We start from the raw sequence: 57,671 nt of genomic DNA on the forward strand, positions 1-57,671 counted from the left end.
AACCGCCACAGCGACGAGCAGCATCTTCAATATAGTAATATGGATATTGGTTTTGCTGGTCCCAATAGACAATATTTCCAGACCGGTAATCATTAAGGCTTAACGCTTGTAGTTCTTGTTGAAACTGATTCATTTTCATAACCTCCGTTTATAAAATACAACCTCATCGATACTTCCCTATATTCCTGTTCGTTACATCTAAGTAGAAATAGCGCTATAAACTAAGTTCAATACGTACACCAACAAAGTATGACTTATCACTAGATGATGCACCTTGTTCATATACCTATTTTTACTATGGGCTCATTTTTATAAAGTGAAACTTTAATCAGTGGGGTTTTGTTCATCCCCTACCTAACTTCTTTGCTTCCGCTGAATTTTGAGGTGGGGGGCTTACTGCCCGGCAAATAGCGGGATAAATAAAAATTAAAAAATATGAATTCTAGCGTCATATCTTCATACTTACTAAGTTCAATTAATTTCTCAATAATTATGATGCCATATCCTATATATTTCCGTCTGCTGCTTAGATTTTTCTGTACTGTAAATGGCTTTCGCTATAACACCTCCAAGTGACCGGTTTCTATGACGGATAAGAAATTCCAACAAAAAAAGCCCTAATTAGGGCTTTTCATTCTATTTCTCCAGTAAAACTCTCTATGAAATTCCTAATAGAAAAAAGACACACTTAGATTGATGCGTCTTTTTGTGATGCCTCTTTTGTGAAATCATATAAAGCAATTGCGCCTAAAAGAACAAGTATCCCTTGAGGAACATCTAGCAAAATGGTTTTCCAAATTTCTGGAATTATCCATTTAATATCTGCTGCTGTTTCAAGATATGTTTGGAAATAGCTGATTGTAAAATTAATTATCCCTAAAAATACAAATAACGATAAACCAAATCGAATTAATTTCTTATTTGTAAACATATAACACCTCTCAAAATTCATTGGATATTCCTGCTTTTGCTTCTTTATATTTCCATATCTCTATATCTGATTTTAACACATAAAGAGCTCAAAAAAAATACGATATGCATATTTGCATATCGTATTAACAACACTCCATGATAATTTAGAAATTCCTGCAAAGAAAAAACAACTCCGTTACAGCTAACAGCTCGGGTTTCTTTTCTTATTTAACTTCATACCACCAACATTTACGTTCTTTGATTGTAAAATAAATGTGACAGAAGTTTATCCAGTTAATGCGTAGACAAGTAAATGAGCTAAATTATCGATATTCTATTTCGCCATATCCGTAGCACTAATGACTTTACGCAAATTTGACAAGAAAAAATATATAGATAGGTATGATCCATACCTATCTATAACATTACTTCTATTCTTTATCCAATTACGTCTTTTACGTCTGTATCCACTGGCCACTTTTCTAATGTATAAGCCATTTCCCAAAATGAATATTCATATTGACTGCTAATAATAAAATGCTGTTTCATACGTTTGCGGTCTGCCTCTGTTACTTTTTCAGCGATAGTATCTAAACGTGTAATTTGCTCTTCAACTAGCGTACGGAACCAATCAGATCCATAAGCAGAAATCCATTCGTTATAAATTTGCTCTTCCGGCTGGCACTCTTTTAAGCGTTCGCCAATTTCATAATACAACCAATAGCAAGGTAAAATTGCTGCAATGATATCGCCTAAATGTCCTTCGTACGCAGCACGATACATATGTGAAGTATATGCGTATGCAGTTGGAGCAGGGATAAAATTATCTTTTTCTTCTTTCGTTATCCCTAATTTCTTCGCAAAATTCTCATGTAATGATAATTCCGCCTCATATGTATTTTGGGCATGGTGTGCCATACGAGCTGTCGTTTCTAATTCAAGAGCTTTTGCAGCTCCTAATGTTTGTACTCTAGCAAAATGACTCAAATAATATGAATCTTGAAGCACATAATAGCGAAAACTAGCTAAATCTAACGTTCCTTCACCAAGTTTTTTTACAAAAGGATGGTTAAAACTCGCTTCCCAAATTGAATCTACTTCTTTACGTAATGATTGTGAAAAAGTCATTTAAATCCCTCCAATAATGTATAAAATATAAGTATTTATCCACAATTATTAAAGCTGTAAAATAAAAAAACTTTCTTTACAGGCGTAAAGAAAGTGAAATCGACAGTATTTATTTACTCATTAAATAGCAACGTCTTTCCCACTTCCCTACGCTGGCATTAACCAGATCAGGTACTAAGAGTCTCAAAATCACATTTGATCTCAGCCTATAAGAGGCCCCCCTAGTGGATAAATATTTTATTTTTATAATGTATTCATCATAGCATACTTCGTGAAACTGTCAAAAAAATTCGTTATATAATTCCCTTAAAACCCTTCTTCTTTTCTAACTTTTAATGATGTTTCAATAATCATATCTAATAGTTTGCTATAACTAATCCCCGCTGCTTCTGCACTTTTTGGCAATAAACTTGATTGTGTCATCCCTGGTAATGTATTAATTTCCATTACATATGGAATTCCGTCCTTCACCATCATATCAACTCTTGCATAAACACTACATTTTAATGCTTTATAACAAGCAAGTGACGCTTTATTTACACGTTCCTTAATTTCTGCTGGAAGTTCGATAACTTCCTCAACTGTACTAGTATCATCATATTTTGCATTGTAGTCAAAGAACTCGGCTGCATGTCGAATTGAAACTATAGGTAACTGTTTTCCATTCAGAATTGAACATGTAATTTCATCACCTTTTATATACTTCTCAATTACTACTTCAGAATCCCATTCGAATACAGTTTCTAGCATTGAGATCAATTCATTTTTATTATAAACGATTTTCACTCCGACACTCGATCCGCCAGAGTTTGGTTTTACTACTAATGGAAATCCTAACTTATCTAACTCATCAAGATTTAGATCCTCCATTTTTGTAAGTTCAATCCAATCTGGTGTTTCTACACCTTCATAACGTAAAATCTTTTTCGAAATATTTTTATCCATACATATACTGCTAGATAACATATTACTTCCGCTATAAGGAATCCCTAAACTCTCCAGTGTTCCTTGAACTGTCCCATCTTCTCCGTATTTTCCGTGTAATGCGAGCAACGCAAAGTCAATGTCTTTCGCTTTTTCAATTAAATCCACTTTTTCATTTAATGTAATTGGAACTATTTCATACTTATTTTTATCTAAATGAGCAATCATTTCATTCCCCGTCATAATTGAAACTTGTTTTTCAGACGATACCCCGCCCATAATAACACCGATTTTCATTTTCTCAACTCCAAATTTCATTTTTTAATGTATCACCAATTATTTTAATTCCCCGAACTATTTCTTCTTCTTTCAAGCGCGAAAACCCTAATCGGAAAGTGTTCGCTCCTTCTCCATCAGAGTAAAAAACATCTCCAGGTGAAAACGTAACGCCTTTCTCATAACACTTTTGTAAAAGTGTGCGGGCATTCATATGCTCTTCTAGCTCTATAAATAAATGCAGTCCACCATCTCCAGTCATTCTTTTAAAAGGAATGTACTGGTTACATGCCCCGACAGCTAACTCATATTTTTTCTTATAAACAGATCTTGCCTTTTTTAAATATTTCTCAAAATATCCCTCATGTAAATATTGAAACAGAACAGCTTGATCTAACGTAGATGTGTGGATCGTTCTTGCTCTTTTTACGCTTTCTAAATAATGAATCAGCTCTTTATCTGCAATAATCCAGCCTACACGTAAACCAGGGAAAAGTACCTTTGAAAAGCTACTAATATAAATCACATTATTGCCAGCTCCAGCAAAAGTTAATAATGGAGCTAAATGTGAACCTGAATAACGTAATTCTTCATTAAATCCGTCCTCTATAATAGGAACCTTGTATTTTGAGAATAACCTCATCAATTCCGTTCTTTTCTCTGAACTCGTAACAATACCGGTTGGATTATGATAAGAAGGAATTAAATAAGCAAAATCAAAATCTTTTTCACGCAAACTTTTTTCAACTTCATTCGTATCAATACCATCCTCATGCATATCAATCCCATGAACTTCAAGTCCATGTAAACGGAAAAGCTTAAGTGCAGCGTGGTGAGTTGGATTCTCACAAATGACACGCCCGGATTTTTTTGATAAAGAAGAGAGTACAATATCCAATCCTTCTGTAAATCCATTTGTAATTAGAATATCTTTATTCGAAATGTCTACACCTTTCATTTCCATGTAATGAAGTAAATAATTCATTAACGGTCTATATCCCTTTGCATATCCGTAGTTCAATACGATGTCTCCTTCAATGGACATACGAGTAAGAAAAGCTCTTTTGAAATTTTCAACATCAAATAGCTTCTCATCCGGGGCTATACTATTAAAAACAATCATTCCCTTTTCCCAACGAACACCATGTTTCATTAAATCTAATTCATCCGCTAATGCGGTCACTGTATTAAGTTTCTTTTTCCAATCTATTTCAACAGACGAAGTGTTAGATATATCCACCTTCGCAACAAAGTTCCCTTTTCCTTTAACTGCATAAATGAGTCCTTCTTGCTCTAAATCTGCATAAGCAGCGAGTACAGTGTTTCTACTCACACTTAGTAATTCACTTAGTTCCCTTGTTGATGGGATTTTTTGATCCCCGAGCAAATGCCCTTTCATAATCATCTTCTTCAAATAATCTTTCAACTGAATATAAACGGGACGATCTTTAACAACTTTAAAATCCTTAAACAATTCCTTACCCCCTGCAATCATTTTTGCATATTTATTTCATTCTCAAAAGGTCCACGACATATGTATTTTTTATAAAGGGCGGTACGGTCTTACAAATCTTTTCGATATAAGTTAATTACATCTTTTAAAGCTGCAGCTGCAGCGCCTCGTGGATTAGAAGCCCCACCAATTGTAGTAACTTGTCCCATCGTATCTGTAAAGAACGTAATTCCTTTTTCGGTTCCATTTACTTTTGCTAACGGATGATTTTTTTCTATTTGGCACGGTTCAACATTTAAATTCACATTGCCTCCCTCATCCTTATATGTTGATGCTATTAATTTAATAATTTTATGTTGTTCCTTAGCATTTCGAATTTGCTGTTTTGTAACGTGCTCGATTCCTTTTATATGTATATCAGTAAGTGTTTTCTCTGTTTCCATTAAGCTGTTTGTCAAAAGTAACAATTTACACGCACTATCTGAACCACTTATATCTAATATAGGGTTCGTCTCAGCAATTCCTTTATTTTGTGCTTCTTTCAGTGCTTCTTCAAATGTCATATCTTCCTCATACATTTTCGTAAGAATATAATTAGTTGTTCCATTTAATATTCCTTCTATTTTTTCAATACTGCAACCGGCTAAACTAAATTGTCCGATATCTAGTGTCGGTAGTGCAGCGGCTGTTGCACCGCTATATCGAATTCGTATATTTGCGCCTTTTGCTGCTTCATTTATTTCTCTCCAGTTTGTAACGAGCGCACCTTTAGAAATTGCTACTATATCCATCTGTTTTTCAATCGCTTGTTTCATATATTGTTTCCCTGGATTTCCATCTTTAAGATTTGTAACTGTTGATTCTACCAATACAGTACCACTTATGCTAGTTGTTGCACGTTCCTTCGGATGATACTCTAAATATTTTTCAATTGCAGCGGTACCGCCACCATACATCAATAAATGATGAAGTGATAAGCCGTCTTCATTATGTATTGCAATATTTCTCCCTAATACGCCACTTACAACTAATTGAATCCCATATGTTTCATATATATATGAATATTTTTCATTTAATAATTTTATAAACTCTCTGCCTACTGTTCCGTATCCTGATAATACAACTTGAATTTTCATAATATCCCCCCCATATTTTTCTACCAAATCCCTCCTTCAATATAATATAAAGCGCTCTCGAATTCCATCGAGAGCGCTTTATTATTACCTATTTCGGTAAACGTGATAGCTTTTCAGCAATTGTTCTATAAAACTCTTGAATGCTAGAAAAACCTAATGAGTCTGAAACACTTAATCCTACCATATCGAGATGATCCCAATTCGCTTTCGTTTCGATATGATTCCATTTTCCAATCTGTAATGACCCATTATTATTTACAGCAACATTAGAAGATGGTGCAATCATAGAATTCGTATTTACTACACCATCATTTTGCCACCAAGAAGTATCAACTAACGGACGGTTTTCTTCATATCTCGCATAAGAACCTAAGAAAAATGCATTCCCCATCAACACTTTATTCATCGTTATATGAGGCAAATGTAAACCTGTTATAGGTGCTGCTTGTGATGCATGTCCACTATAGGATAAATAATACACATCTGGTTGCGTCTTTACCCAATTATTTAACTCCTTTGCACCATCTGTACTTAAGTCCCATTGACTTATATCTTTTGTATTTTTCCAAAGTGAACTATTTAGAATACGATTACTATATTGGAAAAAGGACTCTCCAGCATTCTTCTTTATACCCCATTGATCCAATTTAAAATCATATAATGATAAATTATTGTTTCCTCCAAAGCTTGCAGCTGTAATGAGTAAATCTTTAACGAACGGCAGTAGAAGACTACCATCCGCAAGTGTTGTACCGTTGTGAGGGGTTGCTAATGTTGTAACACTATGAACGTATGATTTTCCGCCTTCAAATAGTGGTGATATTTTGGTGTCTGGGTGATTTTTCACATAATTCTTTTCTTCAAAACTACCTTCTTTTAATAGCTGTACTAATGTTCTAATCGTTTGTCCACCCATGCTATGTCCAACTAAATGAACTTTATTTGTTTCACTCCAATTCGGCGCAAAACCACTATAAGTTCTGCCAAAACGATTATGTCCATGTTTCTCAGCATGGACTGCACCATAGTCTACTGTCCCACCGCTAATTTGTGCATACAATTCACATGCACGATCCCAGTTACTAGAAACAGGTCCAACAGCTGCGGTATGTACCGTATAACCATTTCGTTTCAAATCTTCCTGTATATCATGAACACCACCCCAATATTTTACGCCAAGCATTTCTTCTCTACCCCATCCAGCAAATCCATTCACCAATATGATAGGATAATTATTTTGTTGCCTCTCTTCAGCGTATGATATTTTCGCTGCGAATGAACATACGGTCACTAATGCAAAAAAACATATTTTTAAAAATAACTTCCCCATACTTTCTCCCCCTAATAAAACGTTTACATTTTTCTTTCCAAAAAAATAACAGAATAATTTAATAACTTAAACATAATGTAAAGTATTTTATATACGTTGTATATATAGAAAACATATACAAATGTTGATAAATATTAATTCAAGTAAATATTTACTTTTTACAATACAACTTGTAAATCTATTTATTTAGATTTATAATTAGATATAGTTTCCTCATGTTAAAAAGATTTAAAAACCATAAGAAAACTAATCTCATTGCTTGAAAAGGAGGAAAAATCATGCAAATCGGATCAAATATTCATACATTGTCTCAACCTACTAAAATAACTCCATCTAATCTTGAGCATAATACTATCTCTTCTACTAAACTTGAAAGTAAGAAAATAAATGATCCTATCAAGTTTGATATTCGTTTATCTGAAAAAGAAATGAAACAGCCTGAGCATAAATTTAATGAATTAGATTTATGGAAGATGTTAAAGGATAAAGGTGTTCCCTTATGGATCATCCTTGAAATGCTACAAAAGGCTCGTAAAGAAAAAGAAGCCCAAAATAATTCAGTTCAAAATTCAAATGGGATTGAGGAAACAAACGAGACTCGATTAAATGAAGTAATGTAAAGCATAATAATTGATTTGTCTATAAACTAAAAAGAGTTCGAAGCTGATGAAATTTTTATCAACTCCGAACTCTTTTTTAAGGTTTTTCGCCAATCGTTACAAATTGAAAATATACTTCTCCTTCCAAACCTTTAATTAGCTTTTTTACTTTGACATTTTCATTAACCATTGTATTATCTGTCGACATTTTAGGTCTTTCATCACCTAAAGATTTCTTTAATTGAAGAAGGTGCATTTTCGTTTCATTTGCTTTTATTTCCTTATATACGCTATTTTTTGCTACAATCACATACGATTGCGTTGGATATTTACGAGTGTTTCCTATCCAAGTGTCACTATCGTATGTAACAGGAATCTCATTTCCTTCTATTTTAATACTTTTCATATTCTTTTCGTCTTCATTTGTAAACAATAGTGATCCTTCTTTTGGGAATTTTGGTAACGTATCTAAAATATAATTGGAGCCATTACCTCGTTTATGAAAAATTTTTTCTTTAATCAGTGCTAGTGCTGTAGATTCATTTAAAATTAATACATGTCCATTTCCAACTTCACCTTTTTTCACAGAAAACACTTCATTTTCTTTCGTAATTTCCTTATAACGATTAATAATTGGTGAAATATTATTTTCATCTCCAATAATTAATACACCGTTTGCAGGAAATGATTTATCCTTTTTAGAGCATGAACTAAAGCTTATTAAAAGTATTATAGTTAACATAAAAATAGTTAAAGTTCTTTTCATCACGGTTCCTTTCATAATTCATATCATTTTTTACATGCTTTTCTGTAATTTTATTAGTTGATATCCTTTATTGCTCCATAGTCTTATAAAGCTTTTGTAGGTAACGCCAACGAGTAATAAAGAAATATAAAACTTGTATACATATAAATGAAATTAAAATAAAAATCGAGCTATTTAAAATAGAAAAACTAACTAATTGTTGCAGTGCCGTATACGCTACTACAGTATGAATCACCGCAACAGCAATCGGTAAGAAGAACATTAATAATAACTGTCTCGTTACAACTTTCTTTAGCTCCCGTTTACTTAACCCCATTTTCGAAATCATTTTATACTGCTGTTGATCACGATTCAAATCAGTATATAATCGAAAATAAATAAAACTAGCAGCAAATGTAAAGAAAACGATTCCGACTAAAACACTTGCCATAAGTAATAAACCATTCTTTTGCTTTGCCTCCAACAAGTTTAATGTTAAAGCTTCAAAGTAGAAATCTCTGTCCCTAAGATCTTTATCGAATATACTCTTTAATTGATTGGAAATCTCTTTCGTTTTTATCCAATCATCTACAACAAATCCGTAAGTACGATGTTGAATATCTTCATCCTCTGGATTACTCGTCAGAGGAATTTCATCATACACATGATCTTGAACAGCAATATAAATACTACTAGAATCATGTGGTAAAACTAAATTCTCTACAGTTTTCTTCACACGAAATGTCTTTGTCCAATCTCCTTGAATGACTTCAATACTTTTTTTGTAGTCACCATTTTTAAATTCTTGCTTTTGTGACACCCTCCCAGGGATTAGTAAAATTTCATCTTCTTTTTCAATCGTTTCATGTTGGTACCCGAGTGCTCTCGTAAGTTCGTTATATTCACTTAATTTCAATACATTTACGTTACTTTCTGTAAATTTACTTGAAGATGAAGCCATTCGATACGGAATATTTGCATCCAAGAGATGTTTTTTTATAATAGAGAGATGTTTATCTACCAATTTGTTGTTTTCAGAGCTTTCATACAGAAATGTATATGGGTTTGTCATCCACACTAAATTTCTATTACCAATAGCAGCTGTTGTACCAATAGCTGTAAAAGCAACTGCTGAAATAATAGATACAATAAAAAACATCGTTGCATTATCTTTCATACGGTAAATTAATTCAGAAAACGTTAATATATTTGTTCTTTTTAAAAAGAAAGATTCTCTCCTTTTAGCAAGATGTAATATATAAACGCTACACTGTGTATATAAAAAGTACGTTCCTATAATTACTAGTAAGACACCCATTCCAAGTGTAGTAAAACTGGAACTTGAAATAAAGCGAAATACTGAGAAATATCCATATCCTATACTAATTAAAGAAAGCAGTGATAATAAAATTGAAGATTTCGGTTCAGGTTTTGGTTTTTCCTCTGCTCGAATAAGTTCGACAAGTTCCGTTATTTTTACCATTTTAAATGTAAATAGTGAAACAATGAAAAATAAGAAAAGAAAAGTGATAACTGTTAATAATACAGCCTTCACTGGTGTATAAAAAGGCAAACCATTATTAATCATTAATACACTTGCGCTTATCAATAAAACTAGTTTAGAAAATATGAGTCCAATGAAAATCCCTATACAAATTGAACCAAGTCCAATCAACATATTTTCAATTAATAATAATTTCTTAAACTGTCTCATTGACATACCTTGCATCATTAATATGCCAAATTCTTTCTTACGAGTTTTTAAAAATGAACTAACTGAATATAAAATAAAGAAAAATGAAAATACAAAAATCAAACCTTGCGAAATTGTAAATCCCATCGTACCATATGCACTCATTGTTGCACTTGTTGATTTTAATTCCCCTTGTAAATCAGGATGAAATAATAAAAGAGCATACGTAAAGAAAACCATAATAGAAAATGTACTACTTAAAAAATGGGCAGCATATGTACGCTTATTACGAAAAATATTATTAAATGCGAACTGACGAAAAGTCATGCCTTTTCCCTCCTAACAAAGAAAGAACATCCATAATCTTTTGATAAAAGGCTTGTCTGCTTTCACCACAATAAATTTCGTTATATAGTTGACCATCTTTAATAAAGATTACTCGGCTGCAAAAGCTCGCTGCATACGGATCATGTGTAACTAACATCATCGTTGCTTTTTCTTCTTTATTAAGAGTATCAAGCATCTCCATTACATCATTTGAAGATTTAGAGTCCAAGTTCCCTGTTGGTTCATCTGCAAGTAATAATTGCGGCTTATGAACGATCGCACGAGCGATTGCTGTTCTTTGAGCTTGTCCCCCTGATATTTCAAATGTTCTTTTATTCAAGATATCTGTAATATTTAACTTCTCTGCAATCTCTTCCAATCGCTTGTTCATTTCTTGCACGGAAACACCATCTAAAGTCATCGGCAATACGATGTTTTCTTTTACAGTAAGTGTGCTAAGAAGATTAAATGATTGAAAAACAAATCCTAATTGTTTTCTGCGGAATAACGCTAAATCTTCTGATGATAATTGGAAAGGATTTGTGCCATTTATTAAAATTTCTCCCGATGATGGAGAATCAATAGTAGATACCATATTTAATAACGTTGTTTTTCCACTACCAGATGGCCCCATAATCCCTACAAATTCACCTTCTTGAATTGATAAATCAATATCAACTAATGCTTTATAAGGTACTTTCCCTTTATATACTTTACTAATACTTTTTGCATGTAAAATTTCCATGTATATTCTCCCTTCATTTGCACGTCTCATAACAGAGTGTAAATGAATTGTCTTACAGCTCATATTGATTCGTCTTTCATTTATCTTACACGCTTGTAAGATTTCTAAAAAAACTGATAATAAAACTTTTTTTAAACTGAAATTAACGCATAACTATCTTATAATAATTGTATAGTAGCAGGAAATACAAAGTATATGAAACCTTTATTATATAAATGAGAAAAGACCGATTGCTTTATCGGTCTTTTACTACCCAACGTTATATTTTTATCCACTCAGATCTTCTCAATATATAATGATTATATATTTGATTTTCTATCCTCTGTTGGCTCTTATAAATAAACCCACATTTTTCAATAACTTTATTTGATGCTACATTGTTAATTAAAGCAATTGCGTTAAGGACATTTAAATTTGTTTCTTTAAACAAAAAGTCAATTAAACCTTTAGTCGCTTTTGTAGCATAGCCATGATTTTGATGTTCATTTGAGATAGCATACATTATCTCTCTGTTTGGTGAAGGGAGTTCTTCTTTCATACCTGTGCAGCACCATCCAATAAATTCATTTGTGGTTTTCTTAAATATTCCTAGTCTTAATATGTGATCATCTATGTTAGTCGTAGTTCTCACTGCATGAAGAAACGCTTTATTTTCTGGTATTTCATAATTTACAACCCAATTAACCCTTTGTTCTTTCGTCGATTTCCAGTCCGGTAAAAACTTTTCTATTTCCGGTTGATTGGATATGTTATAAATACTCTCTGCATCTTTAGTGGAAAACTCTTGTAAGTAAATTTCACCACAATCTAGCCTAAATAACTTAGCGGAATTTTCTATTTCCATGACCATCCCCCATTGCCATCAACCTAAGCTTTTGAGATACCCCCATACCGAAATTTTCACCTTTTTACAGTTGTTTATGAGAATTCAGCTCATTTTTTCGTTTTCGGGAACAATCAATTTCTTAAGTTGATGGGTATGTGATAATGCATCCATTTGAACAAATTTTCCTTTTCCATACCGATCACACACCTTTTGTAGAGTAATAGTATCAGCATATCCCAGTTTAAGAAGCTGATTACGAAATTTTTAGAATTTTTTCGCGAGAATCCTCCGAAATGTAATACGGACTTTAAATATTTTCATTTATAATTCTCTATTTGTCTATACTTTTCATACCGCTGTTGTATAAGCTCTTCCGAGGATAATAGTATCAATTTTTTCAGAGATGATTCGATTACAGATTCAATCACTTTTGCCTGTGATTTTATATCATTTTGTGCTCCACCTTTAATTTCAGGAATGATTTCATCAATAATTCCTAAATGTTTTAAATCTTTTGCTGAAATTTTCATATGTTCAGCAGCTTCTGGAGCATACTTAGCGTCCTTCCATAGGATAGATGCTGCTCCTTCTGGCGAAATTACCGAGTACCATGAATACTCTAACATATGGATATGGTTACCGACACTAATGCCAAGAGCTCCACCACTTGATGCCTCTCCAATTACAATACAAACAATTGGCACTTTAAGTGTAGCCATTTCAAATAGATTTCGAGCTATCGCTTCAGAAATTCCACGTTCTTCAGACCCTTTCCCTGGATAGGCGCCTATTGTATCAATAAATGTAATAATAGGGCGATTAAATTTATCAGCTTGTTTCATAAGTCTTAGCGCTTTTCTATAACCTTCTGGATGTGCCATTCCAAAATTTCTTTCTATATTTTCCTTTGTATTTCTACCTCTTTGATGACCAATAACCGTAACGGGCATCCCTTTAAATTTTGCAATACCACCTATCATTGCTTTATCATCACCATATAATCGATCACCATGAAGTTCGAGAAAGTTTGTAAACAATAAAGGTATATAGTCCAATGTCGTGGGCCGGTTACGTAGCCTTGCAATTTGAACTCGTTGAAAAGGTGTAATATTAGAATGAATTTTATCTTGCATTTTATTTAAACGTTTTTCTAATACATGAATTTCTGGCGATAAATCTACATTATTTTCTTTCATAATTTTCTTTAATTCATCAAATTTCTCTTTTAATTCAATAATAGGACGTTCAAAATCCAAACTCATTTTACCCTCCAAATGTTATGATTTACCTCACTCTAATCAAAAGACTTAGAAATAGAATCAATAAATAATTCAAAACCATCCACAACTATTTTTTGTTCTGATTCTGATAAATTATTGAGAATACTTTGATAAAATGTAATGGATTGCTCTCTTAAGCAATTAACAGTTATGTGACCTTTTTCTGTGAGGTGCAGAAAAAGTTCTCTTCTATTTTTTTCATTTACTTCACGATAAATAAGCCCCTTTTTTACTAACTTATCTACCAATCTACTTACAGTTGAAGTCTCTAATCTAAGTTTATTGGATAGTTGCCAAACAGTTAATTTTTCCACCTCTAGTTCCTCTAACGCCATCATTTGAGAAGTTGGTAAAGGTTTTTCAAATGGCCCATTGGGCAAATTTTGAGATTCAAAAACCCCAGTTATTATAATCATTTTCTTAATATCTGTTCTTAGTTTTAAGGCATCTTCTCTTTTCAAATAGGTCACCCTCCTACAACTAATGTATCATACATCAATTGTATTATACATTAATATATTTTTTTCACAAGCTTAACGTAAGCCAATATTACAATAATGGTACGTTAAAAAAGCAAACGGAATACATCCAGCTTGATATGACACAAATGCTGTCTGGTCTAATCCCTGGTGAAACGATGGAAATCCCCGAGGCATACATTGGTCAAAATCAGAAACTTCCAGCACGTGTTATTATCCATCGTTTAACCGATGATCAAACGCAAATACGTCTGAAAAACCAAGAAATACGTTAAAAGAAGAAAGGCATTGTCATGAAGGATAAAAGTAAACGTTTAATGAGCATGAATGTATATATCACGAAAACGTCGCTAGAAGAAGTACCGACGAACTACGTGCATTCATTATATTCACTTCGTTGGCAGATTGAAATTTTGTTTAAAACGCGGAAGTCATTCTTTGAAATTGATGAATGTAAAAATATAAAAAGAGAACACCTAGAGTGTCATTTATATGGGCAACTCATAGGCATTCTCCTTTGTTCTTCTACAATGTTTCAAATGCGACAGTTTCTGCTTGAAAAGAAAAAGCAGGAACTGAGTGAATACAAAGCGATTTATATGATTAAAGATTACTTTCCTTTACTGTTTCAAGCGATAGCGGTTGGCACAGAAGAACTTTTAAAAATTCTGCATCGCCTTTATCAACTGCTCAAAAAGAACGGTCGTAAATGTCATAGACATAAGAATATGACCGTCTTTGATATTCTAGGGATTGTGTATAACACGACGGTGAAGCATAGACAAGCTGCCTAGCGAAAAATCACTTTTTAATAGGCTTCTTTAGCATGCCTACTTTTTTATCACTTACTAGTTTTGAAACAAGAAGCATTTCGTATCTAGTAATTTACTTGATTAGCTTGATGGGAATGTAACCATCCCCCTTAATCACGCTTACAAATACATTATAGTGCCTTAATCTGCTTCGTAAGTTCCATAAACCGTTCATCCAGTGCTTTATATTCTTTGTCGTTAGAAGTTAAAAAGCTTAATTTCCCTAATACTTCTTGTCTCTCTGTTTCTAACGTTAAACGTAGCTCTTCAATATCATCTCTTGTTTTCGTAGGTTCTTCTAGCTGCTTTTGTATCGTATTGTTTGAAAACACGAGTTTTATGTTAGTTGTTTTCTCCAGAAAATATCGATCGTGAGATACAATTACTAATGTTCCGTTATACTCAGCTAATGTATTTTCAAGTTGTTCACGTGAAGGTAGATCCAAGTGATTCGTCGGTTCGTCTAAAATGAGTACATCTTTTTCATCTAAAATATAAGCCATTAGCTTACATTTTACTCTTTCTCCCATACTCATATGCTCAATCGGCTCTTTCCATTGAGAAGCTTGGAACCCTAAATGTTTCATTAAATTTTGGACTTTTCCTCTTTCTTCAAACGTCTCTTTAAAAAATAAATTTTCTGGTGTTTTATCAAGCGGTAAATCAAAAACTTCTTGTGTTAAATAGCCGATGTTCGCAGATGGTGAAATCCATATTTCTCCTTCAGCATTTTCCGTTCCCATAATCATCTTCAGTAATGTTGTTTTCCCACTACCGTTTGGTCCAACAATCGCGACTTTCTCACCGTGCTGAATTGTAAAATTAACGTTTTCAAATAATACTTTCCCATGAAAGTCTTTTTTTAATTGCTTCACTTCTAAAAAACGTTTTCCTACTTTTTTGTTCGCTTGAATAGAAAACTCAACTGAATACTCTTCTTTCACACGTTCTACTTTCGCTTTCTCCAGCTCTTTTTCAAGTCGTTTTCGTTTTGACTTCACTTGTGCATCCATTCGCTTCGCTTTTACACGATAGAATTCTTTCACACCTTCTTGTTTTGTAGACTGCGCGTGTGCCTTTTGTGACCATGAACTCAATTCTTTTATATGTGTTTCTACTTGTTCTATCTTTTTTTGCTGCTTTTCATATTCACGCTGCTGCGACTTTCTTTTTTGCTCACGTGCTTTCATGTAGCTCGTATAATTACCACTATGCTCAATTAATTTTTTGTCCTCAATTGACCATATTTTTGTTGCGACAACATCTAAAAAATATCGATCATGCGATACAACGATAACTGTACCTTTCATGTTTTTTATTTGTTTAATGAGAAATCCCGTACTGATCTCATCTAAATGATTTGTCGGTTCGTCTAATATTAAGACATTAGGATTTTCAGCAAATCCTTTTGCTAATCGAATTTTCAGCTTTTCACCACCACTTAAAGTATGAAAATCGTTCGTTGGCACACCCCATTTCGCAAGAAGTTCTGCTTCTTTTGCAATTACATCATTACTAATAAAAGATTCTATTTCTTGCTCAACATATGCTGTTGTCATATTCATTTGCATCCATTCAACAGTACCTTTTGAAGGTTCAATCTTCCCATTTATTAATTGAAGTAACGTTGATTTACCAGCACCATTTTTACCGATTAATCCGATAACATCCCCTTGTTTTACTGTCACATTCATTTTCTCTAACAACATATTTTCTTTTATTTCAACATAAACATCATTTAATTTTAATAGTTCTTTCATAAATACCGATCCCTTTCATTAAGGGAGAATAAAAAATCCTCCCAAATAAATTTGGCAGGATTAGTCATTACATTATTTATACCCAAATAAGCTATTGCGCAATATAAATAGCAATACCGTTGTATGGAAATTGGGCAGACTAATCCTATTTTTTAGAAATTGAAATTTATTGAATTTCAACATTTAAAAATAAGATTAGTTAATCATCGTCCACCCATCATTCCTTTCCGTCGTTAATAACCATATTGTACCATACTAGTACTGTATGAGTAAATGCAATTATATGTGCTGTTAAAAAGATTGCTTTCTTTTAGGTTTATTTATCATTCCTTAACTTCATGTTGAATAAGCACAAGTTACATTGATTGTAATACGTCTTTTAGATTTCCCCAGTAGTAAACTTCTAAGCACTCTCTATTATATAAAGTGAAACTTTAATCAGTGGGGGTTTTCTTCACCCCCACTGATTATTAGTTGAACCAATCGGACTTTAATGGGCAGCCCGACCCCCACCTAATTTCTTTGCTTTCGCTGAATTTTGAGGTGGGGGTCTTACTGCCCATTAAAGCGGGATAAATTTTGTATAAAAACAATAAGTTGTTATTCATTATCCAATAACAACTTATTGTTTTTCGATAAATTTTTATTGATTATTCCCTTGTAATAAGCTATTATATCTTTACAGAAAATATTAATGTAAGGATTGAATTTATGGACAGGACATTAAAAATCACAAAGTTAAATATGTTTTTAAGGATTTTTCTCGTCCCGATTATAGTAGGGATAATTGTTGGTATACTAACTAAATTGGGGCAAGGTATACTTCCTGGACATTGGAATTCATTAGCTAATCTAGGAAGCGTTTGGTTAGTTCCATCCTTTTTTGTGGCTAGCTTTAGTTATTCTAAGCGTACAGCTATACTTTCTGGTATCCTTGCACTACTCGGTATGGTATTAGGCTACTATGGTTATGCAATAGTTATTAAAAATGTAGCTCACTCTATTTATTTTATATCCGTATGGATTGTATGTGCATGTATAGGAGGAACTATCTTTGGAGTTGCAGGTTTTCTATGGAAAGATACTACGGATCCACTTCATAAATTCGGAAGCGCGCTTATTAGTGGCGTTTTTGTAACGGATGGACTTCACATTCTTTTAAATTTTGAAGACTATAGTCACATGTTACCTGTTGGATATACCGAAGTCATAGTCGGGATTATCTTGATTCTTGTATTAGAACGCTCTAATGCTAATCGAATTTCTTCTTTCTTAATGATGGTTCCTATCACTATTTTAGGATTAATTGGATATAAATTATTAAGTTTGTTTACTTAATTAAAATTCATGAAGCTAGCTCTTTCAAAGGGCGAGCTTTTTTCTTACAAAAAACTATTTAAATATTAATAAATTATTAAAAACCTCTCATTTAACAGCCTTATTTATTATTATGTCATTACACATACTTACACGACCTTTTATTAGGATCATACCAGTCTTTTATATCATTTTATTTAATCCATATAAAGTAAGGCTAAAAAACTTATTTCAAAAGTTCTTTAGCCTGAGTCATTTTTACACATTTAAAATTTAATACGTACAACGGTACCTTTACCAACTTCTGAATGGATTTCTACACTATGTCCTAATTGCTTCGTAATTTCATGTACGAGATATAGCCCCATTCCAGTTGATTCTTTAAAATCTCTACCATTTTCTCCTGTAAAGAAAGGTTTAAACACTCTTGGTAAATCTTGCTTCGGTATTCCTACACCATTATCAGCAATTTCAAGTATAACATTATTACCTTCCTTACAAGCTTTCACTTTAATCTTCTCTCTACTACCAGATGAATATTTAATCGCATTCGATAGTATTTGTCCAATTAAAAATTGTAACCATTTCGCATCACTTTCTACTGTAATGTCCTTATCAATTTCAAGCTCTGGATATACAAAATTCCGGATAAAGAACCGTTTATGCTCATGTACCGAATCATTCACTATTTTATATAGTTGTACTCTTTCTACATAAAAATCTTGTGTAAATGCTTCTAAACGTGCGACATACAGAGCCATTTCTAATCCCTTTTTTAATCGATCAGTTTCCTCATTTATACTTTCAAAACGTGAATCTACTTCATCCTGTGTAATTAATTCTATTACAGATAAAGGTGTTTTCATTTGATGAATCCACTGATTCATAAAGGTTAAATGGTCATTATTTTTTCTCTCTTGCATTTGCAGCTGATTTTGATAATGTCGATATTGCACCTCAAGTAGTTCTTGAAGAGCAGCCGATACAGCTGCAAAATCAGATTTTTGAACAGATTCATCCAAAGATTGCATCGGGTTTGCTAAGCGCTCATAAAAAGAACGATGTGTAAAATAACGAAACACTAAATAACTTCCCATAAAGAAAACACCTAGAAACATTGCATATAACGCCGTTGTAATATGATTATGCCCATCAAACCAATATACGAGAAATATAGCTAGTAGTTGAATTATAGTAAAGCAAATAAGTGGTATATGATCACGTATAAACAACCTTATCATTTTTCTATACCAGTATCCCAAGTAATATGCAATCTATATCCAACACTACGAATCGTTTCAATCGCACCTTCTATATGTAACGTTTGTAACTTTTTACGCACACGTGTTGTATTTACACTTAATGTATTATCATCAACATAAGATTCGCTATCCCATAATTTATTTAACAACACTTCCCTACTCACAACACGCGGATAATTTTTCATTAATGTCTCTAATAAAATAGCTTCGTTTCTCGTTATATCAATCTCTTCGTTTCTAAGTTTCAATACAAGTCTTTCAGGATATAAACAAAGGCCTTGTTGCTCAATCATTCGCTCTTCTAGTTTCGGTGCATAATCTCCATATGCACGTCTTAAATGACTACGAATTTTCGCCACTACAACTTCATAATGAAAAGGCTTCGGAATAAAATCATCGCCACCGTTTTCTAACGCCATAACTTGATCCATCGTACCTTCACGAGCCGAAATGAATAGTATCGGACATGTAGAAACACCACGAATTTGACGACACCAAAAGTAACCATCAAAACTCGGTAAATTAATATCTAATAAAACTAACTCTGGTTGTTCATCTAAAAAAATGTCTAATACATTTTGAAAGTCCGATACAATAACTCCTTGATAACCATATTTCGCAACATATGTTGATAATAGTTCTGCAATTTTCATATCGTCTTCTACAATCATAATTTTGACCATTATTGAACTCCTTTTTAATCCACAATCTCAAATATACTTATATAAAATAAATACTACCTCTTTTCACAAAATCCGTAAATTAAAAAAAGGATGCTTTTATACAAAAGTATCCTTTTTCGTCCCTTATCTATTTAATATGAAATTTACTAAAAGTAAATCCTAGTTTCTCCACATAATCCATCCCTAATTCCATACGCGCCGTTTTCAACGGATCCACAACTTGGCAAACTTTTAAATTACCTGCTGCCGATAATAAAAGAGTTGCATCAGCTTTAGACACTGCTAATTCTTCATGTAAAAATGTTACCATATTATGTACAGCACGACTTGCTGCATCATCTAACAATTTCTCTGAAGCAATCGTCATCATTTTTCCTTTTTGAATAGCCATTGGTAACGGCCATTTCTTTTCTTTTATAATTTGAACTGTCACCGTTACCTCACCAGCAACCTCTACACCACTAACACCAATTTCACCATCACCCATCGCTGCGTGTAAATCACCTAACGCTAATAGTGCTCCTGGGACATTAACTGGTAGTAGTAATGTTGTTCCTTCTTTAATCTCTTTACAGTCCATATTCCCGCCGTGATCATGCGGTGTGCCACATGAAATGCTCTCTTCTTTCGGTGCAGTACCAATTACCCCAATCATTGGATTAATCGGGATTTGTAGTTCACTTGAAAACAAAACATGTTCATTATGTATTGGGACAATTTTCACTGTATTTTCATTTAACTCATCACCTATTACACCAAGGTTTGCACCTGTAGTCAAAACGCCCTGCTCTGCAATTTTAATCTTTTCAATTGTTACGGCTAATATATCGCCAGGTTCTGCTCCTTTAACATATACAGGTCCAGTGGCTGGATTAATTCGGTTCCAATCTAATTTTTGAAACACAACATCTTCAGAATCGATTTGATTTTCAAAGCAATCATATGTTTCAAATACAAGACTGCTCCCAATTTCCACTTCCATACAAGGCTTATTTTCTGGTGACATTGAGTAAATAATATGGTCTTTATGAATTCGATACATAATACCTCTCCCTTTTATATTTATCTACTATTACTAATTAGCTCTTTTTATACAAGCTCCTCTTAAAATTAAATGTTATTTTTATGTAAAAAAGCACGCAGATTGTTTTATAACATACACTCTTTACTATAACAGAAAGGTGGTATCACTATGCCCCTTATTCCATACAACGAAAGTGATGTTGATTTACTAGCTCGATTAATTCGTGCTGAAGCTGAAGGCGAAGGTCGCCAAGGTGAGGAGTTAGTTGGATGCGTTGTAGTAAACCGTGTATTTTGTGATTGCTTAGATTTTAAACAACTCCGTACCGTACGAGACGCTGTATATCAAAGCCCCGGCGGATTTGAAGCAGTACAATATGGATATTTTTATCAACGCGCTCGTGAATCAGAAAAAGAAATCGCACGAAAAGTTTTACAAGGTCAATGGCGCTGGCCTGCACGATGGGCTCTTTGGTATTTCCGTCCAGTCGGAGCTTGTCCACCTGAATGGTATAATCAGCCATTTGTAGGACAGTTTAAAAGCCATTGTTTTTATGAGCCAAGTGGTGATGAATGTCCGAAAATGTATTCACGATAGTAAAAAAGAAAACACCGAAAGTACCTGCTTTTATATATACTTTCGGTGTTTTCTTTTTATTCAAGTAATCTAATAGTAAGATAAAATATTTAACTCCTATAACATTTTATTAATCGAATATTCAACATGTACTGAAGTTTCTTAGACTAATAGAAACCAAATGGTATATAAGAGATTATCACTAAATAACAACTTTTAGTTTTAATGTATATATTTGTTTATAAAAAAATGATAAACTAATTTACGCATTGGAAAAATTTTATAATGATAAAAAGGGGATCACTATGAAATTACTACGTTTATTTCTCATTCTAACTCTTGTTGTATTATTAAGCGCATGTGGTAATACAGCAGTAAAAGTCACCAAGGTTCAAAAAAACGGCGAAACAACTTTAAACATTGGCTCCCTGAAAGGGTATTACGATGTACAAACGATCAAAACTGAACAAGGAAATGTACAATTTCCTTTTGATGCAACCGTTGAAGAGGGTACAATTTTATTACAAATCACTAAAGACGATAAGGTCATTTACGAAGAAGAAGTCACTTCTCAAAAAGAAGGTTTACTTTCTTTTGAAGCACCAAAATCTGGATTTTATAATTTAATTGTACGCGTAAAGAACGAAAAAGAAAAAGCAAAAGGTATACAAATACATACAAAACTATAAAAAAAACGGCAAGCGAATTCTAGCTTGCCGTTTTTATTTCTAACTCAATTTTCATAATATATACTTATCGATTAAACGAATTGTTTTGTGTATACTTCATCTTTATTTACATTCTATATTTAGACATTATTCTTAAAAAATCTTCTAAAATAAAAATTAAGTTATGATTTCCGGAATTTTAGTTTAATTACCTAAAAAATTCTTTATCGCTTCTAATTGAATTTTATGACTACACTCATCACAACAATATACCCCGTTTGGTTTCTCTTTAAATCGCTTATATTTTTCACTGCCTTCGTAAACACGAAATATATTCTTACAAGAAAAGCAAACAATCTCATAAAACATCATATGCATTTTCCTCTCCTTGTTTATACACTTTTTTAATCACTTGTGAGAAGGTCATTTTTCTACAGTATAAATTTTAATATCCTTTGACTAAAAGGTTTACCTCTATTCTTATCGAATTATATTAATATCTTATAACGCGAGGTGAACATCTTGTTCAGTAATATAGAATTAGTTTTAGATGCTAAAGCAAGTTTAGCTGAAGGACCATGTTGGGATGGAAAAAAGCAACTTTTATATTGGGTTGATATTATGGAGAGAAAATTATGCATATACAATCCTACCGCTAATACGAACCGAGTAATTGCTCTCAATCAACAAATTGGCTGTGTTGTTCCATATTTAGAGGATGTACTACTCTTAGCTATGGAAAAAGGCTTTTATTCTATTAATGTAAATACCGAAAAACTGACACATATTTTTGACCCTGAACCACATTTAATAGAAAATCGTTTCAATGATGGAAAATGTGATCCAGCTGGTCGTTTCTGGGCAGGTTCTACAGATACATACGGTATGAATGCTGCAGGTTCCTTATATTGTTTACATCATAATTTGAGTGTAGAGAAAAAAGTTTCACATGTAAATACTTCAAACGGAATCGCTTGGTCACCTGATCATACATACCTTTACTTTATAGATACACCTACTAAAAAAGTGGTTCGCTATCAATATAATATACGTACTGGAGAAATTCATAATCCAAGTGATGTAATCATTTTCTCTGAAAATGATGGTCTACCTGATGGTATGACAATTGACGAAGAAGGTTGTTTATGGATTGCACATTGGGGAGGTTCAAAAATAACTAGATGGAATCCCTCTACTGGAGAACAAATATTAAGTATTCCAATTCCTGCGTTATATGTAACATCATGTACATTTGGTGGGCCTAACTTAACTGATTTATATGTTACAACAGCCAGAACAAGAATGACGGATGACGAATTAAAAGAGTATCCACATGCTGGTGGTATTTTTCGAATTCAAACAAATGTTAAAGGCTGTCCCACCTATTCATTTTGTAATAAAAATATTGGAGCTGAAACAATGTGAACCGTATCGATTACATAAGACAAGAAGAAAAGAAATATCACGACCTTTGCTATGAACAATATAAACTATTTGAAATTGGCTCTTGGCTGTACAAACCGGTTAAAACAGTTATGGACTTGATGGATCACTTTGAAGGACAAAACAATTTGCAAGTACTTGATCTTAGCTCTGGCGTTGGGAGAAATAGCATTCCAATTGCAAAAAAATAAAAAATACTAGCGGCACTGTTACATGTGTTGATTTACTTAATTCCGCTTTAACAAAACTACAAATTTATAGCAAAGAACATGATGTATTCGAGGTTATAAAAACAGAAGAAGCAGCAATTGAAAACTATCATATTGACTCTAACGCTTATGATTATATCGTTGCAGTATCAAGTTTAGAACATGTCAAATCAGAAGAAGATTTTAAAAACGTGCTTCATTCTATGAAAAAAGGGACAAAAAACGGCGGTATTAATTGTTTGATTATTAACTCTAACATACAAGAAATTGATTTAAAAACGAATGAAGAATTAGAAGCTTTAATTGAAATTAATCTCCCAACCGAAGAAATAATACGTCTATTAAAAAGCATTTATAAAGGATGGAAAGAAGTAAAAGTTGAAATAAAAGAATTAGCTTATAATATAGTTCGTAATGAAAGACACATTCAATTAAAAACAAATGCTATAACGTTTGTAGTTCAAAAATAATCGTATAATAAAGATATGATTATTTCTCTCAGATTTATTTTTATTGCACGAAATTTGCAACTATAAATATTTATGAAACAAAAAATAAAAGAGCACTTGTTTCCGCAAGTGCTCTTTTTGGGGATTTTGAGATATCCTATTAAAGAAAGTTAAGGTTACTTAAAGTTAATAGGTACTTCTATTATATGCTTGTCCTTTTTATTTGTGCATAATCAATATATAAACATCTTTAATCATTCTTAATAACTTTTAATTATAGTTCTCTCTTACATTTTATCGTAACAAAATTGATTGAAGGTTTATTTACCACGTTCTTATTTGGTTCATCAATTTCCGAAACTTGTACTAATCCATATTGATTAAAATCTCGTTTTATAGATTCAGAATCATAGAAGAACATTTTTACGCCTTCCATTATTTCATAATAGTCTTGCTCCAGCTGTTTTCCTTTTCCGTACATTGGGGCTTTTTGAGAAACAGTTGTAAAAACCATATATCCGCCTGGTTTTAACTGATTATAACAATCTTCAATAAATTTCTCTCTTTCCTGTTCATTCAACAAATGAAGAAGTGCATGACTAAATATCCCATCATACAGTTCGTTATTAAAAGGCATCTCATTTACCGAACCGTGATAGATACTAATATCTTCTAGTCCATTTTGCTTTGCTAAATCAATGGCTGTTTTTGAAATTTCAATACCTGTTACATTTATACCATTATCGATAAAAACCTTTGCATTTCTTCCATATCCAATACCCGGAATTAATATGTCTTTAACGTTCTTTTCAAGAAAAAAATCTTTTGTCAAAATTGCAGATTCTGTAGATTCAAATCCCCACATCGTTTGTTTTTCGATAAAACTTGATTCCCAAAATTCCATTATGTATCTATCTCCTTATTTTCAATCCATTTTTAGTATCACATTAAAAACTTATAAATTTTAACGCTGCGTCTACCTATGCCAAATTAATTTTTTACCACATTCACTATAAGTCCATTGAATATAGCACAATTATAAGCCTATATCTATTATAATGATTGGTTTAAAATCCACCCTATTTTATTAATCCTTACGCTTGTAGAAAAATAAAAAAGCCAATACTTCCGTTATAGTATTGGCTTTTTCTCACGAGAAATTATCTTTTTATATTGTACCGATCTAATACTTTTTCTAACATTTCTAAAGTTATTGGTTGTGCTTCTTTTATTAATTGATAACCAATACGACCATTCGGTTCCGCTGTAACTTGCTGTAAACTCTTTACATCATGGATTCCTTTTTCTCTTAATTGCATATATAGTTGTTGCTCCGACATTTTTGCCTGCATCAAATTCTCTTTTACAATCTCTCCGTTTTCAACAATTATAATGCTACTTCCATTTAGAAATTGTTCCACCTTCCTTGATTTCAATTCAAAGAAATGAATGATAAGTAGTATGCTTGCAAATATGATAGCCGCAAATATAGATGGGACTACTTTTCTACTTAATACAGGTTCCACAATAATACGGCCGATTGATACAACTATAATGATTTCAGCTCTTGTCATTTGGCTGACAGATGCACTACCTGTCATTTTTAAAACAATTATTCCAGTAAAAGTTAATATAATACTTTCCAAAATTATATTCATAATAACCCAATCCTTTAATGGTGTATTTTACTATCATTCCCATTAAAGTTGTGTTTTACTTACCTATTAAGTTGTTAAACCCTTCAGACCATGATGGAAATAAAGGTATCCAACCATACTCTTTACGCGCCTTATTATTGGAAGCTCCTCTTTCCCAACTATCTTTCCCATCTTGAACTTTAGGCTTAGGTGCCCCTATCGCTGCTGCATATATTGGTAACCATTCTTTACTAGTTGCTGGATAATTATCTACAATATTTACGATTCCTGAAGGCCAATTAAGGGCTAGCATAGTAGCTCTTGCAGCATCTTCGACATGTATAAACGAGATTATCCCATCTGATGCAATAATCTCATTATTACGAACTTGATTTGCTATTAATCCGTTTTCCGCATACCATGTTCCTGGTCCGTATAATGTGCCATAACGAAGTATTACCGATTCAGGTAACTCAGTAACAGCTTCTTCTAATTTCAATATGCCATTAACAGTGACTTGTCGAGGCATGGAAGCAGTAATATGTAGTGAATCTTTTTCAGTCGCAAATGTATCCCCTGGTTCATACGCCCATGAAATACTTTGAGCGATTATTTTCTGTACCCCTACATTTTTAGCTGCATCGACAAGGTTACGAGTGCCTTTTGTTCTAATTTTTGCATTATCCTCAAAATCCCATGAAGATAATGACGTTAATTGATGAATAACTACATCGGGATTTGTTTCTTCTAATACAGAAAATACAGCCTTTCTATTAAATACATCAGCTATTACTGGTATGGCACCAACCTTTTTCATTGCTCCTACTTGCGAAGTATTACGGATCATCGCAAAAACTGTATGCCCATTTTTTATTAACATTGGCAATAAAGAACGTCCTATTACACCCGTTGCACCTGCTACAAATATTTTCATATATGTTCCTCCTCATTTAGTAATCATAAATGTGACGAAACATTTGTAAGGTATGTGACAAATATTTGCTCATTTTTTTCGTTATTCATATGAAACCTATACTTTTAATGTTTTAATTATCCCTAAACTCAATTCATCAAAGCATTGTATGAGTGAAGTATAATGTATTTCATGTTGAAAGATCTCTTCTATAAATGGTGTTTTTCCTATTTCTTCAAAAAACCAATCTGCATGCTTTTGATAATCGTATCCATCACTTGATCCAATGATTTGCAATTCTTTCTGATAAAAGTTAGCAGTTAATGTTAGTTCTTCTATATTACCATCAGATAATATACATATTTTACCATTAATTTTAAGAGCTTTTTGCAAAGTATGGAACCCACTATTTGTAGCAGAACATTCGAAACCATAATTATATGTTTCTATTATTTTCTCTTCTGAATCATATATGTTTTTCGGACCAAACTTCTTTGCAAAATCTCTTCTATTTTTATTAGGCTCAACAACATCCACGTGCTCAATGCCTACATAGTATTTTAAGAAATAACAAGCGAACAAACCAATAACTCCCATTCCAGTTATAAGTACTTTTTCATCATGTCGCGGGTTTAGTTTCAATACTCCTTTAGCAGCATCACATGAAAGAATGGATAATAAAGCAACTTTAGGTTGTATAGAACTAGGCACTCGAATTACTTTATGTACCTTAACTATCCCTATCGTTTCATGTCCATAAAAAGAAACTACTTTATCACCTACGTTTACATGTGTTACTTGATTACCAACTTGAATTACTTCACCATAACTTTCATATCCAGTTTTTCTTGGATAAAAAGGATGCGGATCTGTAACATCGGATCCATTATACTGTGGTAACTCGGCCCCAATGCTTATCGATCCTGCGATTGTTTTAACGATAATTTCATCGTCCTGTATGTCCTTAATTTCATTTGTTTCCCACTCAAGTTGTTTAGGCCCTTTTACAATTAACTTATATTGTTCCATTTATATCCTCTCTTTTTATAAAGATGTTATAAGTAATATTGTTATCCATCTAGATTTCGACTAAATTTATTTACCTAATAGATGATAAATTACCCTTGCCCACGTTTATACCTTTAATGCTCCTGTACCTTTCTGTTCAGCGTCTAATACTTTAAGATTACTATTCTGATAACATTTTAAGAAAAGTTGTTGCCGCCCAAATGAAATACGCAAGTTGCGTCACGATATACATCGTAATTTCAAAACCTGTAAGCTTTCTTTCCCTTTTTATTTTCTTTAAATATTTATAAAAACAAAATGAACATAAGATCAGTAAAACAATAGACATTTGATATAGATTATCCACTAAAAGAACTGCCATTTATTTCATCACCTTTCCAATAGAAAGCGGGCTATAGTTCAAGCATGCTATGAAAAAGGAATTAATTACCATGTGGTCCAGAGCAAATATTACCCAATTAAAACCAGTCACCTTTTTGAATTTATTCAATACAATGTTATGTAATCGACTACACACGATATAATAGGAGATTACTTTCTTTCACTGCAAATGCTTAGGAGGAAGTTGTACATGCAATTGATTCATAACATAAGAAAGGCATTTAATAACCTATGTAACTACGATACGTTCAATTTAATACACACTATTCAATCATTAAATATTTCACTTCATAAAATAGCTCCTTTTATTACTTCACCAGTTAATCTTGAATACGGAAGGAACGTTATCTATCAGTCTGAATTTGTAGAGATTTTAGTATTAAATTTCCCCAGCAAAGCAAAGACCTTTGTGCACGATCATGGAATATCTGTAGGATGTATACTAATAGTCAATGGTACGTTACAAAATATAACGTACGAAAATAATAGCGAGCGGATTGAAGAGTTTACAGAGGGAAATATTTTCACAGTAAAAAAAGATACTGTGCATAAAATGTATAATGCTACAGATTCAGCAGTAATAACTTTCCACGTATATTCCCCACCATTAAAAGATGTCCAAATATATGAATAGTCTTTAGAAGGAGGAAATATGCAAAATTTGAAAGATTACTATATAAAGAGCTTACAAAATGGTCGTAACGTTTGGCTCTATGGTCAAAAAGTAGATGTAACTACAGACAAACATTTTGCAGGAACATTAAGTACCATTTCTAATTTATTTACATTGTTTGATGATCCAATACGAAGAGATTCTGTTGGATATGTTAGTCCAAAAACGAAAGAATTTGTTCATACAGCCTTTTTAGTTCCGAATTCCTATAACGAATTATTAATGAGGAGAACCGCTTTTGAAACGTGGAGTTATGCTACAGACGGTGTAATGAGTAGACTATCTGATTACGCAAGATCGAGACTTACTGGCTGGTACGTATCAAAATATTTTTATAAAAAATTCGATGCACAGTTTCCAGATAAAATTACATCTTATTATGAAGAAGCGAGAGATAATCACTTATTCTTAAGCGTAGTTCAACGTGATCCACAAATAAATCGATCTACAGAATCAATGTTGAATACAAACGACTTAGGATTACTAAGAGTTACGAAAAAAACTTCTGATGGAATTTATTTAAGTGGTGCTAAAATGATTGGTACTGCTTCTCCTTATTCAAATGATTTATTAATCTATCCATTAGCAAAACTGACTGATACTCAAAAAGATTTAGCTCACTTTCTCATTGTGGCAGCCAATTCCCCTGGATTACATATGGTTTGTAGAGAACCATTTGCGAATACACATTCAATTACAGTTGATTCCCCTCTTAGCTCACAGTACGATGAAATGGATGCACTATTAATCTTTGATAATGTATTTGTACCATGGGAACGTGTCTTACTGTATAACAACCCTGAAGCTTTATGGGCAATAAAGTCAGATGTAGCTTCTAGTAGTTTAGCTTATCACCAAGCAATTGTACGATTAATAGTAAAGCTAGAATTTATAACTGCAATTGCTTGTGAAATTGCTGAAGCGATCGGTGCTACTACTTATTTGCATGTTCAAGAGAAGCTTGGGGAATTAATTATGCAAATCGACACAATTCGCGCACTTTTAATTGCTGCTGAAGTTGAAGGTACTACAAATGAAACGAAAACTTATTTGCCGAATTTTAAATATATCGAAACTGCAAGGAATCTTGGTTCCAAATATTATCCCCGTGCAATAGAAATTTTACAATTAATTGGAGCAGGTGGGTTCATTCAACTTCCTTCGAGCTCAAATGACTTCCAGAGTCCTATAGCTGATTTATTGAAAAAGTACTTTAAAGGAACGAATATAGATGCCGAACAACGCACAAAATTATTTAAGTTGGCCTGGGATATCATTGGAAGTCCATTAGGATCTAGACACGAATTGTATGAAAGATTTTATGCCGGAGATCCAATACGAAATACAGCTACGCAATATGTAAATTATGATAAAAATCATTTTAAAAAGATGCTAAGTAAATATTTACATTAATGAAAAAGAGCACTCTTTTCTAAGAGCGCTCTTAAAAAACATATAGTTATTCAGTTACATATATAGTTGCTCCGTCCACAACTGCTACTTTTCTCTGTAATGGTTTCATTTTATTCACCTTTAGTTTTCTTCTTATACATGATCCTTATCATATTTTCTCGTATAGGCTTCCCCATTCTGAGTAACTAATTTTAATGCAATTTCACCACAAACTCCATGTGGTATTTCAAATTCACCTTGTGCATTTGAAATACTACGCATCTTACTTTCAATTGAATCTTCATAAATTTTCACATTAGTTATAGGTTCGTTATTTTGATCTACAATAATACCTCTTGAATACTTTGCAACTGCTATGCATTGATTCTCTTTTTTATATTTAGCCACAACCATTACACCAACTACTATAGCGCTACATACAAACAAGAGAATGATTTTTCGCCTCAAAACCAAACAAACCTCCTAATTCAAATTATTCTTTTCTAAACTGAAAATTAAACTGTCTTAATTGCTTGATTTCCCCAATTACTTTACGAATACCTTCTTCAATCTTATCTTCTTTTACATTCGAAACATTTAACTTTAACAGTTTTTCTTTAGGGAAATTCCTCATATAATTCTTATCAATAGTATCGACACTTATTTGCATGTCACCTAATTTTTGTATAAGTGTTTCTGTAACTATGTTTTTCTGCATTTCTAAACAGGTGTGTATTCCAAATGTGTTTTGTCTATTATATGTAAATAATGATGGATCTTCATTTTGCACTTTTTCTAATGTTTCTGCTAGTTTTATTGATCTATTATAGTAGGAAGAATTAATTTTACTTTTATGACGTTCAAACATACCGCTCTTTATATAAATTTCTAAAGCCGCTTGAGAAATCATCGGACTATCAATATCTAGTATCTTTTTGTATGTATAGAACGCATTTGCAATGGATGGTGAAATGACCGCAACTCCAACCCGTAAACCTGGAAAAATAATCTTCGAATAACTTTTCAAATATATGACATGACTACAATTATCCAAGCTATATAATGGATCTGCTTTTGAATCAGTTTCTAAATCTGCTAAATAATCATCTTCCACTATAAATACATTGTATTTCTTAGCCAATAGTGTGATTTTTTCTTTCTCATCTTTAGAATAAGACGTTCCAAGCGGATGATGATATCTCGGTATCGTATAGAAGAATTTTATTTTTCCGGTTTGAAATATTTGCTCCAATTCATTCAAATCGATACCTTCATTCGTACGTTTAATACCGATTACAGGAACTTTATTTATTTCTAGATAATCAATATATAGATGATATGTTGGTTGTTCAATTAATACAGTTTCATTTCCATTCGGAAATGGTATAGAAGTTAATATAGCAAGTGCCTGCTGAACACCTGATGTTATAAAAATATTTTCTTCTTTTGTAAAGACTTGATAATTTGCTAGTTGTTTTTGAATAACTGGTATTAAAGATGGTAAGCCTTTTGGCGTTCCATATACAAACAAATCATTTTTATACGTATCAATAGCCTTATTAATACAATGTTGAAAATCTAAATACGGAAAAACATCTGGATCTGGTGCTGAGGAGGCAAAATCAATTATCTCGTTATTTTCTATAGTACTCTCTGATTTTTTAACAACGTAGTATCCACTTTGAGGGACAGAATATATAATGTGACGCTTTTCTAATTCATGAAGAGCACGTATAACTGTTGCCTTATTACATTCATATTGCGTAACGAGTGACCGTATAGACGGTAATTTCTTTCCTTCTCTTATTTCTCCATTTTGAATCATATTTTCTATGTCGTTTAAAATATGTAAATACTTATACATCTTACACCTCCTTCAGTAATTCTATATTTAATTATATCGATTTTTCATTCATATAGCATTCATTCCTCAATTAGTTAATTTTCCGATCATCTATATCGTAAATCCCAATAGCATATGAATCATTTTCAATCCATTTCTTTACTTCTTCTGTTTTAAGTACCCCTTCAACTTCTTTTTCTATTTTCTGTCCAAGTTCTCTCGCCCCTACTTCATCATCACTAATCTTAGTTTTTATATCAATGGTAACAGGTTGATTCTTTTTATAATTTATTTGCTGAATACTAAATCCTTCATATCCATTCTTTCTCAATACGTCATCAAATATCTGTCCGAAAACTAACTGCCATCTTTGTTCTGCATTTACAATCTCCTTGTTTCTTTGAGATATATTTACTTTATAGGACATAATGCCTTGAATTTGCAATCTTTTATTAATTTCTTTTTTTATTTCGTTAGCATTTTCGCTATCAGCAATCTCTAAATCTACTATTCTTGCTTTTTCATCCCATATAGCAGCACTAAAAAAAGATTCCTCCTTTACCGCTACTGTAGCAATATCCATCACTATAGAATCTTCACTTTTAGCATCTTCAATCTCATTCTCACAGGCACATAATAAAGCAAATGGAATTAAAAATACAAGTACCTTTGTTCCCTTTCTCATGTAGCACCCCTCCACACATTTTCATTTACGATAAACTTTTTACTTTGACATATAAATACCTTCTATAATTATTAAATTTAACATTATTTCACATTTTCCCCACTTAACAAGGGAATTACAATTAATAAATAGAATATCTCTATGAATAAATAAAAAGTGAGGGATATATAATGCAACGTGTAAATACGATTGATATTAGTAATGTACTACAATTGGAAAAAACTCTTTCGACTTTATTAAATAAGATGATTTCTTCAAAACTAGACCTTGAAAATTGGTTAAAAGAGCAGTCAAAAGTAATTTGGGAAATCGAAGAACAATTAAGATCACATTACATCGCCTTTCAATGTAATACGGATGATGAAGGAATAAAGGATACTTTTGAACATGATCAACAATTTGTAAAGCCACTTTTAAAGCGGTACCAAAATTTATTGGATAATAAATATTTAGAGTCACCTTTTCGAATGGAATTAGATTCTAACGTATATGGTTTGTTAGATGCAAAAATAAAAAATGCTCAAAAGTTATTTTGTGAGGAAAATATCGAATTAGAAATACAGGAAGACAAATTAGTCACAGAGTACTTTGAAATCACTGGAGGATTAAGTGGAATTTGGGACGGAGAAGAAAAAACGATAACAGAATTACAATCCTATTTACAAGATTCGAATCGTGACATCCGTAAAAAGGCAAAAACTATTATTTCTGAACAATTTTTATCTGTTGAAAAAGAACTCCAAAACATATTAAATCAATTAATTGAAATTCGCCATCAAAAAGCAAAAAATATTCAACTAGAGAATTATCGCGATTATATGTTCAAAAAATACGAGCGTTTTGATTATTCAGCGAAAGATTGCTATGAACTAGCCGAATCCATACGTAAATATGTTGTGCCTCTTAAAGATAAAATAATGCTAGAGAAAAAAGAAAAACTGCAAGTTGATACGCTTCGCCCGTGGGATGTATCAGCTGTAACTCCAGATCAAAAAGTACTTAAACCTATTGCAAATGAAAATGATTTAATTGAAAAGAGCACTCATATCTTTAATAAACTAGATGTTGAATTTTCAGCACTATTAAACCGAATGTATAAACACAATTGTCTTGATTTAACAAGCCGCAAAGGAAAAGCAGCTGGTGGCTTTTGTGAGTACTTACCAGCTTCACAATTATCTTATATTTTTATGAACTTAAATTATACACAAGATGATATTATCACTTTTATACATGAAATAGGTCATAGTATTCATAACGAACTCATAAAACCATTAAAATTACGACAGTATATAGAAATTCCAGCTGAAACAGCTGAACTAGCCAGTATGACAATGGAGTTATTCTCGCTTAATTATTGGGATACCTTCTATACAGACAAAAAAGATTTAAAACAAGCAAAAATTAACTTCTTTAAAGATGTTATTTCATATTTACCTATTATGCTTATTGTAGATCAATTTCAACACTGGCTGTATGAAAATCCAATTCATACTTCTGAAGAAAGAAATGAAAAATACTTACAACTTCAAAAACATTATCAATCTAGCGTCATACATATTGATGGCTACGAAAACTGGATAGCAACGAGTTGGTTACCTGTACTCCATATTTTTGAAGTACCATTTTATTATATTGAATACGCGATTGCCCAACTTGGGGCATTACAAATGTATAAACAATATAAAGAGGATCCTAAGCAAGCGCTAGAAAATTATAAAAAGGCATTATCACTAGGAAGCTCGCAATCTATAAAAGAAGTATATGATGCAGCCGGTATTCGTTTTGATTTCTCTGGTGAAACCATTAAAGAACTAATGCTATTTGTAGAAAAAGAATTAGAATTACTTGAGCAATTATAAGAAGAAAACTACACCTATATTTTAGGTGTAGTTTTCTTCTTCATTTTATTAATCAGTTCTATGTACTGAGTATCACCATATCCGATTGTTGGAAAAAGATAAAACAACTTTGTTAATAATTCTTGATTTGATAAACCTTTATTTTTAGAGATGAATTTCATTACGATATTATCTTCTTTTAGCATTTCTAAATATAAATCTATAGCTTGATACATTACAGGTGGTACTTTATGATAAGTCTTTTTATGGTTTACTAATACTTCATTGTATATAGTAGAATAATCCCCCAATTCAAGTTCAATTTGATTTACTTTAAATTCATCCTCCCTGAAACTATTTAAGTATACTTTCCCTTCATAGCACGACTGCTCAAGGTATGAAAGTAAAGTAAGTAGATTCATTTGGCAAAACATATCTTCACCGAACCATAAAACAATACATTTATACTTTTTCGCAAATAGATTTTCTAACGGATCTATAACCTTTTTTATATAACTTTCTACTGAACTGTTATGTCCTTTCGCTCTTGTTTTAATAAACTCTTCATTAAAAACTTGAGTAGTAGCCGAGTTCACACACATTGCCTCATTAAATGGGGCATAATCAGAATCACCCATTAGCTTTTCGTTTTTAAATTCTTCATACATAACTTGACCATTTAATATGTTAAGTACCTCTTTATCAAATAGCTCACATTTCCTATTTCGTAACTGCTCAACCTCTATTTTTCTAGAAATATTCATATTAAACGCCCCTTCTTTATTTAAATTTAGTTTAACAAATGATTGAATAGGCATTTTGTTAAGTTGATATTCTCTTGGATTAATTCCAAAAACATTTTTACATATTCGATTTAGCCGTTCCTATTTATAGTGCGATAGAATATTCATTTGCTGGAAATGGGAATATCGTTGACTATGAGTATTCTTTTACAAAAGCACTATTTGAAGGCTACCAAGAGGAAAATGAACTACCAAAAGAGATGATAGACAAGTTTCCATTATTTATTAAATTAAAGGAGATTTTTGAATATAGCTTTTTCATTATTTCCCCTGCGTTTATAACGCTTCTTTAATGATGTTTATAATGTTTTGTTTCGTTTGACTTAAATAATTGTTATTTTTAGTAGAAATTAATATACCAATCAGGATTTTAGAATTAAAGTTCTTAATCTTAAAAGATAGTATTTCTTCATTCAAAATTGTACCTTTCGGGATAATTCCTATCGCATTTTCAAAAAGCATTTCTGGAATGAGGTTTAAAGCACTACAATTGTAAATTCTTTTAAAAGATAAATTGTTTTCCGCCAAGAAAGAACTTACAGATTGATAGGAATAACAATTACTTTCTCCTACAATAACTGGATAATCTATAATATCAAATGCTTCAACGAATTCTTTTTGTAACAAAGGATGCTTGGGATTATTCACTACAAATTCAATCTGTTCATCACATATTGGGATAAATTTTACCTTTGATTTATTTTCATTATTTCCGCACACCGCAAAATCAATCTTATTATGTTCTATCATTTCTGATAAAAGTGCTGTATTTCCCACTACAAAATCACAATGTATATATGGTTTTTCAGCATTTAAAAACTTTAATATTATCGGTATTAACCTTTTAGCAACGGATTCTAATAGGCCTATTCTCAAACTTCCTTTCTCTTCATTACTAATACGTTGTGCTTGAGTTATAGAATATTCCCAATGTGTTAATAAGTTTTCTACTTCCTCTGCAAAAAGTTTTCCTTCTTCTGTTAATCTTGCATCCCATCCTCTTTCAAATAACAGAAAACCAATTTCATTTTCCAGCTTTTTCATATGTGTTGTTACTGTTGATTGTGCATAGTTTAATTTTTTAGCAGCTTGTGAAAACGTACCTTCTTCAATAATTTTTTTAAATGTAAGTAACTCTTTTATTTCCATTTCATACACCAACTTCATCGATTTTATTGATAATCAGTTAATATATTTTCAATTATACAAATGGAAATATTAGAAGTAAAATGAAATAAAAAGGAAAGGAGTCATCTACTATGCCATTTGTCACTGTTTATCATCCTGAAAAATTATCCGATAATAAGTTATTAAAAAATGTAAGCAATCAAATTCACCATTCGTTAATTGAACATTTCAATATTCCTGAAAATGATTATTTTCAAATGTTTTTACCTTATCCTTCTCATCAATTTTTTTATAATTCATCTTATCTTTTAAAAGGTTCGTTAAAACGATCCAATAATATGATTTATATTTCTATTACATGTGGACCTGGAAGAACAATTAATCAAAAAAAAGATTTATATAAAGCTATAGCCACTAGTACGGCTAATATTTTACAAATCTCTACTGCTGATGTTTTCATTACACTACACGAGACACCTATGGAGAATTGGTCATTTGGTCAAGGAATAGCTCAAATGTTAAATCAACATAATAACTAGATTTTAATTTTCCTTAAAACAAAATAAACTTACCGCTTTCTATAACTATATAGAAAGCGGTAAGTTTATTTTACTAGGAATATCGGAATGAAACTCTGATGTATGCACAATTGAAAATGTATATCCTTGCTCAATAAATGATACTTCATTACGTTTACATTCAAATGATACACTATTTTTCTTAAAGTTATTTTGGATTCGCTGTAAAAATGCGACGTCTGGTGTTCCGAAAGAAACGTGTACTTTCGGTGATAGAGCTTTCATCGCGATTGGAATCCAAGGTCGCTGCCACCAAGTCGCGACGATATATGCAGTGCCACCTATAACAAAGTTAAAAATATCCCCATCTTCCATCGTTTTCATATTTAGATTTGATTTTAACCATTCCGTAAAAACAGGTACACTTTTAACAGGAAGACCAATTTCCCTTACGTATAAAATGTTTAAAGGTGAGTGTGGTACTAATACATCCTCTTTAACATAACTATGTGCGATAATTTCGAGTAGATTTCCATCTCCGTCTTTAAAGTATAAATTGAATAGACCATTCTCTTCACCAATTACATTTCCATTTTGCCATTTTACAATGAGTAATCCAGAGTCCTTTAACCATTTTGCTGTTTCATGGAATTTTGAATATGGGATTTCAAAAGCAAAATGTGCAGGTGCGATTGGTTCATACACTTCTTGAAAACTAATTGTTGTATAAGGTGTTACTTCAAATTGAATGAAGGATGCTGTTTCTTTTTTTATTGGAAAAGATAATATGTCCCTATAAACTTGTTTTACCCCTTCTATGGAAACCGTTTGTAATTTTATATCTAATATATGTGTAATCACGTTACATTCCCCCTTGTTTCTTATTATCTATTCGTATTGTATTACACTTATAAATAGATAAAATCAAACGGAAGGATGGATTTTTCATGTAGAAACTACAACTTTAGTATGAATATGTTAGCTCCAATTATTTTTTATTTCTGCTATAACAATTTCTGGTTTATCCCAGTGCAACATGTGTGTAGTATCAGGAATTACTTTTACTATACTGTCCGTTTTCTCTTTAAAAACATTTACTGTCTTATCTCTATAATCCGCCCAAACTTGTGGGACTGTAGCTCGAAGTAATACAATATTAGCCGGTAGCTTCTCATATATATCTATAGTTTCATCTTTATGCATACCTCTTATTATATTACTAGCTGTATTTCCCCTGGCATGCCACCATACTTTATTATCCATTTCGATCCCTAGATCCTTTACAGCAACTTCTAACAATGAAGACCACCTAGTATAAGCTGCTTTTTCACTTTTGAAAAATTCGTCCCAATTATTAAAAACGTATTCATCAAAGTCTTTTTCATAATAAGCCATTTCATCTTCCAACGTTTCTTCTTTAAGCCTTTTTGTTTGATATCCACCATCAATAAGAATACTTCCTTGTACTTTTTCTGGATGATTTAACAAATAAAATAACGCTACAAAACTTCCCCATGAATGTGATAGAAAATAGAAGTATTCGATTCTCAATTCATTTATTATTTCATTTAACCAATTTGCTAAATTGTGCATCTCATAATCTTCTGTTCTTTCAAATGGGGGTGTTTTACCATGTCCAGGTGCATCAACGGAGATAAATCTATACTCTTCTTTTAATTCCTCAGCAATTTCTATAAAACTTAAACTCGTACTACCTAATCCATGTAAACAAAAGATAACGGGCTTGTCATTATTCCCCCATTCAGTAATATGTACATTTATTTTTTCATTGCTAATATAGTAACGTTTCAAAACATTTATCCTCCATATTTTGATTTTTTAATTTACACTTTATTTATTTCTATTATTTTCAAGTATTTCCTGTATTCTTTTCCACACAAAAAGCTGCTTTTCTTTAAATGAAAAGCAGCTTTTACACTAAAATATATTATAATTTAACAGCAATAATCATAAATCTTTTTGAATTCGTACGAATCCCTTTTTCAAAACTATACGTATCAATGAACTTTTGTAAAATAGTAAAATCCTCTTCCTGTTCTCCGAATCTAGGAATAATAGGGGTATGTTTTAATAAGAAAATGAGATCTTCAGGCGTACTGTAATAATCAGTAACATCATATTCGCGTACTTGCACGAGATCAAATCCTGCACTAATAAGTTCATTCATATACTTTTCTTTTAAAGTACCATCCCGTTCACCTAAGCATTGCCCTCTACCAAATGCTTCTTTCAGGTTTAATTTATCATTCTCACTTACTTGTTGTGTTAAGAAAAAGGCACCCTTTTTCATTACTTTCGCTAACTCAGATGCCAGAAACGGGGCATGACAACTTGAAGCAATATCAAAATGTGCATGTGGAAATGTTAAAGCTTCAGAACCCATTTGAAGAAACTCAACATTTTGTACACCTGATTTTTTCAAGTTAGAATGTGCCGTTGCAATCATGCCGTTAGAATTATCAATTCCAATCAACAATTTAGCTGATGATGCTATGTTAAGTACATTTTCTCCTCCCCCTGTACCAACATCAAGTAAAATATGTGATGGTTTACACCTTTCTTTTACCTCACTATAAAAGTCCCATGTATCTCCTACAGTTTCACATTTTATTTTACTAAAATCCCATCCATTTAATCTTCCTACTTTATCATAGAAGCTTTTATACTCTAATTCGTTCATCTTATTACTTCCCCTTTGTAAAAATAAATTAAATATGTATAATAACCTACGACACTCCTTAATTATATATTATAAAATGCAAATTATTAAAACAACATTTCACTTCGTACTACATTAAGTTTACATAACAATTTTATAGTTTATCTTTAACTATATGTTCTAAATGTCCTCTTCCCCAACTACACATACTATTCAAAACAGTACTGACTGTTTTTCCATGCTCAGTTAAGCTATATTCTACTTTAGGTGGTATTTCTTGATAAATTTCGCGTTTTATTAGTTGATCTTGCTCTAATTCACGTAATTGCTTTGCTAACGTCCCTTGAGATATATCTGGTATTAATCTCTTTAATTCACCAAAACGTTTCGTTCCATCTGTTAGCAAAATAAACAAAATGAGTGGCTTCCATTTCCCACCGATTATTTGTAATGTTGCTATTACCCCTTTTAACTTCGGTTCTTGTAAATCCATTTTTCTCACCTCTCCTCAGATATCATAAAGTGAAACTTTAATCAGTGGGGGTTTTGTTCATCCCACACTGATTATTAGTTGAACCAATCGGGCTTTTACGGGCAGTTGATCTCTTACCTAACTTCCTTGCATTTTCCTAACTTTGAGGTGAGAGTTTTACTGCCCGTTAATGCGGGATAAACCGTATTTAGAAATTTTTCGTATCACTTATCCGCATAAATAGCAATTAGTACGAAATTTGCGACTATGTACATATAAAGTGCGTACTTTTCACTTGCTCCCTTTTAGCGAATAATAAAAGCATAGCACAGTTAGTTATATTCTAAATTTTTTATTAAAGGAGTGGCTAAAATATGTCTATTACTACATTAAAAAATAGCCGTATTGTTATCATTGGCGGGAGTTCTGGTATTGGATTAACAACAGCAACACAAGCAATTAAACAAGGCGCACATGTTATTATTGCCGGACGCTCGGAAGAAAAATTAAAAGTTGCTCGAGAAGTAATAAATAACAATCATCTTCAAACTTATATATTGGATAATCAAAATAAAGAGCAATTACAAAATTTTTTCAAGATAGTTGGGAACTTTGATCATTTATTCACACCGGGAGCCTCTTACACACTTGGACCGATTACCTCTACAGAGGAAATTGCTGAAAGTAGCTTCATCGGAAAGTTTTGGCCTCAATATTATGCCGTAAAATATGCAATTCCTTTTCTTTCAAAATCTGGATCAATCGTGTTAATGTCCGGTGCATTTAGTCAAAGACCACTTAAAGGCGCACCTGCTTATGGCGCTTGCAATGGTGCTATTGAAAGTTTAGGGAAAGCTTTAGCTGTTGAATTAGCTCCTTTAAGAGTTAATGTTGTTTCTCCTGGAACAATACAAAGAGAAAATGAACAAAATGAACATAGACTAGTTGCTTATGAAGCTTATAAATCTCTTTCACTTGTACAACGAGCTGGATATAATGATGAAATTGCACATACTGTCCTATATTTAATGCAAAATAGTTTTACTACGGGTAATGTATTATTTCCTGATGGAGGGTACACATACCATTAAATTATTTAAGAGAAAAGCCCCTTATTCCGGTGGATTTTGTTGCTAATGTAAACATTGCTGAAATTTCCAAAAAGATGGTTGCATTTCTTTATTACCAACAGGTTGGTTTTTAGAAGATTCATTAAAGGAATCCATTATAATCCGCTCATTTTGTACATTTGCAAATTCAATCGTGCTAGTAGTTGACGAATCAAATCAAGAAGTAATTTATCTTGATATTTATGGATAAGTTTATAAAGAAAAAAGGCATATAAATAATGCCTTTTTTCTTTATCTTCATTTAACTGGATAACAAACTTCTGTAACCCACTTATTAGGATCGGATTCCATCGCTGGGCTCACATGATAAATATTAAACATCGGGCCTGCTAATTTGTAACCCTCTGTCTCAATCCATTTTGCCGCAGCCTCATTTACAGCTGTCATCTGTTCATAACTTCCATTAACTGTTATAGAAGCTACATTAGTCGATTCCATATTTTTAAATGTAACGTCTTTTGTATTTTCGTGCTTACCTAGAATACTTAGCTGTATTTCTATATCTACATCATTTTCTTTGTATTCACGATCATGGAAAACCGCAATACTATAACTCGGTTGGGCAATACTAATATTTTTCATTTGAATTTCTTGCATTAATACACTCCATAAATCACCTTCGCAATTATACGATGGAATAATCTTTCTAACACTAGCTACAGTTCTTTCTGGAATTTCTTTTATTGAAACATGATAATTCATCTCAACAACATCCTCTCTCATCGTTTTCATTGAGTCTTCGAGGAGACGTAATTGTTTTTGGAGGTTATTCATGTCTTCTTTAATTTGAGCACTACGATTTAAAAATTTCTCTTTTATGGTATCTATATTATCGCATTCTATTATTTCTTTGATGGTAGCAATATTAAACCCCATAGCTTTTAACGTTTGAATTTGATTTACTTTTTTTAATTGGTCTGCTGAATAAAATCGATATCCACTCTGCTCATCGACTTTTACTGGTTGTAGTAATTCCACTTTATCGTAGTGTCTCAACATTCGTATACTAATGGAAGATAGTTTTGAAAAATCCCCTATTTTAAACATGATTTCCTCCTATAAGTTACATCTACTTTGAAGCTCAACTTTATCTTAAACAATGACATTGTGTGAGGGTCAACTATTTTTAACGATTTAAATAACAATTTAACATGTTATATTTATATAATTAAAAACCTATATTCCTGTTTTTATGACTACTGCAATTGACAATCCATCACTAGTTATTTTTCTCAAGACATTCATAAACCGCCATCATATCTCGTTTATCCAACTCACGTATGCGATTGAAAATGGGTATTTGTCCAACAGCTTCTGTTAATAAGCTTTCATTCACAACATCACTTACTTTTCCAGTTAACCACGTTTGTACATCCACGCCCTCGACAACTTCTTTTAACCCTTCGTCATTAATACCACTTGCATTACAAGTTACACATGGAATTGTTAGTTTAAAGACACCATCATGTAAATTATCTTCGGTTATCACTTTCTTACCTTTACAAAATGGACATGGATTACTTTTTTTAATTTTATTAATTTGGGTAACTAATTTTTTGTATCCAAACGCTTCGTATACATACGTAAGTTTTTTATATTTACCATTTGTGAAATACTTATCTATAATGGTTTCTCTCGTTTCATAAACATTAGGGAAATCACAAACAGTTACCTGATTATTAACACTAATGGATTCGATATTTCCTTTTATTTCGCTCCAGAATGGTAAGACATTTTGTAACACCATTTCATAGTTTGAAAAGCTTGCTTGTTCTAATTCAAACATTTTCAATGCAACTTGTGCTTTTCTTGGCAATAAAGAAACATCTTCCGTCAATACCATATCGCCACCAACAATAGACTTCAATTTAACAAGTGCCGGTAAATCACCAACTATTTTCAATACTTTATTAATAGGCTGATTGATTATTTCACGAATATCTACGTTACCAAATTTAAGTGGTTTATGATGATTTAAAACCGTCCCCTCACAAATTGGACATTTCATCATTTTTTTTGAACTCTTAATTTCTTCTTTAATAGGTGCTTTTGAAATAACAATATATCCACCAATAATTGTATTAAACCCTACCCATGTTCTGCGTGTCTTTCCTTTTTTATCATAAAATGATTTTTCAAAATATCCGTACCAAAACGTATGCTTTTCTTCTTCTGACATATCATTATAGCTCTTTGACAAATCGTGACCAAGCTCATTTTTTATTTCTTCGAATAGAAATTCTATTTTTTCATGCTGATAAAATTTTAATACCTTCATGATTTCTTGATCGAATAGCCCATCCCAAAATGGAACACTTTTATCTTGAATGGCAATATCTTTATCAAAAACTTCAATTTGAAGACGTCCAGAACAAGATGGACAATGATTGTCCTGTGAATAGAAATCAAAACTTCTCGTATCTTTATTAATTGGATGAGCAGCTACAATATGATTAATTAATCCACCAATCTCATATAAGAAACTATATTGACTATATAAATGTCTTTCAAGATCAATAGCAATAACAGGTGCGATTGTATCAGATTCATATTCACCATAAATTAACCTAGCCATTGATGATAAACTTTTTAAAATACCGCCCTTATAAACATTTTCGGCATTTTTAAAATAGTTAATATGATTTTCTTCTAAATAGTGAACTCCTTTTTTCTGCTTAAGCATTGAAGAGATATTTATTTTCTCTGTGCTATTCACATTACTTTTTTGACGATAGTAATCCTCATGTTTAACAACATCCAAATGCTCTACAGATTCATTCTGCCTTTTTCCAAAATCAACTATATAATCAGAGCTTTCTAACATGTAACGATTATGCTCAATCATAATGATAGAAACTGATTCATCTTGCAGAATACCTCTAATACTATCGATAAATTGATTTAAAATATTTTGTGATAAACCTTTTGAAGGCTCATCAAAAATGAATAATGTATGTGGATTTCTAGTGTTTGCAAATAATTCCGAAACTAAATGAACACATTGAAACTCACCTGTCGATAATGTTTGTGTTTTTCTCTCTAATGTTAAATAGCCAAGCCCTAATTTAATTAGTAAGCTCAAACGTTTATAAGCGATATCTTCATTTGGAAGTTCATCAATAATATCCTCAATCGAGCGCTCAAAAATATCATCAATGTCTTCACTATACTTTGTGAGTTTCTTTTTAATATCTAGGAAAGTTGCTACAGTTGATCGACTTGTAATTGATTGATTTCGGTCTTGTCCTACCATAACTAATTTATCTTTTGGATATCGTTTTAAAAAATCTGTAGCTAGACATTCGTTGACAAGTGTAGATTTCCCACATCCCGATTCTCCTGTAACCGTTACAAGCCTGTTTTTAGGAATTTGAAACTCCGCCATTTGGATATTACGGCAATATAAATCATAGAATGTATAATATTCTGTTGGTATTTCTTTATTTCGCTCCCACAGTATTGACTTTGGTCTTGGTGATTCTTTCACAATTTTCCCGCCATATTTTCCGCTACCAGGTCCAAAGAACAATTGCTCATCAGTTGTATCTAGTACCGTATCTGAATGATCAATAAGCCAAATTTGATTTTTACACCCTAATCGTTTAATCTCTTCTAAAATTTGTAATAATGTTTCATGATCAAGTCCAACTGAAATCTCATCAATAATAATTACAGCATTTTCACTTACTGCCATGAATTCAGCCAAATAAAGTCGTGTTAACTCTCCACCTGACAACGTACCCATAATTCGATTTAATGTTAAATAACCAATGTTCATATTAATAATATTTTGCAGTATATGCTGTTTTTCCTCACTAATATTTAATTGTTTTGCTAGTGAAAGAATAGATTCAACACTTAAATCATTAATATTTGAGATTGAATGTGGCTTTTCCAACAAATCAATTTCATATTGTTCAATTTCTTCACTATAACGTTTTCCCTTACATTTTTTACACTCAACATTTTTTGTAGTACCACGGCCTTTACAACCAGTACACCAGCCTAATTGATTATTAAATGAAAAGACCTCTGGAGAAAGATTAAATACTTCAGCAAGTTTTTCCCGAACCTCTGTAAAAACACCAGTATGAGTACCAATCGTTGAACGCGGATTAGACGAAATCGATGATTTTCCTAGAAAAAGTACTAATGGCATTTCTTCCATCTTAATAGCACTAAAATTTGTTTCCATAATGTTAGGAAATAAATATTGATATTCAGCCTTTGGTAATAAAGAAACTAATCGTTTTTTTGACTCTTCACCAATTGTTTGGCAAAAAGTTGTTTTACCCGATCCAGATAACCCAGCAATTCCAAACGATTTATTAAACGGTATAGTTGCATCTAATTTATTTATGTTATTAGCAATTAATTGATTTACTTTCATATTAACCTCTATTCTTATTTATTCACAAAAGCATTTTTAAAATATAATAATTACATAATGAATATTACCTATTATACAATTATCCTCTCACTTCATGAATCTTATCCTTGTATATTTCAAACCATTGTTGCCATTCATCTTTAGAAAATTCTTTCTCTTCTCCTTCTAAAACAGAAGAAAAAAGATTTAAACAAATATGCCAACCAGCTAAATCCCTCGGTGTATGATCTGTTAATTCATGAATGTACTCTTTAAGGAATAAAAGAGTACCATTTTCCTCTTTATGTATTTCAAATCGGACACGATCTTTATCCCAAGTAAATTCAAGTACTGAGTTTACTTGACATTCTAAAATATCAATGTTTATGAATGAACCGTTCATCATGTCGAACTTTATTATTCCACCCGTTTTAAGGCTTTCAATCTGTAAATTGGACATCCATTTTTTCAGCTTACTGTTTTCTGTTAATACAGACCAAACTTCTTCTGCCGTATATGGAAATTGGCGTTCAAATTTCACAATATATCCATCATTTAGTTTCCCAATTTCAGCTATCATTTTGATTGCCCCCTTATATAGAATATATGTTCTCATTTCATTTTACACGAATATAAATATAAAATAAATATTTATGTCAACGAAGTGTTAATTTAAAGTGAATGACGCTGAGAAAAACTTAAATATTTTCTAAATCGAGTTATATAGTATTGAAAATTAAATATAGATTTACGTACAAATAAAAAAGCCGCATTTGCGACTTATGAAATCATAGGATTAACTCCTGTTTTGTTGAATGATTAACGCTTAATCGCATCGACAATTAGCGATGGAAAACCAAGTTTATCGCCTTTATTTCTAGAATCATACCTTTTCGAACGGAAAATAACACCGTCGTTTGCATCCCATTCGTTGTAATAAAACCGACCATTTTCATCACAATATTCAAGTAAAACTACCTCGAATCCAGCAGTTTCAAACATTTTCGTTAATGTTATATAATTATGAACGATTTTATGACTTGCTGCTGGATGATCTTTCGGACCGGGTCCCCCTATTTGAACTATATTTTGATATGCCTCATCCTGAAAGAATGCATCAGGGACTCCGCACCGAATATGACCAAATGGTTTTAAAAATTCATAACAAATTTCAGCTGCTCTTACACCTTCTTCAAAAGTAAGGTGTTCCCATACATGCTCAGCTAAAATAGCTGAAATAGAGTTGTATTCAAATCTTCCTTCCCACGTAGCTTTGTAAGTTAAGTTCATCTTCTTGCGTTTGAATCCAACCTGGATTATTATTAAACACTCCAGCTCCGACAACTACTTTAATTTCGTCTTGTTTTATCGCCACCATGTTTACCTCTTAAATATTTTAATTCATTAATATATTCTATGTTTACTATTATCCTTCCTCCTTCAAAATTTAGTAACATGAGTCCAGTACAATACCGAACTCATGTCCTAAAAACTCTCTAACGCAGCGATCTGTCTAACTCTATAAAATTAGTTCATAATATACGATTTTTCTTACAGAAATATAGCACAGCAAACATTAGCATAATACCAATTACGTAAAAAATTGTTGTTCCGCTCCCACCAGTATTAGGAATTACCCAATTATTCTTCGCATTTTTCACTGTTATTTTTTGTGTCTTTACTGCTTCTGTAATTTCTATTTCTATTGGATCCCTAAGTAACATATATCCGTTTGGCGCTTTTATTTCTTTTATCGTATATTTTCCAAGTACTAATTGACTGGAAATCACCTTTCCTTTTTCATCCGTTGTTAATCTAGCCACTTCTTTACCCTCTTTATCTAAGACTTGAAATATAGCGCCTTGTAGTTTTAAATTGATATCCTTATCATCAACTTTCTCAATTTCAAATTGTCCAGTCGGATCTGGTAATTTCTTATTTCCTATTTTAATTTCTACTACTGCATCTTTTTCTACTTTTACAGTTATTTTTTCTTTTAATAATTCGTAACCTTTAGGTGCTTCTACTTCCACTAAGGTATAGTTTCCTATTGGTAAGTCTTTTGATATTACTTCTCCTTCTTCATTTGTTACTAGTTCTCCAACTATTTTTCCTTTTGAATCTTCTATATGAAACTTTGCCCCTGCTAGTTTTTTATTTTTATCACTTATGTCTACTTTCACAAGCTTTATTTTCCCCATTGGATCTGGCAATTTCTTATTTCCTATTTTAATTTCTACTACTGCATCTTTTTCTACTTTTACAGCTATTTTATCTTTTAATAATTCATAGTCTTTTGGCGCTTCTATTTCTACAAGGGTATAGTTTCCTTTTGGTAAGTCTTTTGATATCGCTTCTCCTTCTTTATTTGTTACTAGTTCTCCAACTATTTTTCCTTTTGAATCTTCTATATGAAACTTTGCTCCCTCCAATTTTTTATTATCATTATTACTATCAACTTTTTTTATTTTTACTTTTCCAGTACTAGGCTTGTTCCAATGTTGCCAGTTAAATTTGAAATTGTGAAATTCAAATCCACCAGTTTGTTGTACCGCGCCGACAAATGCTTGTCCATTAATCGAGCCGCCTTTTGTTTCTAATACAGCATTTGGGGCAAACACACTCCCAACGACACCATATCCCTCTGTTGTAATTTTTTTCGCATTTGGAAAAACCCAAATCACTTTCCCGTATAGCTCAGTAAACGGGGAATTAGGAGAATATGGTTGTGATGTAGGAATTATATCTGTAGCCCTTCCAATATTGTTCGTGTCATATAGAATAGACCCATTTTTAAATGTAACCTCTGTTGCATCCGAATGCATAACAATAAAATCTTTGTCCTTAGCATTTGGTAAAAATACATCCCTTATATCTAAATTAATTTTCCCTGTCAATTCTGATGAAACATAAATATTAGGATTGTTTATATCTTTTCCGATTCCATGACTCATATTTGGAATTGGGGTATTTGTTTTATATTGACCTGTATTTTTACTGACTTGGTTCACTATATTGCGAAATTCATTAAATTTCGCGTCAATTTCTAGTTTTTCTTTATAAACGATACGATCATAAGAGGATTGTATGATGCGATCTGGATCACTCTCTTTTGTCATTACTACTATTCCGTTTTGAATGATAAAAGATTCTTCTCTTGATTTCTTAAATTTTCCAGACAATAACAAGGACGGATATCCCTCATCAACCCATTTTTCACCTACTATATTAGATGTTCCCGCTGCAGCACCTACAATTGTATACCCCGATGCATCCATATCACCTTGAACTGCAATTGCTCCTTCAATGTCGCCACCTATTGCTTTATGGTTACCAAAGACAACAGCATTATAGCGCGATATATCACCTAGACCTTCTAAGTTTGTCGTGGATCCATATACTTCTTTTGGTACATATATGACAAAACTTACACTTAACATTAACAAAACAATAAAATGAATACTTACCAGCTTTAATCGTAGCCTCAATTCCTTTGTTCCCACCTTTACCGTATTTTTTCTATAGTCGAATAAAATGACATATTCACCAATGAGGATTTACTTCATCCTTTCTATACTTTCTATACTTTCTTTACTTATCTCTGAATTTCCGGTCCCACTTCCCATTAATGCAGGATAAATAAATACATTCTATCGAGTTAACCTTTTCTTATAAATTACGACTAGAAACACACATAACAATAGGATTGGAACTATTACAGTCCACTTATTAAACATAAATATCTCTGTACTCACTTTTTGTTTTTCTTTCTCGTTTAACTCCACACGCACACCTCGAACTAGCAACCTATTGGTGTTTACTCCATAAGGCGTACACGTAATTAAAGTTGTATAATCTTTATTTTCTACAATTTGTAGATCGTCCGTTTCGTGTGGTAACACTACTTTAATTTGATCTACTTTATAAGCAAGAACTTTGTCTAAAGAATGAATATAAAAAAGATCTCCTTCACTCAACTTATCTAAATCTGTAAATAATTTTGCTGATGGTAAACCACGATGCCCTGTTAAAATAGTGTGCGTATTTTCTCCACCTATCGGGAGCGAAGAAAAATCTAAATGACCTATCCCGCGGCTCAATACTTCCTCAGATGTCCCTTGATAGATTGGCAGTTTTATATTAATTTTCGATATTTCAATATACCCCATTACATCTCCTAAATTTAACGCATCAGCATATGCTTGATGATTACTTTTTTTTTCAGAAAATGGATCAGTAAATGTTTTCGTGGAAGTGTGAACTTGTTTATTATATTCGGCTGCTTCTTTTTCCCTACGTTCAACTTCTTTCTTTTGTAGCGCTTTGATCTTCTTATCGTAAGAGCTAATCTCAGAATAATGTGCACGAGTCGCCAACCAATTACTAATAGTAGGATATAAAAAAACACCTAATCCAAATAAAAAAATACCTCCCAAAACAAGATTTCGTTTCATATTTCCACCTCTGTATATGCTTAAATATCGAAAAGAGGGAAGCATTTTGCTTCTCCCCTTTTCCCATAGTTACATGTTCCTAAAATCTTAATTATTAGCAAACTTTTTTCTAAAGAAAACAAATGCCGCTGTAACCATTAACGTAAGGCCTATTACAGTAAAAAGAGTCGTTCCTATGCCACCCGTTACCGGAAGAACCCATCCACTTTTATTATTTTCAATCGTTAATTTAACCGTTTGATTATTTTCACTAATCTTTACATCAATGGGATCTTTTAATAATTGATAAGAAGCTTTTGTACCATCTTCTTTTGTATATGTTGGTGCTTTCGTTTCAAAAATTTGATAGTCTCCATATGGAATGTTAGACCATTTAATAACACCATTTTCATCTGATACACCTGTTACTTCTTTTCCTGCTACAACAACTATTTTTCCATTTTTATCTTTAAGTACAAACTCTGCACCTTTTAATTTATTCTTATTAGCACCATCAATTTTTGTTAACTCAATTATTCCAGTTGTCGGAACAACAACTACAGGTTTAGATTCCTTTTCTCCAATTACATCATTTTTATTTGTAAAATCAATTTTTGCTGTATTTAAAATTTCCGAACCAGATGGTACTCCTTCTTTTACTTGAGATTTAATTTGCAAATGAAATTCGTTTTTACCATCTAATTTTGTGAAATCTTTTACTGTAGCTGTTACTTTTTGACCTTCTATAGCTACCTCTACAATGCTTGCATTTACTTCTGCTCCATCAATTTTCACGATTGGCTTTCCTTGAATCACTAAACGATCATCCAAAGTATCTGTTACCACATATTTTTTGTATTCCTTAATGTCTTCTGGAATTAATGTTTTAATATCATAATTATAATTAGTTAACGGATTGATTGGTAACGCTTCCAATTTTCCGTTAATCTTTTTATCAATTATTGGTTCTTCATAGTTTTTCACTTCTAATTTAACTACTGTACCAGAAGTAATAGTTCCATCTTCATTAATTGTTCCGGAGTTCTTAACAAAAAACTCACGTTTAGTTGGATCTATTACATAGCCTTTCGGAGCTTTTGTTTCTTGGAAATAGTATTCTCCATACACCAATCCTTGCACGCGAATATGACCATTAGCATCTGTTACTAACTCTTTTTTCACTTCTATACCGTCTTTTTTAAATAAAGAGAATACTGCACCTGCTAATGCTTTTTCATTTACACCAGTTTTTATTAAATCCACTGCACCACGTTTAACCTCATTTTTAGGATACATGTGAACATCATAGTTTAGCACCTTACCCTCTTTATTCGTTAATGGGATATCCACTGTATACGTATTGGGATTTAGATTAACATGTGGAGGTCCTGCCACTTCTTTCACCTCATAACGTCCTAGCGGAAGATCTTTTAATACAGCTTGTCCGTTATCATCTGTTACTACTTGATTTGGAGTTGCTCCCATTACAGGTTTCACATCTTCTTTCACGATTTTCCCATCGTTTGAAATTTTTTCAAAAGAAGCAACCCTTTTCACTTCAAACGTTACACCTTTTAATGGTTTCGCATCTTTTGGCACCTCTTGATTTGCAGAACCTTCACCTTCTAGTCCCTGCGCTCCATCTTTTTCTTGTTCATACTTATGAATCGTTAAAGTACCTTTAGATGGTGAATCTGCCTTTACTAATACACTAGACCATGTAGAAAATGTTAAGAATAACACTAAAAGCACACTAAATATTTTTTTCATTTCTCTTATCCCCTTTACTACTTCTATCATTTTAAAAATTTCTTTATTACTATTACCTTCTTAAAAGCAATAGTGTGCCAAGTATCAGATTTAAACGAATAACATAAAACATAGTCGTCCAACAATCCATTGTTTACAATCACTTATTCACTTTTCTTATCTTCTATTATTACGTTGTCTCTCCACATGATATATGTAATTTTCTCCCCTAAATTACACTTATATCCCTATTTCAAGAATCATTACATTTGTTACATAATAGCTTTCACTGCTAATTTTGACTAGTCACTTACTGTCAATCTATTCATTTCTCACTTCCTATCCCTATTTAAAATCCAATCTTAATCATTTTTTAATACATATAAGTAATAACCAACAAATAAGTGTGACGATTCATATTTTACGCTACTGTCCAAAACTATTACCTGTATATTCAAATAATATGTGCTGTTCATGTTAAATTATGGTATTATTCTTAGAAGTTTATAACTTTTATTTATATTTTTTATTAATAAAGGTTTTCCGTTTCTACTTATGAAAAAAGGAATATATGTTTATTTAACTATTACGCATTACTGTAAGGAGGAAGAATATGACTAAAAAGCTCAGTCTAGTTGAGATAGAGTACATTTGCAATATGTTTTTCCAATCTTTTGAAATTCCAGTTTGTTTTTTAGATTGTAACAAAAATATTCTTTTAGAATTCACATCAAAAAATGATTCACACTTGTTGTATACATCAAAAATAGAACAGTTACATGTGCTTTTTCAGAGAAATGATACATATAATTCCCCCATCTTCAGAACTCACGAACATCTAGGGCACTTTATTTTAATTCACATAAAGAGCGATTATATGGTGAACGGTACTGTTATTATCGGGCCCTTGGCACATGTAAATTTTTCTACAAGTAAAGCGGATAGTAAACTTAATTTTATTCCAAATTATAAAAGAACAAGAGACCATTATTTTTCATTGTCAGTCAAAGATCAAAATTTCTTTGTAAATATAGCAATATTGTTCTATAACATTCTCTATAAAAAAAATTCAGATGTAAGCACATTTTCAAATAACAGTGACTCACTTCATATAAGTCATAGCAGAATCTTAAACGAAGATGTATATATTTCAATGCAAAAAGACGAATCCATTTATCATAATTTATATATAGAGCAGCAACTACTTGGTTCTATAGAAAACGGGGATAAAGAAACCGTACTCAAATATTATTACGAATTCCAACAAGAGACTCTTTCATCTTTATCTTCATTCCATCAATTAAGACGTCATAAAAACATTTGTATTTCATCCATCACGCTCGCTACTAGATATGCGATAAAAGGGGGACTTCCATCTGGGATTGCTTACAAAATTTATGATTTATATATTCAAAGAACAGAAGATTTAAAAGACAAAGAATCTGTTTGGGATTTATTAAAAAATGCTTTTTGTACCTTTGCAGACCGTGTAAAGGCACAAAAAACACAGCAACATTCACAGACTATTGCTATTTGCAAAAACTACATTTTTAAAAACATTTACAATCCAATATCTGTTAAACAACTTGCTAAATTTGCAAATGTGAATTCAGATTATTTATCTATATTATTTAAAAAAGAAGTCGGTATTTCATTAATTGAGTACATTCAACGTGAACGAATCGAAGAAGCAAAGAAATTATTAACTTTCACCACCTATCCTTTATCAGACATATGCGCTTCGCTTAATTTTAGCGATCAAAGTTATTTTACTAAAATTTTTAAAAAATTCACCAATGAAACACCTGGTAAATATCGAAAATCTCATGTTGTCATTTAGAGTGACACTTCCATTAAAGCAAAGTGTTTTCAGTAACTTATCAATGGCAAATTAGAAGTACTCCTATATTCATGAGCTATAGGATTTATGCTATTTTCAAATCAAAAAACACGTTACTATTCTCATTAAAATAAAAGAATAGTAACGTGTTTTATATGTAATATAGTTCTGTAGACAGAATAGTATCCAACTGCAAATTTTTATAAAAGCCAAATGTACCGCTTAACTATTAAAATCTTAATAAGTAAAAAATCCATATTTCGTTTTATTTACTTTCTACTTTATTTCTTTTGAATACTGAACTCTTTTCTTCAAACGAATAATCCCTACTATTATTTTTGTATCTTTCTAAATTTGCGAACAAAAGTGAGTACTGTGCCTGTAATAATCATCAATATGCCGATTGCTGCACTGTTAGTTGTACTTACACCCGTCTTTGGAAGCTCCTTATATGTATATTCTTTTTTATCGCTATTATTGTTATTTGTCTTATTAGTAAGGCCATTAGCTTTGCTAGTTTCTTTATCTTTCACTAATACTTTTTGTATTGTATTTACCTCATTACCCATGGAATCTCTAACACTATATATTATTTCATAAGTACCAGCTTTAGTTGTATCTATAGTTCCTTCATACGCTACTTTAGAAGTAAGGTCACCGTCCTCTTTATCAGTAGCTGATACCCCTACCAATGGATCAAATTGAACACCCTCAGTAATTGAAGTTGTAGCAGGTACTTTTAGTATTGGTTTATCATTTTTAACTTCTTCTCTAACTTTGACCGTTACAGTTTGCTTCGCCGTTACTTCATGACCTTTAGAATCTGTAACCGTGTACGTTAATACGTAAGTACCGGCTTTAGTTGTATCTACTTCACCATCAACTTTGATTTTAGAAGTGAGATCACCGTCTTCTTTATCGATAGCTAATACTTCTGCCATTGGAACAAATGAATCTCCCACATGAATTGTCGCTCCAACAGGCACTGTTAATTTAGGTTCTAAATCTGATGTTTCTCCATTTCCCTCTACAATTACAGTCTGTGTTGCCGTTGCATTCCGCCCTTGAGAATCAACAACCATGTATTCCACAATGTATGTACCTGGTTTTGAAGTATCTACATCGCCTTTATGCTTTACTTTATTTGTTAAATCACCATCTTCTTTATCAACAGCTTTTACATTTCTCATTGGATCAAACGTATCACCTACACGTAGTGTAATCGTAAACGGTACAGTTAACTCTGGAGCTTGGTTTTCTGCTGTTTTTTCGTTCTCTTTCACCGTTCCTGTAATTTTTGCCGCATCAAAAGCATTTTGGACTGCTTGAACTTCAATTGAGTTCGCTCCATATTTATTAGTTGCCACTTTAAGGCATGCCAATTTCAATTCAGAGAAATTAGAAGTCATATTTAATTCATCAGTATTTGCATAATAGAAAATATCAAACATTCTATCTTCACCAATACCATTTACATTTACACCGTTATGAGTACCACCTTGTGCCATTAAATACGCAACTTTATTAATAATACTTGAGTTAAAATGAACGCCTCCATAATCCTCTCCATTTAAATCATTATATTTACTATAATCATCCGGATACGGTAGTCCTTCTGAAAAATTAATTGCAGTTGGATTTTTCATATTACGAAAAGTCGATCCAGTTTGTTCTCCTATTGTCCAGTTAAATTCCCCATTATTTATGTATTTCTCTATAGCCGTTCCCATAATATCAGATAATGCCTCGTTAATTGCCCCAGATTCTCCTGAAAATTCAAGGTTAGATTCACTTGATGTAACTGCGTGTGTAAATTCATGACCGGCTATATCGAACGCTTTTACCATGGGATCTCCATATAAAAGCATACTAATGTTATTAATATTAGTACTAAATGCATTCTCCCAATTTTCAGGATCATTTGTTCCTCCAGAATCCCATGCATGTACAACTGAAACTACTTTTTTTCCTTTATTATCAAAACTATTACGCTTATATTTTTCTTTATAAAAATCGTATACCTTTGTTGCTAAGAAATGGGCGCTTACCGCCTTTGGATCATTAAATGTTGTTGAAGCGCTAGTTGCTAGTATACCAGGATAATAACTTTCTTCATTTGTAATATCTCTATAATTTACATCATATGTCTCAATTCCTTGCCCTCTTGTGTAATCAGCAAGCGCATAATTCCCACTGGTCTGTTTAGAAATACCAAATGTACGAGTTACGCCTAAATCATCTTTTCCTGTTCCAGTTAATGATGTGAAATTGCTAGTTTTATTTTCCTTAACGGATTCAACATACTCTTCACTTATTTTCAAACTTGATTCTTGTACCATATCTTTTAACATTTCACCATTATGAGCATTCACTAAATAAGTTCCAGATACATAATTTGGTGTTGTAGCAGCAAATGTAACTTGATATGCATTGCTAGCCTGCCCATGATTTTCATCAACAAAAATAACTGCCTTAACTTCTGGCTCAGAAATAAATTTAGTATCGTTTCCGTACTTTTTATAAATATATTGTTTTGCTTCTTCTTTTGATAAATTAATAGGTTTCTTTAAATCTTCTTGTGTTAAATTTTGTGCGCTAGCTCCTGAAATGCTTTTAATAATACCTTTTTTATCTACGTGAGCAGTCAACTGGTGGCCATATACTTCTTTTCCTTCATATATTTGTTGCATGCGCACAAGTGTAGTTCCATCATAAGAACCACGTTTTTGAAGAACCTTGTAATCTACTCCTGTTTCTGCACTAACTTGTTTTGGAGACAAAGAATGCTCCGTATTTTCCTTAAGTGCATCTTTCACTACATTCTCTGGTGCCTTTTTTGATGGTTGTGTCAGATCACCTGTACGGAACGAATCCTCTTGAATTTCAACTTGCATTTGACCAGGTTCCTCTGCATGACCTACTCCATATGGTGTTACACTTGTTAAAACGAATCCTGTTGTTAATGCAACTATAGCTATTTCTTTTTTATTTCCCATGATATTTACCTCGTATAAATTTCTATTATTTATATGAAACTGCTAAAATGTATACAATCTATTCCTAACATAAAAAGATGACTTTTGTAATCTACAAAAGCCACCTCTTCAATATGTAATATCCCTAAAATGTTTTTAATACATAATTTCTATACAAACAGAAAAAAGCATTCATTAACGAGCATTTTGCAATACTTTTATTAGGTCATTTATATTTTCAACTTTCTGCTGAAACTGATCAAGTCTGCTATGTAACAATGAAGGATTTTTATCTTCAGTTGAAATAACTTGTTTTAATTCGTTTTCTAATTTATCATACATATCAAAGAAATTATCAAATTCTACACTTACAAGCTCTTCATTTTCGCGATAGAATCTTTTTGCTTCTATATAAGTCATATATGATTTATTTAAAAATCCTAATGAAATTAAATATTTAGAAGTGTTTTCTTGATAAATAGCAATATCACACGCTATTTTAATATCAGAATAAGTCTTTTGAACGAGACAATGCAATTCAAAAATCTTAAACTTTAATCCATTATTCATTTCATCCCCTCCCATCGTATCTATTCTACATAAAATTAGAATATTATACAAAGAAAATTATTAGCATGAAATTGACAATTTAAAAAATAACTTAAGGATACATAAAATCCCTCTCATTATAAATTATAGTTGCGGAGCATTTACCAACATAACAGCAAAATAAAAAGCGAAAAGAATAAATCTTTCCGCTCTTAGAGTAATAAATACATTTCATATTGTGCTAAAGAATTCTTTTCAAATCCACATTTCTTAAGAAAACCTTCCAGTAAATTATTGTTAGGAAACCCAATTGATAAACTTGATAAATTTAATTCTTCTCTTGCTACTTGTAATAATTTCATCCCAACACCAATATTTCTATAATCTTTGTCTACGAAAATAAAACTAATTTTACCTTGTTTATTTACACATAGAGAGCCTTTTAAGTCATTATCGACATATGCACCATAAAATAAATTATTTGTTTTTTTGATATAATCAATATCATTTTGCCAATTTATATGGAAGTTTAACCATTTCTGAATTTCATCTTTAAAAGTTGGAAATTCTAATTG

52 protein-coding genes, 4 pseudogenes and 1 riboswitch (2 of these 57 running past the window's edge) are annotated in these 57,671 nt (G+C 32.0%); of the genes and pseudogenes, 14 read left to right on the forward strand and 42 right to left on the reverse strand.

What is annotated here, in order from left to right:
- The 7 genes from HMAS_RS11605 to HMAS_RS11640 form a co-directional block, all read right to left on the reverse strand.
- A protein-coding gene (locus HMAS_RS11605; RefSeq protein WP_001071364.1) for a heterocycloanthracin/sonorensin family bacteriocin crosses the window boundary here: on the reverse strand, positions 1-133 show its start. The gene continues 188 nt to the left of window position 1, outside the view; only the first 133 of its 321 coding nucleotides appear in the window; it begins with the start codon at positions 131-133; its stop codon lies off the left edge, out of view.
- A gap of 555 nt (positions 134-688) precedes the next feature.
- A complete protein-coding gene (locus tag HMAS_RS11610; RefSeq protein ID WP_016122577.1) occupies positions 689-952 on the reverse strand; it encodes a DUF3937 family protein in 264 nt (87 codons plus the stop codon).
- Between the two features lie 398 nt (positions 953-1,350).
- Positions 1,351-2,040: a thiaminase II gene (tenA, locus tag HMAS_RS11620; RefSeq protein ID WP_000144513.1), complete on the reverse strand. Its 690-nt coding sequence runs from the start codon at positions 2,038-2,040 to the stop codon at positions 1,351-1,353.
- A 127-nt stretch (positions 2,041-2,167) separates the two neighbouring features.
- Positions 2,168-2,273: riboswitch (TPP riboswitch) on the reverse strand.
- 73 nt (positions 2,274-2,346) lie between these two features.
- Positions 2,347-3,261, reverse strand: coding sequence for a D-alanine--D-alanine ligase (locus tag HMAS_RS11625; protein WP_016122576.1), 915 nt, complete (start codon positions 3,259-3,261; stop codon positions 2,347-2,349).
- A gap of 4 nt (positions 3,262-3,265) precedes the next feature.
- Positions 3,266-4,714, reverse strand: coding sequence for a PLP-dependent aminotransferase family protein (locus HMAS_RS11630; protein WP_006921590.1), 1,449 nt, complete (start codon positions 4,712-4,714; stop codon positions 3,266-3,268).
- An 89-nt stretch (positions 4,715-4,803) separates the two neighbouring features.
- The gene (locus HMAS_RS11635) at positions 4,804-5,829 is read right to left on the reverse strand and encodes a homoserine dehydrogenase (protein ID WP_006921589.1); all 1,026 of its coding nucleotides are present in this window, start codon (positions 5,827-5,829) and stop codon (positions 4,804-4,806) included.
- A gap of 88 nt (positions 5,830-5,917) precedes the next feature.
- Positions 5,918-7,159, reverse strand: a complete 1,242-nt coding sequence (locus HMAS_RS11640) for an esterase/lipase family protein (protein WP_000517069.1) — start codon at positions 7,157-7,159, stop codon at positions 5,918-5,920.
- Positions 7,160-7,437: 278 nt separating this feature from the next.
- Here HMAS_RS11640 and HMAS_RS11645 point away from each other — a divergent pair, with 278 nt between their 5' ends.
- Positions 7,438-7,779: a DUF3914 domain-containing protein gene (locus HMAS_RS11645; protein WP_001165493.1), complete on the forward strand. Its 342-nt coding sequence runs from the start codon at positions 7,438-7,440 to the stop codon at positions 7,777-7,779.
- Between the two features lie 76 nt (positions 7,780-7,855).
- Here the strand turns inward: HMAS_RS11645 and HMAS_RS11650 are convergent, their stop codons facing one another.
- From HMAS_RS11650 to HMAS_RS11675, 6 genes are all read right to left on the reverse strand, one after another.
- Entirely contained in the window at positions 7,856-8,524 is a 669-nt protein-coding gene (locus HMAS_RS11650) for a lipoprotein BA_5634 family protein (RefSeq protein ID WP_116344838.1), read from the reverse strand.
- Positions 8,525-8,591: 67 nt separating this feature from the next.
- A complete protein-coding gene (locus HMAS_RS11655; protein WP_025709566.1) occupies positions 8,592-10,523 on the reverse strand; it encodes an ABC transporter permease in 1,932 nt (643 codons plus the stop codon).
- Complete coding sequence (locus HMAS_RS11660; RefSeq protein WP_000404282.1) at positions 10,498-11,268, reverse strand: ABC transporter ATP-binding protein; 771 nt, start codon at positions 11,266-11,268, stop codon at positions 10,498-10,500. Before HMAS_RS11660 ends, HMAS_RS11655 begins: the two co-directional genes overlap by 26 nt.
- Positions 11,269-11,527: 259 nt before the next feature.
- Positions 11,528-12,112, reverse strand: a complete 585-nt coding sequence (locus HMAS_RS11665) for a GNAT family N-acetyltransferase (protein ID WP_000402112.1) — start codon at positions 12,110-12,112, stop codon at positions 11,528-11,530.
- Positions 12,113-12,411: 299 nt separating this feature from the next.
- Positions 12,412-13,356 (reverse strand): acetyl-CoA carboxylase carboxyltransferase subunit alpha, encoded by a 945-nt coding sequence (locus HMAS_RS11670; protein WP_000050722.1) that lies wholly within the window; start codon positions 13,354-13,356, stop codon positions 12,412-12,414.
- 32 nt (positions 13,357-13,388) lie between these two features.
- The gene (locus tag HMAS_RS11675; protein WP_016122572.1) at positions 13,389-13,835 is read right to left on the reverse strand and encodes a MarR family winged helix-turn-helix transcriptional regulator; all 447 of its coding nucleotides are present in this window, start codon (positions 13,833-13,835) and stop codon (positions 13,389-13,391) included.
- An 83-nt stretch (positions 13,836-13,918) separates the two neighbouring features.
- Here HMAS_RS11675 and HMAS_RS11680 point away from each other — a divergent pair.
- A pseudogene (locus tag HMAS_RS11680) lies at positions 13,919-14,647 on the forward strand (transposase); the annotation flags it as partial.
- 149 nt (positions 14,648-14,796) lie between these two features.
- Here HMAS_RS11680 and abc-f read toward each other — a convergent pair.
- The gene (gene abc-f / locus HMAS_RS11685) at positions 14,797-16,425 is read right to left on the reverse strand and encodes a ribosomal protection-like ABC-F family protein (RefSeq protein WP_025709568.1); all 1,629 of its coding nucleotides are present in this window, start codon (positions 16,423-16,425) and stop codon (positions 14,797-14,799) included.
- A 711-nt stretch (positions 16,426-17,136) separates the two neighbouring features.
- Between abc-f and HMAS_RS11690 the strand changes: the two genes are divergently transcribed.
- Positions 17,137-17,763, forward strand: a complete 627-nt coding sequence (locus HMAS_RS11690; protein ID WP_000376271.1) for a DUF6518 family protein — start codon at positions 17,137-17,139, stop codon at positions 17,761-17,763.
- Positions 17,764-18,008: 245 nt separating this feature from the next.
- Here HMAS_RS11690 and HMAS_RS11695 read toward each other — a convergent pair whose 3' ends face one another.
- From HMAS_RS11695 to HMAS_RS11705, 3 genes are all read right to left on the reverse strand, one after another.
- Positions 18,009-18,983 carry a sensor histidine kinase gene (locus HMAS_RS11695; protein WP_002164532.1) on the reverse strand — a complete coding sequence of 325 codons (975 nt, stop codon included), beginning with the start codon at positions 18,981-18,983 and terminating at the stop codon, positions 18,009-18,011.
- Positions 18,980-19,687, reverse strand: a complete 708-nt coding sequence (locus tag HMAS_RS11700; protein WP_000239007.1) for a response regulator transcription factor — start codon at positions 19,685-19,687, stop codon at positions 18,980-18,982. The genes HMAS_RS11695 and HMAS_RS11700 overlap by 4 nt, the downstream gene beginning before the upstream one ends.
- 127 nt (positions 19,688-19,814) lie before the next feature.
- The gene (locus tag HMAS_RS11705; RefSeq protein ID WP_116344839.1) at positions 19,815-20,729 is read right to left on the reverse strand and encodes an acetamidase/formamidase family protein; all 915 of its coding nucleotides are present in this window, start codon (positions 20,727-20,729) and stop codon (positions 19,815-19,817) included.
- 150 nt (positions 20,730-20,879) lie between these two features.
- Here HMAS_RS11705 and HMAS_RS11710 point away from each other — a divergent pair, with 150 nt between their 5' ends.
- Together HMAS_RS11710 and HMAS_RS11715 are read left to right on the forward strand one after the other, a co-directional pair.
- Positions 20,880-21,308 carry a cell wall hydrolase gene (locus HMAS_RS11710; protein WP_001128402.1) on the forward strand — a complete coding sequence of 143 codons (429 nt, stop codon included), beginning with the start codon at positions 20,880-20,882 and terminating at the stop codon, positions 21,306-21,308.
- 284 nt (positions 21,309-21,592) lie between these two features.
- On the forward strand, positions 21,593-21,976 hold the full coding sequence (locus HMAS_RS11715; protein ID WP_025709569.1) for a hypothetical protein: 384 nt from the start codon (positions 21,593-21,595) through the stop codon (positions 21,974-21,976).
- 183 nt (positions 21,977-22,159) lie between these two features.
- On the opposite strand, the gene HMAS_RS11720 is transcribed toward HMAS_RS11715, so the two are convergent.
- Positions 22,160-22,333 carry a DUF2197 domain-containing protein gene (locus HMAS_RS11720; protein ID WP_033695149.1) on the reverse strand — a complete coding sequence of 58 codons (174 nt, stop codon included), beginning with the start codon at positions 22,331-22,333 and terminating at the stop codon, positions 22,160-22,162.
- A 144-nt stretch (positions 22,334-22,477) separates the two neighbouring features.
- Between HMAS_RS11720 and HMAS_RS11725 the strand changes: the two genes are divergently transcribed.
- Positions 22,478-23,380 (forward strand): SMP-30/gluconolactonase/LRE family protein, encoded by a 903-nt coding sequence (locus HMAS_RS11725; RefSeq protein ID WP_025709570.1) that lies wholly within the window; start codon positions 22,478-22,480, stop codon positions 23,378-23,380.
- Positions 23,377-24,077 (forward strand): annotated as a pseudogene (locus tag HMAS_RS11730) (class I SAM-dependent methyltransferase). The gene HMAS_RS11725 and the pseudogene HMAS_RS11730 overlap by 4 nt, the downstream one beginning before the upstream one ends.
- A 253-nt stretch (positions 24,078-24,330) precedes the next feature.
- On the opposite strand, the gene HMAS_RS11735 reads toward HMAS_RS11730, so the two are convergent.
- The 5 genes from HMAS_RS11735 to HMAS_RS11755 all read right to left on the reverse strand — a co-directional run bounded on the left by HMAS_RS11735 (position 24,331) and on the right by HMAS_RS11755 (position 27,996).
- Positions 24,331-24,960, reverse strand: a complete 630-nt coding sequence (locus tag HMAS_RS11735; RefSeq protein WP_046392711.1) for a class I SAM-dependent methyltransferase — start codon at positions 24,958-24,960, stop codon at positions 24,331-24,333.
- Between the two features lie 256 nt (positions 24,961-25,216).
- Positions 25,217-25,714 carry a DUF421 domain-containing protein gene (locus tag HMAS_RS11740; protein ID WP_001021411.1) on the reverse strand — a complete coding sequence of 166 codons (498 nt, stop codon included), beginning with the start codon at positions 25,712-25,714 and terminating at the stop codon, positions 25,217-25,219.
- 55 nt (positions 25,715-25,769) lie between these two features.
- A complete protein-coding gene (locus HMAS_RS11745; protein WP_000689438.1) occupies positions 25,770-26,627 on the reverse strand; it encodes an NAD-dependent epimerase/dehydratase family protein in 858 nt (285 codons plus the stop codon).
- A gap of 96 nt (positions 26,628-26,723) precedes the next feature.
- Entirely contained in the window at positions 26,724-27,635 is a 912-nt protein-coding gene (locus tag HMAS_RS11750) for a zinc-dependent alcohol dehydrogenase (RefSeq protein ID WP_000438851.1), read from the reverse strand.
- Between the two features lie 160 nt (positions 27,636-27,795).
- Positions 27,796-27,996 (reverse strand): hypothetical protein, encoded by a 201-nt coding sequence (locus HMAS_RS11755; RefSeq protein ID WP_000279688.1) that lies wholly within the window; start codon positions 27,994-27,996, stop codon positions 27,796-27,798.
- A 210-nt stretch (positions 27,997-28,206) separates the two neighbouring features.
- Here HMAS_RS11755 and HMAS_RS11760 point away from each other — a divergent pair, with 210 nt between their 5' ends.
- A complete protein-coding gene (locus HMAS_RS11760; RefSeq protein ID WP_001176009.1) occupies positions 28,207-28,650 on the forward strand; it encodes a cysteine dioxygenase in 444 nt (147 codons plus the stop codon).
- 18 nt (positions 28,651-28,668) lie between these two features.
- The gene (locus HMAS_RS11765; RefSeq protein ID WP_116344840.1) at positions 28,669-30,102 is read left to right on the forward strand and encodes a 4-hydroxyphenylacetate 3-hydroxylase family protein; all 1,434 of its coding nucleotides are present in this window, start codon (positions 28,669-28,671) and stop codon (positions 30,100-30,102) included.
- A 132-nt stretch (positions 30,103-30,234) separates the two neighbouring features.
- On the opposite strand, the gene HMAS_RS11770 is transcribed toward HMAS_RS11765, so the two are convergent.
- The 3 genes from HMAS_RS11770 to HMAS_RS11780 all read right to left on the reverse strand — a co-directional run bounded on the left by HMAS_RS11770 (position 30,235) and on the right by HMAS_RS11780 (position 32,609).
- On the reverse strand, positions 30,235-30,549 hold the full coding sequence (locus tag HMAS_RS11770) for a hypothetical protein (protein ID WP_025709572.1): 315 nt from the start codon (positions 30,547-30,549) through the stop codon (positions 30,235-30,237).
- A gap of 25 nt (positions 30,550-30,574) precedes the next feature.
- Positions 30,575-31,945 carry a PLP-dependent aminotransferase family protein gene (locus HMAS_RS11775; protein WP_000280123.1) on the reverse strand — a complete coding sequence of 457 codons (1,371 nt, stop codon included), beginning with the start codon at positions 31,943-31,945 and terminating at the stop codon, positions 30,575-30,577.
- A 70-nt stretch (positions 31,946-32,015) separates the two neighbouring features.
- A complete protein-coding gene (locus HMAS_RS11780; RefSeq protein ID WP_025709573.1) occupies positions 32,016-32,609 on the reverse strand; it encodes a DUF4030 domain-containing protein in 594 nt (197 codons plus the stop codon).
- A gap of 170 nt (positions 32,610-32,779) precedes the next feature.
- Between HMAS_RS11780 and HMAS_RS11785 the strand changes: the two genes are divergently transcribed.
- Positions 32,780-34,471, forward strand: coding sequence for a M3 family oligoendopeptidase (locus HMAS_RS11785; protein WP_001190037.1), 1,692 nt, complete (start codon positions 32,780-32,782; stop codon positions 34,469-34,471).
- A 14-nt stretch (positions 34,472-34,485) separates the two neighbouring features.
- Here HMAS_RS11785 and HMAS_RS11790 read toward each other — a convergent pair whose 3' ends face one another.
- Positions 34,486-35,319, reverse strand: a complete 834-nt coding sequence (locus HMAS_RS11790) for an AraC family transcriptional regulator (RefSeq protein ID WP_232288597.1) — start codon at positions 35,317-35,319, stop codon at positions 34,486-34,488.
- On the opposite strand from HMAS_RS11790, the pseudogene HMAS_RS11795 reads away from it, so the two are divergent.
- Positions 35,298-35,507 (forward strand): annotated as a pseudogene (locus tag HMAS_RS11795) (aminoglycoside phosphotransferase); the annotation flags it as partial. The gene HMAS_RS11790 and the pseudogene HMAS_RS11795 overlap by 22 nt on opposite strands.
- A gap of 22 nt (positions 35,508-35,529) precedes the next feature.
- On the opposite strand, the gene HMAS_RS11800 reads toward HMAS_RS11795, so the two are convergent.
- Positions 35,530-36,402, reverse strand: coding sequence for a LysR family transcriptional regulator (locus HMAS_RS11800; RefSeq protein ID WP_000403094.1), 873 nt, complete (start codon positions 36,400-36,402; stop codon positions 35,530-35,532).
- Between the two features lie 110 nt (positions 36,403-36,512).
- Between HMAS_RS11800 and HMAS_RS11805 the strand changes: the two genes are divergently transcribed.
- On the forward strand, positions 36,513-36,920 hold the full coding sequence (locus tag HMAS_RS11805; RefSeq protein ID WP_001117407.1) for a tautomerase family protein: 408 nt from the start codon (positions 36,513-36,515) through the stop codon (positions 36,918-36,920).
- A gap of 45 nt (positions 36,921-36,965) precedes the next feature.
- Here HMAS_RS11805 and HMAS_RS11810 read toward each other — a convergent pair whose 3' ends face one another.
- The 4 genes from HMAS_RS11810 to HMAS_RS11825 all read right to left on the reverse strand — a co-directional run bounded on the left by HMAS_RS11810 (position 36,966) and on the right by HMAS_RS11825 (position 40,072).
- The gene (locus HMAS_RS11810; RefSeq protein WP_000627903.1) at positions 36,966-37,760 is read right to left on the reverse strand and encodes a VOC family protein; all 795 of its coding nucleotides are present in this window, start codon (positions 37,758-37,760) and stop codon (positions 36,966-36,968) included.
- Positions 37,761-37,877: 117 nt separating this feature from the next.
- Complete coding sequence (locus HMAS_RS11815; protein ID WP_000833444.1) at positions 37,878-38,711, reverse strand: alpha/beta fold hydrolase; 834 nt, start codon at positions 38,709-38,711, stop codon at positions 37,878-37,880.
- 136 nt (positions 38,712-38,847) lie between these two features.
- Positions 38,848-39,600, reverse strand: a complete 753-nt coding sequence (locus HMAS_RS11820) for a class I SAM-dependent methyltransferase (protein WP_001003872.1) — start codon at positions 39,598-39,600, stop codon at positions 38,848-38,850.
- Between the two features lie 133 nt (positions 39,601-39,733).
- Positions 39,734-40,072, reverse strand: coding sequence for a winged helix-turn-helix transcriptional regulator (locus HMAS_RS11825; protein ID WP_000365530.1), 339 nt, complete (start codon positions 40,070-40,072; stop codon positions 39,734-39,736).
- A gap of 353 nt (positions 40,073-40,425) precedes the next feature.
- On the opposite strand from HMAS_RS11825, the gene HMAS_RS11830 reads away from it, so the two are divergent.
- Complete coding sequence (locus HMAS_RS11830) at positions 40,426-41,142, forward strand: SDR family oxidoreductase (protein ID WP_044306957.1); 717 nt, start codon at positions 40,426-40,428, stop codon at positions 41,140-41,142.
- Between the two features lie 276 nt (positions 41,143-41,418).
- Here HMAS_RS11830 and HMAS_RS11835 read toward each other — a convergent pair whose 3' ends face one another.
- The 7 genes and pseudogenes from HMAS_RS11835 to HMAS_RS11865 all read right to left on the reverse strand — a co-directional run bounded on the left by HMAS_RS11835 (position 41,419) and on the right by HMAS_RS11865 (position 51,753).
- Positions 41,419-42,228, reverse strand: coding sequence for a MerR family transcriptional regulator (locus tag HMAS_RS11835; RefSeq protein ID WP_044306958.1), 810 nt, complete (start codon positions 42,226-42,228; stop codon positions 41,419-41,421).
- 172 nt (positions 42,229-42,400) lie between these two features.
- Positions 42,401-45,571: an ATP-binding cassette domain-containing protein gene (locus HMAS_RS11840; RefSeq protein WP_000867761.1), complete on the reverse strand. Its 3,171-nt coding sequence runs from the start codon at positions 45,569-45,571 to the stop codon at positions 42,401-42,403.
- A gap of 79 nt (positions 45,572-45,650) precedes the next feature.
- Positions 45,651-46,130, reverse strand: a complete 480-nt coding sequence (locus tag HMAS_RS11845) for an SRPBCC family protein (RefSeq protein ID WP_000559840.1) — start codon at positions 46,128-46,130, stop codon at positions 45,651-45,653.
- Between the two features lie 239 nt (positions 46,131-46,369).
- A pseudogene (locus HMAS_RS11850) lies at positions 46,370-46,928 on the reverse strand (class I SAM-dependent methyltransferase).
- 154 nt (positions 46,929-47,082) lie between these two features.
- Entirely contained in the window at positions 47,083-49,038 is a 1,956-nt protein-coding gene (locus HMAS_RS11855) for a SpaA isopeptide-forming pilin-related protein (protein WP_063264101.1), read from the reverse strand.
- 162 nt (positions 49,039-49,200) lie between these two features.
- Complete coding sequence (locus HMAS_RS11860; protein WP_078385459.1) at positions 49,201-50,004, reverse strand: class C sortase; 804 nt, start codon at positions 50,002-50,004, stop codon at positions 49,201-49,203.
- 87 nt (positions 50,005-50,091) lie between these two features.
- The gene (locus HMAS_RS11865) at positions 50,092-51,753 is read right to left on the reverse strand and encodes a SpaA isopeptide-forming pilin-related protein (protein ID WP_162871151.1); all 1,662 of its coding nucleotides are present in this window, start codon (positions 51,751-51,753) and stop codon (positions 50,092-50,094) included.
- Positions 51,754-52,345: 592 nt separating this feature from the next.
- Between HMAS_RS11865 and HMAS_RS11870 the strand changes: the two genes are divergently transcribed.
- The gene (locus HMAS_RS11870; RefSeq protein ID WP_025709581.1) at positions 52,346-53,572 is read left to right on the forward strand and encodes a helix-turn-helix domain-containing protein; all 1,227 of its coding nucleotides are present in this window, start codon (positions 52,346-52,348) and stop codon (positions 53,570-53,572) included.
- A gap of 332 nt (positions 53,573-53,904) precedes the next feature.
- Here HMAS_RS11870 and HMAS_RS11875 read toward each other — a convergent pair whose 3' ends face one another.
- The 3 genes from HMAS_RS11875 to HMAS_RS11885 form a co-directional block, all read right to left on the reverse strand.
- On the reverse strand, positions 53,905-56,568 hold the full coding sequence (locus HMAS_RS11875) for a M4 family metallopeptidase (protein WP_025709582.1): 2,664 nt from the start codon (positions 56,566-56,568) through the stop codon (positions 53,905-53,907).
- A gap of 174 nt (positions 56,569-56,742) precedes the next feature.
- On the reverse strand, positions 56,743-57,117 hold the full coding sequence (locus HMAS_RS11880) for a hypothetical protein (RefSeq protein WP_001059022.1): 375 nt from the start codon (positions 57,115-57,117) through the stop codon (positions 56,743-56,745).
- Between the two features lie 191 nt (positions 57,118-57,308).
- Positions 57,309-57,671, reverse strand: partial view of a GNAT family N-acetyltransferase gene (locus HMAS_RS11885; RefSeq protein WP_025709583.1) — the 3' portion only. It continues 486 nt past the right edge of the window; the window shows 363 of its 849 coding nt (coding positions 487-849); its start codon lies beyond the right edge, outside the window; the stop codon is at positions 57,309-57,311.

Source organism: Bacillus sp. HMA207, from assembly GCF_003402455.1.
GTDB lineage: Bacteria > Bacillota > Bacilli > Bacillales > Bacillaceae_G > Bacillus_A > Bacillus_A cereus.

Excerpts from the sequence above, each read along its gene's own strand:
- HMAS_RS11610 (WP_016122577.1), bottom strand. The coding sequence starts at position 952 with ATGAATTTTGAGAGGTGTTATATGTTTACAAATAAGAAATTAATTCGA.
- tenA (WP_000144513.1), bottom strand. The coding sequence starts at position 2,040 with ATGACTTTTTCACAATCATTACGTAAAGAAGTAGATTCAATTTGGGAA.
- HMAS_RS11625 (WP_016122576.1), bottom strand. The coding sequence starts at position 3,261 with ATGAAAATCGGTGTTATTATGGGCGGGGTATCGTCTGAAAAACAAGTT.
- HMAS_RS11635 (WP_006921589.1), bottom strand. The coding sequence starts at position 5,829 with ATGAAAATTCAAGTTGTATTATCAGGATACGGAACAGTAGGCAGAGAG.
- HMAS_RS11640 (WP_000517069.1), bottom strand. The coding sequence starts at position 7,159 with ATGGGGAAGTTATTTTTAAAAATATGTTTTTTTGCATTAGTGACCGTA.
- HMAS_RS11645 (WP_001165493.1), top strand. The coding sequence starts at position 7,438 with ATGCAAATCGGATCAAATATTCATACATTGTCTCAACCTACTAAAATA.
- HMAS_RS11650 (WP_116344838.1), bottom strand. The coding sequence starts at position 8,524 with ATGAAAAGAACTTTAACTATTTTTATGTTAACTATAATACTTTTAATA.
- HMAS_RS11655 (WP_025709566.1), bottom strand. The coding sequence starts at position 10,523 with ATGACTTTTCGTCAGTTCGCATTTAATAATATTTTTCGTAATAAGCGT.
- HMAS_RS11660 (WP_000404282.1), bottom strand. The coding sequence starts at position 11,268 with ATGGAAATTTTACATGCAAAAAGTATTAGTAAAGTATATAAAGGGAAA.
- HMAS_RS11665 (WP_000402112.1), bottom strand. The coding sequence starts at position 12,112 with ATGGAAATAGAAAATTCCGCTAAGTTATTTAGGCTAGATTGTGGTGAA.
- HMAS_RS11670 (WP_000050722.1), bottom strand. The coding sequence starts at position 13,356 with ATGAGTTTGGATTTTGAACGTCCTATTATTGAATTAAAAGAGAAATTT.
- abc-f (WP_025709568.1), bottom strand. The coding sequence starts at position 16,425 with ATGAAAGAACTATTAAAATTAAATGATGTTTATGTTGAAATAAAAGAA.
- HMAS_RS11690 (WP_000376271.1), top strand. The coding sequence starts at position 17,137 with ATGGACAGGACATTAAAAATCACAAAGTTAAATATGTTTTTAAGGATT.
- HMAS_RS11695 (WP_002164532.1), bottom strand. The coding sequence starts at position 18,983 with ATGATAAGGTTGTTTATACGTGATCATATACCACTTATTTGCTTTACT.
- HMAS_RS11700 (WP_000239007.1), bottom strand. The coding sequence starts at position 19,687 with ATGGTCAAAATTATGATTGTAGAAGACGATATGAAAATTGCAGAACTA.
- HMAS_RS11705 (WP_116344839.1), bottom strand. The coding sequence starts at position 20,729 with ATGTATCGAATTCATAAAGACCATATTATTTACTCAATGTCACCAGAA.
- HMAS_RS11710 (WP_001128402.1), top strand. The coding sequence starts at position 20,880 with ATGCCCCTTATTCCATACAACGAAAGTGATGTTGATTTACTAGCTCGA.
- HMAS_RS11715 (WP_025709569.1), top strand. The coding sequence starts at position 21,593 with ATGAAATTACTACGTTTATTTCTCATTCTAACTCTTGTTGTATTATTA.
- HMAS_RS11720 (WP_033695149.1), bottom strand. The coding sequence starts at position 22,333 with ATGCATATGATGTTTTATGAGATTGTTTGCTTTTCTTGTAAGAATATA.
- HMAS_RS11735 (WP_046392711.1), bottom strand. The coding sequence starts at position 24,960 with ATGGAATTTTGGGAATCAAGTTTTATCGAAAAACAAACGATGTGGGGA.
- HMAS_RS11740 (WP_001021411.1), bottom strand. The coding sequence starts at position 25,714 with ATGAATATAATTTTGGAAAGTATTATATTAACTTTTACTGGAATAATT.
- HMAS_RS11745 (WP_000689438.1), bottom strand. The coding sequence starts at position 26,627 with ATGAAAATATTTGTAGCAGGTGCAACGGGTGTAATAGGACGTTCTTTA.
- HMAS_RS11750 (WP_000438851.1), bottom strand. The coding sequence starts at position 27,635 with ATGGAACAATATAAGTTAATTGTAAAAGGGCCTAAACAACTTGAGTGG.
- HMAS_RS11755 (WP_000279688.1), bottom strand. The coding sequence starts at position 27,996 with ATGGCAGTTCTTTTAGTGGATAATCTATATCAAATGTCTATTGTTTTA.
- HMAS_RS11760 (WP_001176009.1), top strand. The coding sequence starts at position 28,207 with ATGCAATTGATTCATAACATAAGAAAGGCATTTAATAACCTATGTAAC.
- HMAS_RS11765 (WP_116344840.1), top strand. The coding sequence starts at position 28,669 with ATGCAAAATTTGAAAGATTACTATATAAAGAGCTTACAAAATGGTCGT.
- HMAS_RS11775 (WP_000280123.1), bottom strand. The coding sequence starts at position 31,945 with ATGTATAAGTATTTACATATTTTAAACGACATAGAAAATATGATTCAA.
- HMAS_RS11780 (WP_025709573.1), bottom strand. The coding sequence starts at position 32,609 with ATGAGAAAGGGAACAAAGGTACTTGTATTTTTAATTCCATTTGCTTTA.
- HMAS_RS11785 (WP_001190037.1), top strand. The coding sequence starts at position 32,780 with ATGCAACGTGTAAATACGATTGATATTAGTAATGTACTACAATTGGAA.
- HMAS_RS11800 (WP_000403094.1), bottom strand. The coding sequence starts at position 36,402 with ATGGAAATAAAAGAGTTACTTACATTTAAAAAAATTATTGAAGAAGGT.
- HMAS_RS11805 (WP_001117407.1), top strand. The coding sequence starts at position 36,513 with ATGCCATTTGTCACTGTTTATCATCCTGAAAAATTATCCGATAATAAG.
- HMAS_RS11820 (WP_001003872.1), bottom strand. The coding sequence starts at position 39,600 with ATGAACGAATTAGAGTATAAAAGCTTCTATGATAAAGTAGGAAGATTA.
- HMAS_RS11825 (WP_000365530.1), bottom strand. The coding sequence starts at position 40,072 with ATGGATTTACAAGAACCGAAGTTAAAAGGGGTAATAGCAACATTACAA.
- HMAS_RS11830 (WP_044306957.1), top strand. The coding sequence starts at position 40,426 with ATGTCTATTACTACATTAAAAAATAGCCGTATTGTTATCATTGGCGGG.
- HMAS_RS11835 (WP_044306958.1), bottom strand. The coding sequence starts at position 42,228 with ATGTTTAAAATAGGGGATTTTTCAAAACTATCTTCCATTAGTATACGA.
- HMAS_RS11840 (WP_000867761.1), bottom strand. The coding sequence starts at position 45,571 with ATGAAAGTAAATCAATTAATTGCTAATAACATAAATAAATTAGATGCA.
- HMAS_RS11845 (WP_000559840.1), bottom strand. The coding sequence starts at position 46,130 with ATGATAGCTGAAATTGGGAAACTAAATGATGGATATATTGTGAAATTT.
- HMAS_RS11860 (WP_078385459.1), bottom strand. The coding sequence starts at position 50,004 with ATGAAACGAAATCTTGTTTTGGGAGGTATTTTTTTATTTGGATTAGGT.
- HMAS_RS11865 (WP_162871151.1), bottom strand. The coding sequence starts at position 51,753 with ATGAAAAAAATATTTAGTGTGCTTTTAGTGTTATTCTTAACATTTTCT.
- HMAS_RS11870 (WP_025709581.1), top strand. The coding sequence starts at position 52,346 with ATGACTAAAAAGCTCAGTCTAGTTGAGATAGAGTACATTTGCAATATG.
- HMAS_RS11875 (WP_025709582.1), bottom strand. The coding sequence starts at position 56,568 with ATGGGAAATAAAAAAGAAATAGCTATAGTTGCATTAACAACAGGATTC.
- HMAS_RS11880 (WP_001059022.1), bottom strand. The coding sequence starts at position 57,117 with ATGAATAATGGATTAAAGTTTAAGATTTTTGAATTGCATTGTCTCGTT.